Below are 57,671 nucleotides of genomic sequence, written 5' to 3'. Positions count from 1 at the left end.
CTTAAAGGCGTGGCTACCAGGTGGGGCGAGTACCGACTTTTTAACCGCAAGTGATGAGCATTTGGATTTGGTGATGGACTTTGACCCCATCATGAAGGCGGGTAGTCGTTTGGGTACTTGCTTGATGATGGTGGTGGACGAAAGCCAAGACATGGTGAGTTTGTCAAAAAATCTACAACAGTTTTTTCAGCGTGAAAGTTGTGGCTGGTGTACCCCTTGCCGTGATGGCTTACCGTGGGGCGTTAAAATCCTTGATGCCATGGATAACGGACAAGCCCAAGCGGACGACATTGACAAACTCTCCGAGCTGACACGAGATTTGTGGCTTGGCAAAACCTTTTGTGCTCATGCCCCAGGGGCGATGGAGCCACTCATGAGTGCGTTAAAATATTTCCGTCATGAATTTGAGCAAAAAGTGAACAACTCAAAACCACAACAAAACAAGGTGGGGGTGTAACATGGCAGTCATTCATATAGATGGCAAAACTTATGATGTGGACGGCTCGGATAATCTGCTCTCAGCCTGCCTGTCGCTTGGCATTGATGTACCTTATTTTTGTTATCACCCTGCCTTAGGTTCGGTCGGTTCTTGTCGTCAGTGTGCCGTCAAACAGTATAATAACGCCGAGGATTATCAAGCAGGCAAAGGGCGGTTGGTGATGAGCTGTATGGTTGCCCCCAGCGATGACATGTACATCTCTGTTGATGATGATGAAGCCAAGGCATTTCGCAAAAGCATTGTGGAATACTTGATGACCAATCACCCCCATGACTGCCCCACTTGTGAAGAGGGTGGTCATTGTCATTTGCAAGACATGACTTATATGTCAGGTCATCATCGTCGCCGTTACCGCTTTACCAAACGCACTCACCACAATCAAGAGCTTGGGCCTTTTATCGCTCATGAGATGAACCGCTGTATCGCCTGCTATCGCTGTGTGCGATTTTATCAAGATTATGCAGGTGGTGATGATTTGGGCGTGTATGCGTCTAATAACCGTGTTTATTTTGGTCGCCCAGAAGATGGGCAGTTTGACAGTGAGTTTAGCGGTAATTTAACCGAAGTGTGTCCCACAGGGGTGTTTACGGATAAAACCCATTCTGAGCGTTACAATCGTAAATGGGACATGCAATATGCCCCAAGCATTTGCCATGGCTGTTCGGCAGGCTGTAACATTTCAGCAGGTGAGCGTTATGGCGAGCTTCGGCGTATTGAAAACCGCTATAATCACGATGTCAATGGCTACTTTTTATGCGACCGTGGGCGTTTTGGTTATGGCTATGTTAACCGAGCGGATAGACCTACCCATCCCCTTAAAAAGGTGAATGGACAATTTGTCAAAACCAGTGCAGACCTTGCTGTGGATGGTGTGGCGGACTTGCTAAAAGGTAAAAATGTGATTGGCATAGGGTCAGCCAGAGCCAGTTTGGAGAGTAATTTTGCCCTAAAAAGACTGGTTGGAGCAAACAATTTTAGCACAGGCGAGCGAGCGGCCGTCAAAGATGTGGTGGATTTGGGTGTGGCATTATTACGCCATGAAGCGGTGCATCAGGCATCATTGGCACAGATTGAGACGGCAGATGGCGTGTTTATTTTGGGTGAGGACATTACCCAAACGGCAAGCCGTGTTGCCTTGTCAGTACGCCAAGCGGCTAAGAATAAAGCCCGCCAAATGGCAAGTGCCCTAAAAACTGAGCATTGGCTTGCTGAACCTGTCAAGCGTATCGGACAAAGTGCGTACAGTCCGATTTATGTGGCGTGTGTGGCAGATACTAAGCTATCCGACATTGCCAAAGTGTCCGCTGTTGCCACGCCAGATGACATTGCCAAATTGGGCTTTATGGTGGGCGATGTCATCAAGGCTTATGCTGATACGCTAGATGAGATTGGAAAAAGTGAGAACGCCATTTTTGCCAAAGAAAAACAGACGGATTTGGTGATTGATGATGAGATGGCGATGCAATTTTTGGCACATCATATCGCTTATGATTTGATTATGGCAAATCGCCCACTTGTTGTTACAGGCACCAGTTTGACATCAAAAGTAATCGTTCAGGCCGCAGGTTACATTGCCCAAACCTTGACCGCCAAGCGCGCCAAAATCGCCCATGTGGAGCGTGAATTTATAGAAGTGCAAAACGCCAAAATCCGTGATGAGGTCGCCCGTCAGTTCATTGACCCTGACAAGGATGCCAAAACGGACGGCACGCACACCACAGAGCGAGACCCAAACGACTTTGAAAAAGAGCTGTCATCTCGTCTATTAAAGATAAATACTCTGTATGCTGATAAAACAGGCGTGTATGTTGCCATGCCGGAGGCCAATAGCGTGGGTGTGAATTTATTGGGTGGGCAGGCGATGGAGGAGGTTTTGGCACAAGCATTTGAGGCGGCGGTCGTGTTAGAACATGATTTGTCAAATCTGACCCCAAACCAATTTGACAAATTAACACAAAAAACACTCATCGTACTAGACCATCAGTCTTATGAATGGCATGATAAAGCTGATTTTGTGTTATCAAGTGCATCATTTGCTGAAAGTGATGGCACGCTTGTCTCTGCTGAGGGGCGAGCAGGGCGGTTTTTTGCAAGCTATGATAAAAAATATTATGAACCAACCAGCGAGCTAAAAGACAGTTGGCGTTGGCTACATGCACTTGACAATGCCATGACAAACAAGATGGGTGAACCCATCTGGCGCCATCTTGATGATGTCATTGATGAGCTGGTTGTAGAGTATCCACACCTTGCTCAAATCAAAGATGCTGCCCCAGAGTCAGATTATCGCATTACAGGGCTAAAAGTTGCCCGTGAGCCACGCCGTTATTCGGGGCGGACGGTGTTACGCTCACCTATTTCTATTCACGAACCCATGCAACCTAAGGACTTAGACAGTGGTTTGACTTTTTCAATGGAGGGTTATGTGGGCGATAAAACCAATCCAAGCCTTATCCCTTTTGCGTGGTCAGCAGGCTGGAACTCCCCACAAGCATGGAACAAATACCAAAATAAAGTCGGTGGGCGATTAAAAGGTGGCGATGTGGGCATTCGTCTGTTTGAAACACTGCCAAAGACGCAAATGGTGTTTGGGCGTGTTGATATTGATCATGTGAATGTTGCTACAAGCATTTTTTATGGTCGTGCGGTGGTTGTGCCTGTACATAACCTATTTACAAGCTCACGCATGATAAGCCGTAGCCCTGTGGTAGCAAGCCAAATCAAACCTGCCATGTGGATGATAAACCATGATGATGCAGAGCGTTGGATGGTTAAGGTGGGCGATAAATTAACCCTAAGCCAGCATGGGGCAGAGATTACCTTGCCTGTGGAGGTGGTGGATTATTTGGCAGACGGCTGTATTGGTTATCCTGATGGTGCTGTACCGCTTATGGTCGGTATACCAACGACTGTCAAAAAAGCAGATAAGGACACGCCTGTCTATGTGCCTGACCATCAAAAGAGCATGCAGAGATTGGCAAGTATCAAGCGTGAGAATATCTTTACACCAAAGGCAGGGTTTAATAACGCACCGTTTGCGATGAATAAAGTGGGGGCATAAATGAGTATTCGTGTGATTCCTGATGTGCCATCATGGCTTGGTGCTTGGTCGTTTGAGTGGTGGTCGTTTGTTTTTATGACTGTCCAAACGCTGATTATTTTTTTGGGGCTTGTCATGACAGCGGCCTTGATGATTGTGTATGAACGGCGTATGTTGGCGTTATGGCAAGACCGTTATGGCCCAAATCGTGTTGGCTGGCAAGGCTCGCTACAACTGGTGGCGGACATGCTCAAAATCTTTTTTAAAGAAGATTGGACACCCAACTTTGCCGACAAACGCCTATTTACCCTAGCTCCTGCCATTGCCATGTTTGGTGCTTTGGCATCTTTTGCCATCATTCCCTTATCGCCCACATTGGGGGCAGCGGATTGGAACATTGGCATTTTATTTTTCTTTGCCATGGCAGGTTTGGCGGTGTATGCGGTGATGTTTGGCGGATGGGCTTCTGCCAATAAATTTGCTTTGCTTGGCGGTCTGCGTTCAGCGGCTCAGACGATAAGCTATGAGGTCTTTTTGGGCTTATCGCTCATGGGCGTGGTGGCGATGACAGGGTCATTTAACCTGCGTGAGATTGTCTTAGCTCAGGCAGATGTTTGGAATGTCATTCCACAATTTTTGGGGTTTTTAACCTTTTGTGTGGCAGGGGTGGCAGTTACCCACCGCCATCCTTTTGACCAGCCAGAAGCGGAACAAGAGCTGGCAGAGGGCTATCATGTGGAATACTCTGGCATGAAATTTGGCATGTTTTTTATCGGTGAATACGTCAATGTGGTTGTCATCTCAGCACTCATGACCTGTTTATTTTTTGGGGGTTGGCTTGCCCCATTTAATCTGGATTTGCCCTTTGTGCCACCTGTGTTTTGGTTTTTGATTAAGACTTTGTTTTTTATGACTTTATTTGTGCTAATTCGTGGTTCGCTTATGCGTCCCAGATACGATCAGGTGATGAATTTTGGCTGGAAAGTGTGCTTGCCCATAACACTGCTAAACCTTTTGGCGACTGCTTTTGTGATTTTGATGGTGAATTAAATGTTTGCAACTTTAAAAAATACGGCGGTGGGCATGTTTACCATTGTACGCTCCATGTGGATGGTCAACAGCCACGCCCTAAGACCCAGAGACACGATTTTATACCCTGAACAGCCCGTGCCTGTACCGCCCCGTTTTCGTGGTCGCATTGTGCTGACCCGAGACCCTGATGGTGATGAACGCTGTGTGGCGTGTAACTTGTGTGCGGTGGCTTGCCCTGTGGGTTGTATTAGCCTACAAAAGGCAGAGCGAGAAGATGGGCGTTGGTATCCTGAGTTTTTTCGCATCAATTTTAGTCGCTGTGTGTTTTGTGGCATGTGTGAAGAGGCATGCCCAACCACCGCCATTCAGCTCACCCCTGATTTTGAGCTTGGTGAATATGACCGCCAAAATCTGGTGTATGAAAAAGAACATTTGCTCATCAGTGGTGTGGGTAAATACCCAGAATACAACTATTATAGAGTAACAGGCATGGCAACGGACGATAAACCCAAAGGGTCGCACGAGCGTGAAGCAGAGCCTGTTAATGTGCGGAGTTTGTTGCCATGATTGATGTGTTAAAGGCGTTTTTGGCAAATGGCAGTGTGGTGGGTTTTTATGTCTTATCGCTGGTGGCAATTTGGGCAAGCCTAAGGGTGGTAACGCACGCCAATGCTGTGCATGCCATTTTATCCATGATTGTATCATTATTAGCTGTGGCGGGTATTTTCTTTATCTTAGGTGCTCCATTTGCAGGCATTCTTGAAATCATTGTCTATGCTGGGGCGATTTTGGTGTTATTTGTGTTTGTCATCATGATGCTAAATCTAGGCACAGATACCACAGAAGAAAAAACATGGCTTACCGCCAATGCGTGGGCGATGCCTGTGTGTCTGATGATGATTGTTGGGGCGGTGCTGATTGGTTTTATTGGCTATGGTACAGACCAATCCATACAGCTACAAAGCGATACCATCTCTGCCAAAGATGTGGGTATACGCTTATTTACAGGGTATGTGTTGCTTGTGGAGGTGGCGGCATTTTTGCTTTTGGGTGCATTGGTTGCGGCATATCATTTGGGTAAAAAAGCACTTGATGATGAAAACATCAGCCACAGCCAAACATGCCCTGATATCGTCTCTAATACATGGGCAAATCAAGACAAAGAGCAACAGGAGAGAGCCGATGCAAAATTATAATGTAGATACTCTAAATACCCCCTTTGCCCATGAAGTCGCCAAATTGGCATCTGATATGGGCGTGCCTGCTCATCATGGGCTGATTTTGGCGGCCATTTTGTTTGTTATTGGACTGGCTGGCGTCATGGCAAGACGCAATGTGTTGTTCATGCTCATGAGTTTGGAGATTATGATGAACTCAGCTGCCCTTGCCTTTGTAGTGGGGGGTAACATGTGGGGCAAGGCAGATGGGCAGGTTATGTTTGTGTTTATTTTGACGCTGGCAGCAGCAGAGGCGGCGATTGGGCTTGCCATGCTTTTGCAATTTTATCATCGTTTTAGAAGTCTTGATGTCAATCACGCCAGTGAATTAAAGGGGTAGGGTGGTATGAATTTGTTAGCATTGACCTTTATTTTCCCTTTAATTGGATTTTTGATATTGACCATGGGGCAAGGCAGAATTGGCGAAAAACCTGCTACCATCATTGGGGTGGGGGCGATGGGGCTGTCGGCTGTGTGTGCCTTTGTCAGTATTTTTGGGTTTTTGACAAAAGGGCAACAGGCGATGTCTGTGCCACTTTGGACATGGCTGTCGGTGGGCGATTTTACTCCCAAATTTGGGCTGTATCTTGATGGATTGTCTGTTACCATGATGGGCGTGATTACAGGCGTGGGCTTTTTGATTCATCTGTTTGCCAGTTGGTATATGAAAGGTGAGGCAGGATTTGCCCGTTTTTTTAGTTATCTGAATTTATTTGTGGCAAGCATGCTCATGCTTGTGCTTGCTGATAACCTTTTGCTCATGTATTTGGGCTGGGAGGGTGTGGGCATTTGCTCATATTTGTTAATTGGCTTTTATTATCAAAACCGAGCCAATGGGCGGGCGGCGATAAAGGCATTTACCGTAACCCGTGTGGGTGATGTGTTTTTGGCGATTGGGCTGTTTTTACTGTTTGTTGTATTTGGTACGCTTGATATGACCGCCATCAATGCCAAAGCAGATGCCATGTTTGCTGTTAATGACCCCATGCTACTACTCATCGTGGCAATGCTTATCGGCGGCGCGTTTGGTAAATCAGCACAAATTCCACTGCATACCTGGCTTGCAGATGCGATGGCAGGCCCTACGCCTGTTTCCGCTCTTATCCATGCAGCCACCATGGTAACCGCAGGGGTGTATTTGATTGCCCGCATGCACCCTTTATTTGTGCTGACCCCCCAGATGCTCCTGTATTGGGTGGGCGGTGTTGGTGCATTGTCCATGCTGGTGGCAAGTTTTTGTGCGTTGGCACAAACCGACATTAAGCGTGTGCTTGCTTACTCTACCATGAGTCAGCTTGGATATATGTTCATCGCTTTGGGCGTTGGGGCGTGGCAAGTGGCAATTTTTCATTTGATGACGCACGCATTTTTTAAGGCGTTATTATTCTTGGCATCTGGGGCGGTGATTGTCTCAACACACCACGAGCAAAACATTTTTAAAATGGGTGGTCTGCGTCATAAAATTCCCCTTGTGTTTTGGTCATTTGTGGTAGGTGGTGGGGCGTTGGTTGCCTTGCCTTTTGTAACGGTTGGCTTTTATTCCAAAGAAGCGATTTTGTGGGAGACTTATGCCACAGGACACATGGGTTTGTTTTGGGCAGGCGTGTTTGGGGCATTTTTGACGGCTGTTTATACTTTCCGTTTGATTTATCTTGTGTTCTTTGGAGAGCAAAAAACGCATGGCGAGTCTTTAAAGGGCATAAGTTACGCTTTGCCTTTGGTGGTGTTACTGCTATTGTCAACAGGAATTGGAGCATTAATCCATCCCCCCTTGGCAAATGTTTTACCGATGAGTGTGGGTAGTACTCTAACAGACGGCAAGCACACCGCTGAAATTATCGCTGTTAGCTTTACTGTCTGTGGCTTGGTGTTTGCCTACTTTTTATATGTCATAAATAAAGGCAAAATTTTGACAAAATGGACAAATTCTACCTTTGGCACAGCATGTGTTTATTGGTGTTACCATGGATTGGGCTTTGATGCGTTGTATGACATTATTTTTGTTAAACCCTTTTTGGGCATCACAAAGGCATTAAAATCTGACCCAATAGACCGCCTAATAAATATCTTAGCCATAGGTGCTTCATGGGGTAATAAATTAACAACAAAAACCCAAACTGGGCTTTTGCATACTCATGCCATCAGTTTTGGTGTAGGTCTGGCGGTTATTTTAATCTTAGCATTGATGATGGTGGTGTAACATGGCATTAGAACAAAATTGGATACTACCAGCATTGATCGCAATTCCGTTGATTGCAGGCTTTTTATGCTGGTTAATTGAAAAAATCAGCGATCGCCTGCCACGCTGGATTGCACTGATTGGCATGGTCATTACTTTTATTTTGACCTTAGTGCTTTGGCAACAAGGGAATTTTAATACGCTACTGGTAACAGATACAGCGGTCAGCGGTGAGACATTGCCTTGGGCGGCACAGTTTATCCTGCCATGGATTCCAAGTTTTGGCATTAAATTTCATTTAGCGATGGATGGCTTGTCTTTACTGATGATTGCGTTGACGGCATTTTTGGGTATCATGGCGGTGGGCTGCTCATGGGGCGAAATTCAGCGCCGTGTGGGATTTTTTCATCTTAATCTGCTGTGGTCACTAGGCGGCGTGATCGGCGTATTTTTAGCTATTGATTTGTTTTTGTTTTTCTTTTTTTGGGAATTGATGCTGTTGCCGATTTATTTTTTGATTGCACTTTGGGGACATAATGCCACAGGGGGTAAGAGCAAAGAATACGCAGCAACCAAGTTCTTTATTTATACACAAGCCTCAGGCTTGATCATGTTAATTGGCATTTTATTATTAGTCATTATTCAGTTTAGCCAAACAGGTGTTTTAAGTTTTGATTATCATGATCTCTTAGGGGTAAATCTTGGTGATTGGGAATATGCCATCATGCTTTGCTTTTTTATTGGTTTTGCAGTTAAGCTGCCAATATTTCCCTTGCATGGTTGGCTGCCTGATGCCCACGCCCAAGCACCAACGGCAGGTTCGGTAGATTTGGCGGGGATTTTGATTAAGACGGCGGCATTTGGCTTGTTGCGTTTTGTCATTCCATTATTTCCAAATGCCTCGGCACAATTTGCCCCAGTGGCGATAACTTTGGGCATGATTGGCGTATTTTATGGGGCATTTTTGGCATTTGCCCAAACCGATATCAAGCGACTGCTCGCTTATACCAGTGTGTCGCATATGGGTTTTGTCGTGCTTGCCATTTATGCTGGCACACTTGTATCGTTACAAGGTTTGATGGTGCAAATGCTCGCTCATGGTCTATCAAGTGCAGCACTGTTTATTATGGCAGGTCAAATTTATGAGCGTTTGCACACTCGTGATATGACGGTAATGGGTGGCATGTGGGGACAGTTTCGCCGCCTTGCTCCATTTATGATGTTCTTTTGTGCGGCATTGTTGGGCATACCTGGTACGGGTAACTTTATTGGTGAGATTTTGATTTTGATTGGTGCTTTTGCCATACATCCGATCTTTGTCACACTTGCCACAGTAAGCCTTGTGATGGCAGGACTGTATTCTTTGATGGTAATTTATCATGCGTTATTTGGTCAAAATACCACGCTTGAATTGGTGAAGCAAAATCACGGTACGCTAAAAGATTTGGGTAAACGAGAATTGGTATTGCTACTTTCTTTGGCAATCGGTTTGGTATGGCTTGGCTTGTACCCTCAGCCTGTTATGGATAAGTCTGAAGGGTCAATGCAGTGGATTGCCAGTGCTTATGCACATGATGTCATCATGGCAGATGAGCCAATGCATGGCATTCGATTGATTGAAGGGAATATGGGTGACTATATGCATGCCCATCACCATCAGCTGCATGGTCAAGGATATGACGCTGGTATACATCATCACAAAGGCTCTGATGGCCATCATCACGATCACCAAACCAAGCAGGGGGAATAATCATGAATCCGATGATTTTTGAATCTATTTTATCAATACTGCCTGCTGTGATCGTGGCACTCACTGCGCTCATCGTGATGATTACCATTGCTGTCAAGCGTTCTCATTTTTGGGCGGCAACACTCAGCGTCGTGGGTCTAAATATGGCGTTGCTGGCAGTTATTTCCCAAGCCTTAGGCTTAGTGCCTGCAGGCGTATCTTTTGGTGAATTGTTTATCTTTGATGGTTTTGCAATTTTCAATATGGGTGTGATTTTGATCACAGCATTGGCTTGCTGTACATTGGCATACGGCTATTTTGAGACATTACAAGATCATAAAGATGAACTGTATTTGATTATGCTAATCTCTACGCTAGGGGCAATGCTAATGACAGGTGCAGCGCATTTGGCGGCATTTTTTATGTCGCTTGAGCTGTTGTCTGTACCGATGTATGGTATGTTAGCATACACCTTCTTGCGTTCTCGATCGCTTGAGTCGGGTTTAAAATACCTTATCATGTCCGCCACCGCCTCTGCCACCTTGCTGATGGGCATGGCGTTGATTTTTGCTGATGCAGGTACTTTATTATTCAAAGATTTGGCAAGAAATCTTTTGATTGGTAATTTGTCAGGCTTAAGTGTGGCTGGGGTGGTCATGATGTTGGCAGCTGCAGCATTTAAATTATCAGCAGCACCATTTCATTCATGGGTGTCAGATGTCTATGAAGGTGCACCAGCACCAATCGCTGCTTTTTTAGCAAGTGTGAGTAAAGTGGCAATGATGGCACTTGCACTTAGATTCTTTGTGGGTAGTATGTTTACTGCCATGCCAGCTTTTGAGACGATTTTGATTGTTGTCATTGTTTTGTCTATTTTAATGGGTAACTTACTTGCAATCCGCCAAAATAACATTAAGCGTATGCTTGCTTATTCTTCGATTGCACATATTGGCTATGCATTGACAGCACTTTTATCAATCGGTGCAGGTAGCTTGCCTTTGGTGAGTATGTATATGGCAGTTTATGCACTGACATCTATTGGAGCGTTTGGGGTGATCACACTGATGTCAAGCCCATATCGTGAGCGTGGACGCACTTCTATCAGTGGCGAAGCTGATGACCTGCGTTTTTATCAAGGGTTATTTTGGCGTCGTCCCGTTCTAACGGCGGTACTGACTGTGATGCTACTATCATTGGCAGGTATTCCTCTGACGGCAGGATTTGTTACCAAATTTACCATATTCTTTGCGGCTGTACAAGGCATGCACTTCTTGGCGGCTGGTATGATTATTTTGGGTAGTGCCATCGGTTTGTATTATTATTTGCGTATTTTGGTCAATCTGTACCAAAAACCCAAAGTCAATCTTGAGTTTGATGCACATCAACATTGGGGCGTTAAGGCAGGCGGAGTCATGGCGATGATTATCACCGCACTTATCGTTATCTTTGGCGTACTACCAGAAGCAATGATGCAAATGGCTGCCCGAGCAGTGATGTTGTAATAAAGATTACGATTTATCAGTAAATCAGCACCCAAATGAGTGCTGATTTACATTTATGCCAATCTTGGTCATATCAAGTTAAACCTTGACAATAAAAAAGAGCTTAATCATAAGCCCTTTTTATCGCATCGTCAGAAAATTAAACGGCACAAGCATCACTTGCCAAATAAGTTTCAAGTTCTTCTGAACCACCGATGCGTTTGCCACCAACAAAGACTTGTGGCACTGTCTCATGACCAGTGATGGCACGAACACTTGTCATGCTGGCATCTCGGCCAAGTACAACTTCTTCATATGCAACACCATGAGATTTTAAAGCCTCTTTAGCCTTGGCACAAAAATCACAACCAGGCTTGGTAATAATGGTTACAGACGGCTTATCTTCCCAATCTGGATTTAAAAATTTGATCATGGTATCAGCATCAGAAACCTCAAACGGATCGCCATCTTTTTCAGGCTCATCAAAGATTTTGACAATCACGCCATCATCAACAAGCATCGAATAACGCCATGAACGCTTACCAAAGCCCAAATCTTCTTTGCTAACCAAACGATTCATACCTTCGGTAAACTCACCATTACCATCTGGGATTAAAGTGATCTTGTCACTTTCTTGGTCGTCTGCCCAAGCATTCATCACAAAGGTATCATTCACCGATACACACAAAATATCATCAATGCCCAGTTTTTTAAATTCATCTGCCAATTCATTATAACGAGGCAAATGTGTTGATGAACAAGTCGGCGTAAAGGCACCTGGTAATGAAAAAACCACGACTTTTTTACCACTAAAAAGCTCATCAGTGTTCACATCAACCCACTGATCACCTTGGCGTGTATGAAATACAGCATTTGGGACTTTTTGTCCTGTCATGTCTTTAAAAGCCATAATAATTTTCCTTTTGGTTGTGATAAAACTTGTATGAAAAAATTGATAGTATTTAATTTAATTTATATTTATTATATAAGAATATTTATTAATATTTCAAGTGATAATTTTAAAGGCAATCAAGGCAATTTTTTGAATTTGATGCGTGACTGATGATTTGACTAAAGCCAAATTATCAGTCAAAATACACAATAAAAGTCCAATGTCTGTTAAGATGACATTGGTGATTAAGATGATAATGACAAAGAGAACATCATGAGTGATGACAAAGCAGTGACATTGACGGTGCTATCAAAGACAGTTTGGTCGCCCAATTTATTTAGTTTTACGACAACCAGACCTAAGGGTTTTCGGTTTGAGGCGGGGCAATTTGTTCGGCTGGGATTATGTGCAGATGAGCTGATTTATTATCAAGATAAGCATCAAGATACGCCTAAATCTGAGAGTGTAAGTCCAATTTTTCGTGCGTATTCTGTAGTATCGTCTCCGTATGATGAGACACTTGAGTTTTTTTCGGTGGTGGTGGCTGATGGGGAGTTTACATCACAGCTTCAATACTTACAAGCAGGTGATCAGTTGTATCTTAATACAATACCGTTTGGGTTTTTGACGCTATCACGCTACCAAGAACCAACGCCAAAAACATTATGGTTATTAGCAACTGGCACAGGGCTTGCACCATTTTTATCCATTCTACAGGATTTGTATGCTTGGGAGCACTATGATAACATTGTGCTTGTATACAGTGCACGAACTCAAAGTGAATTGGCGTATCAAGACAAAATTCATTCATTGGCAACAAGCTTTGGGGGGTTGGTGGATAATCCTGCTCGTTTTTATTATGTGCCAATCGTAACGCGTGAAAAAGTCGCTGGCTGCTTATCTGAGCGTATTCCAAGCTTAATTAATAATGGTGAGCTTGCCAAGACAGCAGGGGTAGCACTCGACACTCAATCGCATGTCATGCTGTGCGGTAATCCACAAATGGTTGAGGACACCAAAGAAGCACTCAAAGCACAGGGGCTTAGCATGAATCGTCGTGGCGTTGGTCACATTGCCGTAGAAAATTATTGGTAAAAACCACCAGTACGCTCTTAGCTTGGCTTATATTTGTAACTTGTATTTGGTTAAATCGTGGCTTGTATCATAAAAATAGCCACTTGTTGATGCTAATGCCTAATAAAAATCCCATCATGCCAGTCATGAGCAATAAGATGGCTGATGCTAAAACCATCCCCTAAAGATATTAGGGGATGAAAAAGTGATTTACATTTTTTCTACGGTCTTAATACCAAGTAATTGCAGGCCTTGTTTTAGAGTTTTGGCGGTCAGTGCTGCAAGTCGTAGGCGAGAGGTCTTTGTCTTATCATCAGAGCTTAGGATTGGGCAGGCTTCATAAAAACTTGAGAAAATACCCGCCAATTCAAATAGGTATTGACACAATAGATGTGGCATACCGTCTTTGGCAACCAATAATAGCACTTCTTCAAATTGAAGCAATTTGACCGCCAAGGCTCGCTCTTTATCTTCATGAATCACAATCTCACCGCCAATATCTGCCATATCAAGCCCTGCACGCGCAAAAATCGAGCGAATGCGTGTATAGGCATATTGCATATAGGGTGCAGTATTGCCCTCAAATGACAGCATATTATCCCAATCAAACACATAGTCGGTGTTACGATTTTTGGAAAGGTCGGAATATTTAACCGCACCAATGGCAACCGCTTCAACGACAGCACGCTTTTCTTCAGCACTAAGATCGGGATTTTTTTGCTCGATTAGGGTGGTTGCACGCTCGATTGCTTCATCAAGCAAATCGGCAAGCTTAACCGTGCCACCTGTGCGTGTTTTAAAAGGTTTACCATCCTTGCCAAGCATCATACCAAAGGTAAAATGCTCCATGACAAATTCATCAGGTACAAATCCTGCCTTGCGTGTGATGAGCCATGCTTGCTGTGCATGTAGGGTTTGGCGTGCATCGGTAAACAAAATGACACGGTCAGCATGAAGTGTATGATAGCGGTAAGCTGCTGCAGCGATGTCGGTGGTTGTGTAAAGATAGCCGCCATCCTTTTTTTGGATGATGACGCCCATTGGATCGCCTGCTTTATTTGTAAATTCATCCAAAAAAACCACCACAGCACCATCATCTTCGACCGCCAAACCTTTGTCTTTGAGTGTTTGAACAATGCTGGGCAGCATTGGATTATATAGGCTTTCACCCATGGTATCATCACGCGTTAAGGTAACATTTAGGCGGTCATAAGTGTGCTGACATTGTGCCATGGTGATATCTACAAGTTTTCGCCACATTGTTAAGCAATACTCATCACCGCTTTGGAGTTTTACCACATAATTACGAGACTTTTTGGCAAACGCTTCATCGCTGTCATAGGCGTGTTTTGCTGCACGATAAAATGCTTCTAAATCAGATAAATCCAAATCCTTGACATCGTCATTTTGTACCTTTTCAAGATAAGCGATGAGCATGCCAAACTGCGTACCCCAATCACCCACATGGTTAGCACGGATAACGGTATTACCTAAAAATTCAAGCGTGCGTACGACGCTATCACCGATGATGGTTGAACGCAGGTGACCGACATGCATTTCTTTGGCGACATTTGGGGAAGAGTAGTCAACCACCACGGTATCATTTTGGGCGGCATTTACGCCCAAAGTGCGACTGATATTGGCTTGATTGGCATGTCTAGATATCCACTCATCTTTTAAGAAAATATTAATAAATCCAGGACCTGCAATCTCAAGTTTTTCGGCGATATCATCAATGCTTAAATGATCAAGCACCGTTTGGGCAAACTCTCGTGGATTCATACCCAGTTTTTTGGCAGCACCCATGATGCCATTGGCTTGATAATCCCCAAATTGTATTTTATTGGATTGACGCACTAAAGCCTCAACCTCGCTGCCTGCACCAGCTGCGATCATTGCCTTTTTAATTTCATCGTTTAAAATTGCTTGAATATTCATCGATTGCCTATGGATAAATTATAAAAATAAAAAAAATTCTGATTAAATAAGCCGTGATTTTAGCAAATTTTCTATAAAAAATCTTGATTAATTGGCAAATGATGCCAAGCAAGCTTTTGTATGTTTCATTAAGTTAAATAAGCTAAAATACTCAAAATCAAAAAAACCGCCCAATCTCTAAGATAGGCGGTTTTTTAATAATGGCGGAAGCTGAGAGATTCGAACTCTCGGTGGGCTATGAACCCACGCCGGTTTTCAAGACCGGTGCATTCAACCGCTCTGCCAAGCTTCCATAAGCGGTGTATTAATAAAAAATGGCGGAAGCTGAGAGATTCGAACTCTCGGTGGGCTATGAACCCACGCCGGTTTTCAAGACCGGTGCATTCAACCGCTCTGCCAAGCTTCCAATGCGTCGTATTATAGACGAATTTTTTGTAAATGCAAGGATTTTTTATAAAAATTGGCATAATTTTGTTATATTTAAACACCAATTGCCCATGGGGGACGATCATGGAAGCTCAAACCTTTCTATAAAGGCGAAACTAAGAAGTTATTAAAATAATTTCGGCTGACGGCGAGGGGTACCAATCTCCTCGATACTAATTTCATCGGTCGTACGACAATTTGTTTGGGGGGTGATAATATCTCGTGCCAGTGCTACCAGTTCATAGATCGTACGGCGTGTATGGATCAGATTATCTTTAGGGTTTTGCCAGCTGGAGCGAATGGCAAGGGGTGCAGGGGCGGGTATAGTATGGATGCCAGCCTTGGCAAATTGACGGCGCGCCCGAGCCATATGATAGCGATCTGTCACCAAATAAACTGTCGTTGATAGCTCATGATGGCTGAGTAATTTGGCAGTAAAAACGGCATTTTCGCAAGTATTCATACTGGCGTTTTCGTTGATAATCACCACCTTTGTCCTGCCAATATGCTCAGTCAAATAGTCGCGTAGCCATGGGGATTCGGCACCACTGGTAATAATGCTCAAAGGATACAGCTTGTGCAGATGAATGGCGGCATTTGCACGGCTTTGGGTAAAGTGGTTTAGGCTGATTGTACCAGCTGAGTTTTTGGTTAATCCACCGCCAAGCACAACGATACTTGTGGCATCATCTTGAACGGTAGCTAAGGTGAGGGCAGAATACAGATTAAGTAGACCAACACCAAGATTGGCAAATATAGGCGTTAAGGCACTCGCTATGCCAATCAGTATCACAGTACTACCCACTGCAATAAATTTTAAGGATTTTAATACCACACATCTCATGGTGGAAGTGCGTTTTTTTGATCTGTTAGTTGTAGCTGCCATCAGCATTAATCCAGGCAGGTTCACGCACTAAGGTGATGTTAAATTTTTGTTTAACTGCAGCGATGATAACATCAGCTGTGGCTTTGATATCCTCTTGGGTGGCAATAAACGGCATATGATTGGTTAAAACAAGTGCTTGTTTGGCGTGGGTTAATATCGGCGGCACACCTTGACCTTTAAGTCCTGCTTGGTCAATCAGCCATCCTGCAGGTACTTTAACCAAAGTTTTGGTAATAAGATAGCATGGCAAATTAGGATAATCCACGCACAGTTTTTGATAATGTTCTGTTGAGATGATTGGATTTTGAAAAAAAGAGCCACAGTTGGCCAAAACTTTTGGGTCGGGTAGTTTGCTTTGGCGGATGGCAATAACTGCATGATACACATCTGTCGTGGTAACGGCAGTTCTGCCTTGATGATTTGCCAGCTGTTTTGCATATGTGTGCAAATCGCCATAGCTACTTAGAATGCGTGTTGGGTTTTTATGTAATCGCAGTGTCACCGCACAAATGAAGTAGCGATTTGGCTCATCTTTAAAAATGCTATGACGGTAGCCAAATTGGCATGCTTGTTTAGACAACTGTTTAAACTGCTTGCTCGCCCATTCATAAACCTGTACGCTGACCAACACATCGTCAAGTTGTACACCATAAGCACCAATATTTTGCACAGGTGCAGCACCGACAAGCCCTGGAATTAAGGCAAGATTTTCAAGTCCAAACCAGCCTTTATGCACGCAATCGGTTACCAGATCATGAAAATTTTCACCTGCTTGCACCTGTAAGATGATTTCTTGGTCATCTTCAAACAGCACACGCCTACCCATCATGCGAGGTAAAAGCACGGTGGTATGCAGTCTGCTTGGCAATAAAACATTACTGCCACCTGATAGCACAAACCAAGTGTTATTTAGCTTAAGTGTTGGCAAAGCGGCTGCATCATGAATGACGATCGCTGTATCTGCAACAGACGACAGTGCCATAGTATTCATCGAAGACAGGTCATAATTTTGGTAAGTGTCAAGCATGGAATATGTCAATTGATGGGCAATGGGTTGCATTATAGCGGTAGCAGGTTTGATAAGTCAATCTATACCAGTAAAGCTTGATGATCAAGCTGCCATACCGTGATATACCGATTGGCAATTTGCTGAAGATGGGTGTACATTTGTTCAAAATCTTGCTCATCACCATAATAAGGGTCAGCCACCGACCGACCTTCTGGATCAAATAAGCTAAGCTTTGCCATATCTCGACCATTAGCATGCATCATGGCAGTAGTTTTAAGAGTTTGTAAGTCTGATAAATTGGTGTCATCCATCGCAAAAATGAGCTCAAATTCATAAAAATCTTCCAAAGAAACTTGGCGTGCACGAAGCTGACTTAACTCAAAACCAAGTGACTCACCAGTGGCGATGGCGCGTGGATCGGGTGGATTGCCAATGTGATAGCCCGCTGTACCTGCTGAATCCAAATAAACATCAGGCAAAAAATTGGTCAGTTTGGCACGCATGACAGCTTCAGCGGATGGACTTCGGCAGATATTACCCAAACAAACAAAAAGAATCGATCGTGGTATGGTCATAGTAGCTACCAATGGTGTTTAAATTTATTTAATTCTCGACGCTGCTTTTTATCAGGCCGGCTGTCTGGATGCGCCAAATTAAGCAGTTTTCTTTGTTCAGCCATAAAAGCACGCTGAGTTTTGCTTGCATCAGTTTCTTCATACAATGTCGCTGCAAGGGTAGCATTACCCCGATTTTCAGATAGGGCTTTGATGATGATTGTTTTTTCTTCAAGGCGTGTCGCATGCCCTTGGCGAATGGTGAGTGTATCGCCGACTTGTAGCTCTTTGCTGACTTTGATTTTAGCACCGTTCATATGTACCTTGCCTGCTTCGATGGCTTCTTTGGCAAGGCTTCTGGTGCGAAAAAATCGTGCTGCCCATAGCCATTTATCAGCACGCACTCGAGTTAAAGCGTGTTCTGTCATGGGTGTATTACCAATTTATAGCGATATTTTAAGCTTGTCATTGCCATAGACTTTTTTGAAGTTTTATACATCCAGCTTTTGGGCAAAGCTTGTTTGTGCAACCTTTGCCTTGATGGGTGGGATTGATGGACAGTGAGCGTATGAGTTTAGATCGTTAATGCTGCAGCTGTCATACCGCCAACTTGTCATGTTTGCTCTATATAAGCTTCACTGACAGCTTACAATGATGAGCTTGGCGACCCAAGTCATAAAATCTCAATCACAGTAAATTCTTCAAAAATTAGCCACATTGTATCATCAAAGATATCAAATCGCTCAAAAAATTGTTGATGCTCTGCTCGCCAATACGCCAAGGATAAATCGCCTTCACCTTCTTTTTTGGCAAGAGCTTCATCCACTTCGTTAAAGCGAATGATAAACTGCGCAGTATTTTGGATAATGCAAGCAGGTATATTTTGCCCATCGGTGATGACTTGTAGGCTGCCCACAGGCGGTAGTGGCTCTGCTAAGTGCCAATCTAAAGCCGTACAAGTAGCGGTTTTTTTGCCATCTAATACAAGCTTTAATAGCGCATCCGCCATCTGAGGAGTGTTGCCAAATGACCAATGGGGTAGGGTGGTAATGTCCATCACTTCAAAAATAGCTGATAACCCACATCTTCTGTTAAACCTTGACATTCGTAGCCAATATCAGTAAGTGCGTCTAGAATTTGACGGCTATTACTATGACTGGCCTGTAATCCTACCAAAATTCGTCCTTCGGCAGCACCATGATTTCGATAATGAAATAGGGTAATATTGAAATCTTGGCCCAATTTTTCTAAAAAATTGAGTAGTGCACCGGGCCGTTCAGGAAAAATAACTCTAAATAATTGCTCATCTTCTAGATTGGCATGGCCCCCAATTAAGTAACGAATGTGTGTTTTGGCCGCCTCATCATCGGTTAAGTCATAAGCTGTATAGCCATTTTTTACCAAAGTATCGCTAATTAAGATGCGTTCTTTTTGACCTTCTTTTAGTCCGATACCAACAAAAACATGGGCGGTATTGGGGTTGGTGGCATCCATACGATAATTAAATTCAGTGATATTTCGTCCTTGTAGTACACGACAAAAATCCAAAAATGCACCAGTTTTTTCAGGCAATTGTACCGCAAAAATTGCTTCTTTTTGTTCACCGATTTCGGTTCGCTCAGCAATATAACGCAAGCGGTCAAAGTTCATGTTTGCACCCGAGATGATGGCAACGCAGTTTTTGCCACTTAGGTTGTGCGTTTGGATAAATTTTTTCATACCTGCTACTGATAAAGCACCTGCCGTCTCAACAATGGAGCGATTTTCTTCAAAAATATCTTTGATGGCAGCGCAGATTTCATCGTTAGTACAAGTGACGATTTCAGGCTCAATCACAGTACCTGAGCCATCAGATTTTGATAATTTGGCAATTTGATAAGGCAGCTCGCCAATTTGGGCAACTGCTACGCCATCAGCAAATAAAGATACCTGCGGTAGGCGGACACGCTTATTGGATGCTAGGGCGGCTTTTAGGCAAGCTGCACCTTCAGGCTCAACAGCAACCACCTTAATATGTGGTGCAACTTCTCCTAAAAAAGCTGCTACGCCCGCCAACAGACCGCCACCACCACAAGCAATAAATACATAATCAATATTACGCCACTGCTGTGTCAGCTCAAGCCCAATTGTTCCTTGTCCTGCAATTACCAGTTCATCATCATAAGGTGCGATATAAGTCATGCCGTCAGTTTCAGCTTTATGCATCGCAAAGCGGTTGGCTTCATCGAAGCTATCACCATGCAAATACACCGTACCACCAAAGGATTTGACTGCCTGAACTTTGATATCAGGCGTCGTGGTTGGCATGATAATTAAATTATTAATACCCAAACGGTTGGCAGAATATGCCACACCTTGGGCATGGTTACCTGCTGATGCACAAATGATGCCTTTTTGTTTTTGAGCGTCGGATAATTGGCTGATTTTATTATAAGCACCTCGTAACTTAAAACTAAAAACAGGCTGTAAATCTTCTCGTTTTAGACGAATGTGGTTATCAAATTTTTTGGAAAGTTTGGTGGCAGGTTCAAGGGGGGTATGAATGGCAACATCATAAACAGTGGCTTGTAAGATGGCACGGACATAGGGGGTAAGCATGAGTATTCCTTTATTCTACCGTTGTTTTTAATTTTTTATCACTAGAAATTTAATGGCTCATAAAACGATTTAACCTTAAGATCAAGATGTATTAAGTGGATCATTGACTTGGTTACTGCCTATTATTGGTCATATGACCAATTAAAAACACGCAGCAGTAACCAAATCTAACATCATTTAAGCATCAAGGCTTGCCATGACCGCTTCGCTAAAATTGACATTGGTATAAACCTCTTGAACATCGTCCAAATCCTCAAGCATGTCAATCATTTTAAGAACTTTTTGAGCATCATCAATATTATCAATGTCCGCTGTCGTACTGGGCGACATGGTAACCTCCATGCTATTTGGCGTCAATCCAGCAGCAATCAGTGCATCAACAACAGTACCAAAATCTGCAGGCGAGGTGATAACCAAAAGGCTTTCGCCATCGTTTTCGATATCCTCTGCACCAGCTTCTAAGGCAATCTCCATGATGCTATCTTCTAGGCTTAAATCATGAAAGATGATTTCGCCACGCTTACTAAATAAATACGCAACCGAACCTGAAGTACCCAGATTGCCGCCATTTTTACTAAAGGCGTGACGCACCTCGCCGACAGTACGATTGACATTATCAGTCATGGTTTCAACAATGACCGCTACGCCACCAATACCATAACCTTCATAGGTAATCTCTTCCATATTGTCATTATCACCACCCCCAGCACCACGCTCAATCGCACGCTTGATGACATCTTTGGTCATGTTGGCGGCGTTTGCTTTTTCTAGAACGGCACGCAGGCGAGGGTTATTGGCAGGGTCTGGATCACCTGATTTGGCGGCTGAAACGATTTCACGGATAATTTTGGTAAAAATTTTACCCTTTGCAGCATCCTGCTTGGCTTTGCGATGTTTGATATTTGCCCATTTACTATGACCTGCCATAATGCACCTTTACTAAAACAATAAAAATACTAAAAAGTAAAGTGATTGTATCAAAGGCTTGGGTAATTTAGGTAATCCTCCAAGCCTTTGATGGATTCAATCACACAATCAAAGAAAGTTAAAAAGATAAATTTTAGCAAATTTTTAGGGATTTGATAAGCCTAAAAAATCACAATCTTTATAATCAGGTAAAAAGAGGATAAATCTGATCAATGAATTGTTAACCAATTTTGATTGTCAACCAATGCTGATGATTGCAAAACCTGACCTAGCCAAAGCTTGCAAACAAATCATAGTCACTTGCTTCATCAATCACGACTGTCAGCATATCACCTGCTTTGACTGTTGCATCAATATTGTCCACATAGACATGACCATCAATTTCGGGTGCATCAGCATAGCTTCGGCAAATGGCAATATTTTCTTCTGTATCAATTTCATCAACCAAAACAACCAATGTCTTACCAACTTTTTCGGCAAGTTTTTCGGCACTGATTTTTTGTTGTAATGCCATCAAGCGTTCATAACGAGATTGTTTGACTGATTCAGGCACAGGATTGGGTAAATCGTTTGCCACCGCACCTTCAATCTCTGAATAAGTAAAGCAGCCAACACGATCCAAGCGAGCCTTGGTCAGCCAGTCAAGCAGATACTCAAAATCTTCGTCGGTTTCACCAGGAAAGCCTACCACAAAAGTTGAGCGTATGACGATATCAGGGCAAATGGCACGCCATGCTTGAATACGCTCTAAAGTATTTTCGCTCATCGCTGGACGCTTCATGGCTTTTAGTACATTGGGACTGGCATGCTGAAATGGAATGTCCAAATAGGGCAATAAACCTCCCATGCCAGCAGAAGCTGTCATGCTGTCCGCCATAATTTGAACGACTGCATCCACATGTGGGTAAGGATAAACATAGTGCAGTCGTACCCAAATGCCTAATTTTGACATCGCCTCACACATATCATAAAATTTAGACTTAAGCGGCCAACCTTCCCAAAATACAGTTTTATATTTTAAATCCACGCCATAAGCTGAGGTATCTTGAGAGATGACCAAAAGTTCTTTGACGCCTGATTTTTTAAGTGCAACCGCTTCTTTCATGACGCTGTCTATTGGACGACTGACCAAATCGCCACGCAGCGATGGGATAATACAAAAAGTGCAGCGATGATTACACCCTTCAGAAATTTTTACATAGGCATAGTGTTTGGGCGTAAGTTTGATGCCTGCATCATTAATCAAATCAATTTTTGGGTCGTATTCTTTTGATTTGATCGGTTTTGGTACATGATGATTGACCGCAGAAATGACCTCTTCATAAGCATGAGCACCTGTAACCGCCAAAACGGCAGGGTGCATGGTGCGAATTTTTTCGGCGTCTTTACCCAAACAACCTGTAACAATCACTTTGCCATTTTTATTAATCGCTTCACCAATGGCATCCAAAGATTCTTGTACTGCTGACTCAATAAATCCGCAGGTATTCACCACGACCAAATCTGCACCATCATAATCATTGGCAACTTGATAACCCTCATAAGTCAGCTCTGTGATGATGCGTTCACTGTCCACCAATGCCTTGGGGCAGCCAAGTGATACAAAGCCAATTTTTGGAGTGCCATTTGATGTGGATGTCGCCACCGCACCGCTTTGGTCGATACTGCGGTTTTGGTTATGGTTTGCCTTGTGATGATAGGCAGGTTCGCTGGGTAGTGGTGTATTTTGGTGGTTGGTTTTTGGGTGAACTGTTTTTGGATGAAATACGATTGGGCTTGACATAGTTGTTTGGCTCGAATGATACTGGCGAATTAAAATAGCTGGTAAAAATCATCATAGTTTAGCACAACTGCCTTTATTGGGCATCTGAATTTGGCTTGGTGTAGGTGGTATTGGGTGTGCTGACCATACCGACCGATATTTGCCATCAAAGAAAAAATCCCCAAGCCAGGGGAGACTTGGGGAGAAAGTGAAAAGCTCATAAAAGCTACACTAAAAATGGCGCAGCGGACGGGGCTCGAACCCGCGACCCCCGGCGTGACAGGCCGGTATTCTAACCAACTGAACTACCGCTGCATATGGTGGGTGGTAACGGGATCGAACCGCTGACCCTCTGCTTGTAAGGCAGATGCTCTACCAACTGAGCTAACCACCCTAAAATGTTTTTGTTGATAACAGTAATTTTATCAAAGTGACTGTATCAAACAAAGTAGATATGGTGTCAATATATCTTCATTTTAAGTTCTTGAACAAATGTTTGTTTGTTCTTTGTGGTGCGTATTATATAGAAATTTATCACAGTGTCAAATACTTTTTGGATAAATTATTTGATATTTTGGATAAATTTTATAAGCTATTGATATTTAATGGGTTATTTTTTATTATTTACTGATATTTTTGGTACTTTTTGATACGAGTACCATACTTTTAGGTTTGATGATGGGTGCATCTTGATTGATGAGCTGATGGACTTTATTTATATTTTTTAAGTGTACACTTGTAAAAGGGCATGAATTGCGATACAGTGAGATTTTTAATGTTAGACATTGGTTTTATTGATTGTCATTTGGTTAACAAACTAAGCATTTTTAAGGTTGATGGACCATCATCAAAAGGATTTGATTATGTTTCGTACATTTACTGAGCTATCCGTTAAAATGGTGAAAAGCGATCCGCCTTGGCTATTTGGGAGTTTTGATTGTAGGATATTGATTATTTTTGGATAATTAATAATTAAACGGTTAATTTGCTCGATTTTGGTTTTATCAGGAGGGTAAATAATGAACAATAAAGTATATGAAAATGCCAAATCGGCATTGGCGGATATCGTCAAAGATAACCAAACCATCGCAGTGGGTGGGTTTGGTTTATGTGGTATTCCAGAGCAGCTGATTGCTGCACTGTGTGATACTGGTGTTAAAGGCTTAACTTGCATTAGTAATAATGCTGGTGTTGATGATTTTGGCTTAGGATTATTACTAAAAACCCATCAGATTAAAAAAATGATCGCCTCATATGTGGGCGAAAATAAAGAATTTGAACGGCAATTTTTATCAGGTGAGCTGGAGGTTGAATTGACACCTCAAGGCACATTGGCAGAAAAGCTGCGTGCAGGCGGTGCTGGCATTCCTGCTTTTTTACCAAAACAGGTGTCGGTACACAGGTCGCTACTGGCAAAGAAATCAGGCAGTTTGACGGTGAAGATTACATCATGGAACGCTCATTGGTGGCTGATGTGGCATTGGTTAAAGCCTACAAAGCTGACAAGGCAGGCAATTTGATATTTCGCCATACAGCACGCAACTTTAACCCCGATGTCGCCACCGCAGGCAAAATAACTGTGGTTGAGGTTGAAGAGCTTTTAGAGATAGGGGAGATTGATCCAAACAGTGTACATTTGCCTGGTATTTATATACATCATATCATTGTAAATGCTAATCCAGAAAAACGCATCGAGCAGCGTACCATCTCGTAGTGTATCATCATAATATTATTATAAGGAGTATCAGTTATGGCGTGGAATCGTGAACAGATGGCACAAAGAGCCGCCCAAGAGCTGCAAGATGGTTTTTATGTCAATCTTGGTATTGGGCTACCAACCTTAGTTGCCAATTACATTCCAAAGGGTGTTAATGTTATGCTACAGTCTGAAAATGGATTACTTGGCATTGGTACATTTCCTACCGAAGATGACATTGATGCCGATTTAATCAATGCTGGTAAGCAAACAGTGACCGCACAAATGGGTGGCAAGTTTTTAGTAGCTCGCAATCATTTGCGATGATTCGTGGTGGCAAGGTGAATTTGGCAATTTTGGGGGCGATGGAGGTTAGCGAACACGGTGATTTGGCCAACTGGATGATTCTAGGTAAGATGGTTAAAGGCATGGGCGGTGCGATGGATTTGGTTACAGGCGTGCAATGGGTGATTGTATTGATGGAGCATGTTGCCAAAGATGGTTCATTTAAGATAAAATCTAACCGTACCTTACCTTTAACAGGTCAAAAAGTGGTACATCGTATTATTACCGATTTGGCAGTTTTAGACATTACAAATAACGGTTTAACATTAATTGAGTTGGCAGATGGTGTTCATTTTGAAGAATTGCAACATAAAACAGGTGTGCGTATCATTGAAAAATAATTAATAATTTTTTAAATAAATATGATATAAAATAATGAAATGATGACACAAGATTTTATTCAATGAGTGATTGATTATTATGCTTGAAAAATAAACGATAATGATTTATATTGTCTTTTTTTTACATTTTGACAAACTTTTTAACAAATTCTGCCTGATTTTGTGATGATTGGTGATAAAAGTAGGCACAATGTGATGGCATTTGCCATCGTTAAAATGATTAACACAGTCAGCAAAAGCGATGATGATAACAGGTAATACCATGAACCAAATTTTTCATTTGATGACACAAACCAAGCATACAAATCACACCAAAAAGGTGCTAAAACTGAGCATGCTGTCCTTGTGTTTGCTACACATCACCCAAACTGCCATGGCAGAGGATACCCTTAAGGATGTGCCAAAAGCAACGGATTTTTCTGTCATCTTAGATGAGGTTGTTGTAACGGCGACCAACGGCACCAAAAAATCCCAAAAACCCTTTACCAAAGCATCGGCCACCAGCGTGCGAGAAAATGTATTTAATGCCAGTGAGAATATTGACGCCATTGTGCGCAGTGTGCCAGGGGCGTTTACTCAGCAGGATAAATCCTCTGGGCTGGTATCATTAAATGTACGAGGCGATAGTGGATTTGGGCGTGCCAATAGCATGGTTGATGGTGTAACCCAAACCTTTTACAGCACCTCAACCGATGCTGGGCGTGGGGGTGGCACCTCACAGTTTGGTGCGGTGATTGACCAAAATTTCATTGCAGGCGTTGAATTAAACAAAGGCAGTTTTAATGGCAAAGGCGGTATCAACACCTTAACAGGTTCGGCCAATTTTCGTACGCTAAATGCTGATGATGTGATTAAAGATGACAAAAATTTTGGCTTCATTGCCAAGGGTTTGACCGGTAAAAATGCGACGGATAAAAATTTTATGCTGGCAGCTGGCGGACGTGGATGGCTTGATAATGGCAGTATCAGTGCTTTATATGCTTATAGCCACAAAGACATTAGCCAAAATTATAAAGTTGGCGGTGGCGGGACGCACATTGGCAATGTTGGTGATGATTTGCTACTTAGTAAACAAAAACAAGTTTTTGCCAAAGAGCATGCACTCACTTACAATGAAGCCAGCCGTTCCTGGCAAAAAGATTTGACCAAATTAGATAAAGAAACAGGCAAGCCTTTATGGGACAGAAAATATCAATTTGGCGGTAAGTGCTATGGGCTGGGCTGTATTGATACAAAAGAGAAGTTTGATGAATATGTTGCTGACAAACAGCAGCAGTGGCAAAAGCATGGTGCAAAAGAGTACAGCATCACCCCCATTGATATCACCGCCCTAAACCAAACCTCAAAAAGCCATTTGGCAAAAATTCGTTACAACAATGACACCAGCGATGTTGGTCTACAACTGCGTAAAATGGACACCACGATAGGCAGTCGCCGTATCAGCAATGATAATTATCAACTTGATGCTGCTTACAACCCAAATGAGATCATTGATTTAAAAGTGTTGGCAGCCCATAATGTGGGCGTACAAAAATACCCCAAAGGTTCAACTTTTACAGGCTGGAAATTGGATAAAGACTTTGAAACCAAAAACACTGCCAATCTTTTTGACCTGAACAACACTCACACCTTTAATCTGCCAAAGCAAATGGATTTGACCACAACCGTTGGGCTGAACATATTGCATAATGAATATTCAAAAAATCGCTTCCCAGATGAGCTTGGGCTATTTTATACCAATGATTTATTATGTGGCGGCGGTTATGATGCCTGTGGTGGTCGTTTTCAGGGGACAAGCAGCACACTACCAAAAAAATCGGTGATTGTACAGCCCTCAGGCAAACAGCGTTTTCATTCTATTTATTTGGACACATCATTACAAAAAGACAAATATCAGTTAGATTATAGCGTTAATGCCAGTCAGTACCGTTTTAGTGGTGAGCATGCCAGTTATTATAGCAGCCAAAAAGAGTTTCAAGATAAGTTTGGTGAAGATTCGCAAATTTATAAACAGCACTGCTCGCCAAGTTGTGATGTGTATGAGCCTTTGGTAACCACTTCTGGTAAAAAACACGCCATCAACCATTCTGTTACTTTAAGTGCCAAATATGACACAGGTTTTATGCCTTTTGTCAGCTTTGCACGCACGCACAGAATGCCCAACATTCAAGAAATGTTCTTTTCTCAAATTGGTGATGTTGGCGTCAATACTGCATTAAAACCAGAGCAAGCCAATACATATCAGTTGGGTTTTAATGTTTTTAAACGCAATCTATTGACAGACAACGATACTTTGGGGCTAAAAGTAGTGGGTTATCAAAGCCGTATTAACAATTACATTCATAATGTTTATGGTAAATGGTATGACACAAAAAATCCACCCAGTTGGGTGACCAGTGGTGCATTAAAAGGCGATACCATACAGCATCGCAACTGGCAAATGCCTGTGCATAAACAGGGCTTAGAGCTTGAAATCAACTATGATGCTGGGCGATATTTTACCAATTTGTCTTATGCCAGACAAAAGACCGACCAGCCAACCAATTATAGCGATGCCAGCGAGTCCCCACTAAATAGCTCAAAAGAAGACCAATTAACCCAAGGCTATGGGCTAAGCAAAGTGTCAATGTTGCCCAAAGATTATGGTCGTTTTGAACTTGGTGTGCGTGGCTTTGATGACAAACTCACCATAGGCAGTGCGGTGCGTTATTATGGACAAAGCCCACGAGCGACCATTGAACCCAGATACATTGATGGCACGCATGGTGGCAATACATCGCATTCAGATGATAAAGGTGCTCATGTCATCAAGCAAATTGAGATGCTAAAAAGACAGCCTTTGGTGCATGATTTTTATGTTGCTTATGAGCCAATAAAAGATTTGGTGATGCGTCTTGATGTGCAAAATGCGTTTGATAAACTGTATATTGACCCCTTAGATGCCAACAATGATGCCGCCACTCAGCGTTATTATCATTCATATTATAATGATGCAGACGAAGGTGTACCTTGTGCGGCGGGGCAGTTGTGTAAGCCTGATGCAAAATACGGCGGTACTACTCGCTCGGTATTGACCAATTTTGCCAAAGGGCGTTCTTTATTATTTTCAATGACTTATAAGTGGTAGTTGTTTGATTGATGAGTGTAGCTTAAATAACTGGTCTTAATTGATTTTGTGTGATATTTTATGAGTTAAGTTTGCATGCTTGATATGCAAACTTAACTCTTTTTTATGTTGATGTTTTATGGCAAAGTTGAGTATCGTATGAAATTTATCGTCAAATTATTTCCTGAAATTATCATGAAAAGCGACTCAGTTCGCAGGCGTTTTGTCAAAATCTTATCTCATAATATCAAGGCGGTATTATGTCATGTTGATGAACAAGTTTTAGTGATTCGCCATTGGGATTTTATCGAGGTCAGGTCGAGCGATGAAAAAAAATTGCTCATTCGTGATACCCTGCAACGGATTTCAGGCATTCATCATTTTTTGGAGGTGGATGAAAAACCGTATCATAATTTACATGATATTTTTGAGCATACTTATCTAGAATATAAAGATAAACTAATTAATAAATCATTTTGTGTACGAGTAAAACGCCGTGGTAAGACAGAGTTCAACTCAATGGATGCGATGCGATATATTGGCGGTGGTCTAAATCAGTCTATTGACAGTGCAAGTGTGAAGTTAAAAAATCCTGATATTACCATTCATATCGAGATTGATCATGATCATATGATGATTGTTAAGGGTCGTTTTGAGGGCTTGGGTGGATATCCAATGAGTACCCAAGAAGATGTATTATCGCTGATTTCAGGTGGTTTTGATTCTAGTGTGGCAAGCCATATGTTCATGCGTCGTGGTAGCCGTGTGCATTATTGTTTTTTTAATTTGGGCGGTCAGGCACATGAATTGGGTGTCAAGCAGATGGCCTATCATCTATGGTCTCGCTATTCTTTGTCGCATAAGGTATGGTTTATTACGGTAGATTTTGAACCTGTTGTTGCTGAGATATTAAAAACGATTGATGATGGCCATATGGGCGTTGTCCTAAAACGCATGATGGTAAAAGCTGCCAGTCAGATTGCTCAACAAATAAAGATCCAAGCACTGGTGACAGGAGAGGCGATGGGTCAGGTGGCAAGCCAAACATTAACCAATCTTAATGCGATTGATGCAGCATCATCTACATTGATTTTACGCCCTTTAATTACCAGTGATAAAGAAGATATCATAAAAATGGCAGAAAAAATTGGCACGGCAAACATTGCCAAGTCAATGCCTGAGTATTGCGGTGTTATCTCAAAATCACCCACGGTCAAGGCACTTAAGTCTAAGATTTTGGAACAAGAAGCAAATTTTAATTTTGAGATTTTAAATTATGCCATACAGACAGCCAAATTTAGTGATATCCGAGATTTGAATATTCATGAAAAAATTGTGACTGCTGAAGTGGTGCAACACATCACATCACAGCAGGTGGTATTAGATATTCGTATGCCAGATGAAGTAGATGACAAGCCACTTAAGGTAGATGCTGCCGTGATTACGCTGCCATTTTATAAGTTGCTATCAGAATTTGATCAACTTGACCCCACCAAAACCTATTTGTTATACTGCCAACAAGGCGTGATGAGTCGATTGCAAGCAGCCCAACTATTGGCAAAAGGGCATCATAATGTCAAAATATTTAAACCATCATCACCCCAAAGTGGTCTGTAGGCATGGATTAACTCATCAAATTTCACCCTGATATCAGCGTGTTATCAAAGGGGTAGGGTGTGTTCATCGTTCACCGAAAAAAGTTTAAAAAATGCTTGAAAAAATGCTTGACATTGAATAAATTTGGCATATAATATGCCACACAAAGCGGGAATAGCTCAGTTGGTAGAGCACGACCTTGCCAAGGTCGGGGTCGCGAGTTCGAATCTCGTTTCCCGCTCCAAATTTTAAAAAGTCCAAATCGAAAGATTTGGGCTTTTTTGTTGTTGAAGTTACTCATTTTAAGCATTTTAAAATTAATCAAGCAAAAGAATTTGCAAAAAGAAAACAATCATATCAAAGGCGTTGAACATTTTGATTGTAAGCTACTAAATCGAATAGCTAGAAAATGTAACGGTATGTACTCGAAAGCTTTTATCTTTTATCAACGAATACAATCTTAGGTTTAACATTGGTAGCGTACTTATTTTGCATGTTTGATACATGATAAGTATTGTGGCTGTAAGTTGGTTTTATAAATGAATATCTAAATGTTTATTTACATTATCCAAAAAGTCCATCGGTTCTTGGTTTTACTAAGATGCCCACATAACAAAGACAAAATATCACAAAAGACGCTATCCACAATACTTGTGATAATAACATGAGCGGCATATAGCTATCATTAAAAAATAGCGGTAAGACCACACGAAATATGCCACACAAAATCATCAACATGAACATTAATGACACAGTGGCAGGGGGCTGATGGATATTTCTGCCAGTATGTCCAAGCGACACCCGAGCCATCATGGCAATCGTCATCAGTCCAATGCCAAACACCGCCAAACCATGTAGTCCAAGCGTGTGGATATTAACAGAGCTAAACCAATTTAACTGTGTGGCAATCGGATAAAGTACAAACATCGCCAAACTTATCGTCATGCCAAAAAATGCAATGATGAGTGACCACAGCAGGGGCTTTTGCCAGATGGCGTGGTGATACCAGTTTTTTAGGCGTGCCAAATTAGCCATCAAACATACTAACGCACACACGCCAGCAATCATGGGCTGTTTGATGAACAAATCAAAAATGATGAATCCAAAAAAACCAAATAAATTGAGCCTGTCCAGTAGATCGGAGTTTTTTTGTTCAAGCTGCATGCCATTTGGTGTGCCATCATGATTGACGCTGATGCCTTTGGTAATAAAGAATGGCAAAACACGCCGTGCAATGGTAAACACTACACCAATCACCAAATATAAGGCAAAATATAAGGCGATTTGCTGTGTGTTGTGATGATTTATCAGCACGCCCACATAAAAAGCAACCTGAGTCAAACCTAATAGTAAAAGTTTGGTAATGATACCAATTTGACGTTTTTGGCGAACAGCCCACACCGCTTTGATGACAGCAAAAGCAGTCATGCCCCAAAATATCATGTCAAATACAAAAGCCGCCATGAACAGGGCAATGCTAGGTGTGACATGAAGCCCAAACCAGATAAAGCGAGATACCGCCCACGCCCCAAATATCGCCCCCAAATGCCAGCCATAAGGCATGGGCTGATTTGTCCATGTTTTGACTGCCGTTAATAAAAACCCTGCAATCACTGCTAAAGCATAACCAAACACCATCTCATGACCATGCCAATAAAAGGGCGTAACCACGCCTTGAAAAGGAGCAAACCCTTGTAATATCACCAGCCAAAGCAGCATACTTATCACAGCAAACACCGCCGAACCCACAAAAAATATGCGAAAACCCAAATTTAAAATGGGATGGGGAGATGTTGGGCGTTTGGCGGTGTTTTGGATATTCATAAGCATGGCGAATCTTTGAATTGTTATTACGATTGTCGAAAAAGTAATCTGCTGATTAAATCACTATTTTTAAAATATTATCTCATCAAAAATGAAATAGCGTTTGTGTGGTCATTGTTCCACCATCTGTTCTAGGTGTTCGGATTTTAAAATAGTGTATTGTACACCATTTACGCTAATAATTTGCTGATTTATCAAAGATCGCAAAGTTCGGCTGAGTGTTTCAGCACGGATACTTAGTAGGCTTGCAAGATTTTTTTGACTCATGGATATCTCTATTTTGCTGTTATTGTCAGCATGGCATAATAGATAATAAGCTACTTTCGCTTGTGCAGTTTTCAGGCTTAATAAATCATACAATAAAAACTGTGTCGAGATTTGCTCATACATTTGCTCTGCATACCAAGTAAATATCGTAGCTAAAGACAAGTTGTTGAATGTTTTCTTTATTTCATGAATGGGTAAAATGGCAACATAGCTATTTTGTGAAGCTTTGGCGGTTAACTGATGGCAGCTATTTTTTCCAAATGAGTTATATTGATTATACGCAAGCATCTCATCTTGTTTTTCATCACACTTATCTACTTTTAAATTAGGCAGGCTTTCATTGATCATCTGTACCTGATGGATATGAGTTTTATTTGTATCAAATCTGTTTATTAGGCTTTCTTGACCATTGGGCTGCTGACGATAGCAATGGATTGCACCTTCTAATAAAAAATATAAATAACGCACTTTAGCATATTGCAAATAAATCAAACTGCCTTTGGGGTAGTAGTGAATCGTTGCTGCCGAAATTGAAAGTTTCTTATTGGTTGTTGCAAAAATAGGGTGGCAGCTCAAGCTCTGAAGATAAACAACTTTTTTTTCATCATAGAGTTTTTTCATGGCTAAAGAGAGGGTAATTTAGATTGAAGTATTGTAAATATTTACAGATATTAGCCATAGTATGCTTAGGTAGAAAGCAGCCAGCCAAGCTTACTACTTTAGGGTAGTGCCTTAACCATTTAGAGCATAGCTAGGTATTGATAGCTGATTTATGCTAAAACCAAATCAACTCTGGGGGTGTGCATGCATGTAACATTAAGTGATTTGTTAAATAACAACCAATATTGGGCACAGTCACTGACAGCGCGTGATCCTGACTATTTTCCAAGACTCTCAAAGGCGCAGTCACCCAAATATTTATGGATCGGCTGCTCTGACAGTCGTGTGCCCGCCAATGAAGTGGTAGGCGTCATGCCAGGAGAGCTTTTTGTGCACCGCAATGTCGCAAATATGGTAGTTTCAACTGATATGAATTTGTTATCGGTGTTACAGTTTGCGGTAGATGTACTTAGGGTTGAGCATATTATCGTATGTGGTCACTATGGTTGCGGCGGCGTTAAAGCGGCGCTTAGTCAGCAAGAATATGGTCTGATAGATAACTGGCTTAGACCGTTGAAAGGAATGCGTTACCAATATCGTGAGGCTTTTGAGGGTTTAACTGATAAAGAGGAGCTTGATTTATTATGCCAAATCAATGTTAAGCGTCAGGTCACTAATGTTTGCCATACTACCATAGTGCAAAATGCTTGGTATCAAGGCAGACAACTTTCGGTACATGGCTGGATTTATGACATGAATAGTGGGCTGATTGAGGACTTGGGCGTGAGTATTAGTAACGCACAACAGCTGGCATCGGCATTTATCTATTCGCATTAATAAAATTAAAGCAGTCATTCAACTACGCCCAAAGAAGTATCTAATGATAGCCATTTAGGCAATAGTTAGGTAACCAATAAATTTTTATAATCAATGTTAGCTTGGTGTTTCGATTGTCGCTAGCCAGCTAAGCTCTTTTTATAATAACGAGGAAAGCAAAATGAGCCATTTACTCGACCAACTGCGATTTTTTAAAAGAAAACAAGGTGAATTTGCCAACAGCCACGGTGAGACTCGCCATGAAAACCGTGAATGGGAAAACAGCTATCGGGCACGCTGGTCATATGACAAAGTGGTGCGTTCTACACATGGGGTGAACTGCACAGGTTCATGCTCTTGGAAAATCTATGTCAAAAATGGTCTGGTAACCTGGGAGACACAACAGACGGACTATCCTCGCACTCGCCCAGATTTGCCCAACCATGAGCCTCGTGGCTGTCCTCGTGGGGCAAGCTATAGCTGGTATATGTATTCTGCCAACCGCTTAAAATACCCAAAAGTGCGTAAACCATTATTAAAATTATGGCGTGAAGCCAAAGCCAAACATACCGATCCTGTTTTGGCATGGGCAAGCATTGTTGAAAACCCTACCAAATCTGCTGAATACAAGTCAAAACGAGGCTTGGGTGGTTTTGTACGCTCATCTTGGCAAGAGTGTGCAGAAATCATTGCAGCAGCCAATGTTTACACCGCTAAGACCTTTGGTCCTGACCGCATCATTGGTTTTTCACCCATTCCTGCGATGTCCATGCTCAGTTATGCGTCAGGGTCAAGATATTTATCGCTCATAGGTGGTGCATGCTTGTCGTTTTATGATTGGTATTGCGACCTGCCGCCAGCTTCTCCCATGGTTTGGGGTGAGCAGACCGATGTTGCTGAATCTGCTGATTGGTACAATTCCGATTATATCATTGCGTGGGGTTCAAATGTGCCACAAACCCGTACGCCTGACGCTCACTTTTTTACCGAGGTGCGTTATAAAGGCACAAAAACGGTTGCCATTACCCCAGATTATGCCGAAATTGCCAAACTTTGTGACCTATGGCTGAACCCAAAACAAGGCACAGATGCCGCCTTGGCTCAAGCATTTTGCCATGTCATCATCAAAGAGTTTTATCTGAAATCTCAAAGTGATTACTTCCAAGACTATGCCAAACGCTACACGGATTTACCCATGTTGGTGGTGCTTGAAGAAAAAGACGATAAGTTTAAAGCAGGGCGTTTTTTACGGGCATCTGACTTAATTGACAATTTAGGTCAAGAAAATAATCCTGAATGGAAAACCATCGCCATGAACCAAAATGGTGAGCTTGTTTCACCTTATGGCTCAATCGGTTATCGCTGGGGTGAAACAGGGCGTTGGAATTTGGAAAATAAAGAAGGTCAACATAATGGCGACGTGGATTTGACTTTGTCATTAAAAGGTTCTGGCGAGACGGCAAGCGTTGGTTTGGACTATTTTGGTGGTGATGAACACCCCTATTTTACCGCTGCCGCTGGTGATGCCATTCAGTATAAAAACATTCCTTGCCATACCATCAGTCTTGCCAATGGACAAACCGCCAAAGTCGCCACCGTTTTTGATTTGATGGTTGCCAATTTGGGGGTTGATAATGGGCATGGTGGTCAAAATGTCACCGATGATTACAATGATGCCAACATCGCAGGTACGCCTGCTTGGCAAGAAAAAATCACTGGTGTCAGTCGTGAAAAGGTGATTCAAATCGCCCGTGAATTTGCCGAAAATGCCCACAAAACTCAAGGCAAATCCATGGTCATCATCGGAGCAGGCATGAACCACTGGTATCATCTTGACATGAATTATCGTGGTGTGATTAATATGCTGATGCTCTGTGGCTGTATTGGCAAATCAGGGGGTGGCTGGGCTCACTATGTGGGTCAAGAAAAGCTCAGACCACAATCTGGTTGGGCGCCTGTTGCGTTTGGATTGGATTGGCACAGACCACCACGCCACATGAATAGTACAAGCTTTTTTTACAATCACTCAAGCCAATGGCGACATGAAACTGTCTCTGCCCATGAATTGCTTTCATCTCATGCCAATAAATCGCAATTTCCAGAGCATATGCTCGATTACAACATTAAAGCTGAGCGGGCAGGTTGGTTGCCATCTGCCCCCCAATTAAACCAAAATCCACTGACCATTGCCTCCCAAGCAAAAGCCAAAGGCATGAGTGTTCAAGATTATGTGGTTGAAAGTCTGCACAATGGGTCATTGCGTTTTGCTGCCGAACAACCCGACAATCCGCAAAATTTCCCACGCAATATGTTTATCTGGCGGTCAAACTTACTGGGTTCATCAGGTAAAGGGCATGAGTACATGCTCAAATACTTGTTAGGGACAAAAAATGGCTTATTGGGTGATGAAACGGTACAAACTGGCTTTAAACCCAACGAAATTGACTTTGTTGAAAATGCCCCAACGGGTAAAATTGATTTGGTAACCACCTTAGACTTTAGAATGTCCAGCACATGTTTGTATTCTGACATTGTACTGCCCACCGCCACATGGTACGAAAAAGAAGACATCAACACATCAGACATGCACCCATTTATCCACCCATTCACCGCTGCCACTGACCCTGCGTGGGAAGCAAAAACTGACTGGGAGATTTATAAATACATCGCTAAGGCATTCTCTCGCCTTTGTGTTGGGCATTTGGGAACACAAACCGATGTGGTTACCTTACCCATGCAACATGACAGTGCCGATGAATTGGCTCAACCCTTTGGTGGCACAGATTGGAAAAGTGCAGGTGAAAAACCCATACCCGGCATTAATTGCCCACTCATCAAAGTTGTGGAACGAGATTATCCCAGCACCTATGCCAAGTTCACTTCTCTTGGTCCTTTAATGGACAAGCTTGGTAATAACTCTAAAGGCATTGACTGGGACACCAAAGAAGAAGTGCAACAATTGGGGCAGTTAAATTATCGCATTCATGATGACAGCGTCGCCAACACACGCCCCAATATGAGCAGTGTCGTCAATGCCATTGAAACCGTACTGATGCTTGCCCCAGAAACCAACGGTCATGTTGCGGTTAAAGCATGGGCAGAATTATCCAAAAAAACAGGACGTGACCACACTCATTTGGCAAAAGCCAGTGAGCATGAAAAAATCCGCTTTAATGACATTGTTGCCCAACCCAGAAAAATCATTTCAAGTCCCACATGGTCAGGGCTTGAATCTGACAAAGTCAGCTACAACGCAGGCTACACCAATGTGCATGAACTGATTCCATGGCGGACAATCACAGGCCGTCAGCAATTTTATGTTGAGCACCCTTGGATACAAGCCTTTGGCGAACAAATGCAACAATACCGTCCGCCAATTGACACCAAAACCACCCAAGCATTTAAAAAATATCAATCCAATGGCAACAAAGAAATTGTGCTTAATTTTTTAACACCACACCAAAAATGGGGCATTCACAGTACCTATTCAGAAAACCTATTGATGCTCACCTTAAGTCGTGGTGGTCCAATTGTTTGGATAAGTGAGATTGATGCCCAAAAAGCAGGCATTGAAGATAATGATTGGATTGAAGTCTTTAATGCCAACGGGGCAATCACCGCCCGTGCGGTGGTCAGCCAGCGAGTCAAAGAAGGCATGACCATGATGTACCATGCTCAAGAAAAACTGGTGAATATCCCAGGTTCTGAAAACTCAGGTACTCGTGGTGGTATTCACAACTCGGTTACTCGCACCATCTTAAAGCCCACTCACATGATTGGTGGTTATGCCCAATTCTCTTATGGCTTTAACTACTATGGTACGGTTGGTTGTAACCGTGATGAATTTGTTGTGGTGCGTAAAATGGCAAATATTGACTGGCTAGAGGGCAAGGCTGATGATGAATTGCCACGCCCATTACCCACCACTTTGGACTGATGATTTTACAACATATCATGACACATTTTACTAAGCTGTCGCTAGGTCAAGGAAAATTAAAATGAAAATTCGCTCACAAGTTGGCATGGTGTTAAACCTTGATAAATGTATCGGTTGCCATACCTGCTCAGTCACTTGTAAAAATGTTTGGACCAGCCGAGAGGGCATGGAATACGCATGGTTTAACAATGTGGAATCCAAACCCGGTATCGGTTATCCAAAAGAATGGGAAAACCAAGGTAAATGGAAAGGTGGTTGGATACGCAATGCAGATGGCTCAATTAATCCCAAAATTGGGGGTAAATTTAGAGTGCTTGCCAATATTTTTGCCAACCCAGATTTGCCCATGATAGATGACTATTATGAACCATTTGACTTTGACTACCAACATCTGCATACCGCCCCAATTGGTGAACATCAGCCCATTGCACGCCCTCGCTCCTTAATTACAGGCAAACGCATACAAAAAATTGAATGGGGGCCAAATTGGGAAGAGATTCTTGGGTCAGAGTTTGCTAAGCGTCGCCGTGATAAGAATTTTGATGACATACAAGCTGACATCTATGGGCAATATGAAAACACCTTTATGATGTATTTGCCACGCCTATGTGAGCATTGTCTAAACCCAACTTGTGTGGCATCTTGTCCAAGTGGGGCAATTTATAAGCGTGAAGAAGATGGCATCGTGCTGATTGACCAAGACAAATGCCGTGGCTGGCGTATGTGCATCTCAGGCTGCCCTTACAAAAAAATCTATTACAACTGGAAATCGGGCAAATCAGAAAAATGTATCTTCTGTTACCCCCGTATTGAAGCAGGCATGCCCACCATCTGCTCTGAAACTTGTGTCGGTCGCATTCGCTACCTTGGCGTATTATTGTATGATGCAGACAAAATCCACGAAGTTGCCAGCCTATCAAACGAACAAGATTTATACCAAGCACAACTTGATATTTTCTTAGACCCACATGACCCTAAAGTCATCAAACAAGCCTTACAAGACGGCGTGCCAATGAGCGTCATCGAATCTGCTCAAAAATCCCCTGTCTATAAACTGGCAGTCGATTGGAAGCTTGCTCTGCCCTTGCACCCAGAATACCGTACCTTGCCTATGGTGTGGTATGTGCCACCATTATCACCCATTCAAAACGCCGCCGAAGCAGGTCAAGTGGGCATGGACGGACTGATTCCAGATGTGGACAGTTTACGCATTCCGTTAAAATACCTTGCCAACATGCTCACCGCAGGCGATGAAGAGCCTGTACGCTTGGCATTAAAACGCCTGCTTGCCATGCGAAGCTATAAACGCCTACAATTGGTTGAAAAACAAGATGCTCAAGAAGTGTTAGACGCTGTTGGCTTAAGCGTTGCCCAAGTGGAAGACATGTACCGCTATCTTGCCATTGCCAACTATGAAGACCGTTTTGTTATCCCAACCGCTCACCGTGAAGAAGCCCTAAGCGATGCGTTTGCTGAACGCAATGGTTGTGGCTTTACCTTTGGTAATGGTTGTACAGGAGGTAATGACACCCACATGTTTGGACAAAAGAAAAATAATAAGCGTGATTTTATCAAAACCGTACAAACATGGGAGCTATAAATGACATCTACCACAGACATGAAACTGCTTAAAGTCATCAGCTTGCTCATGGATTACCCTGAACACGAACTGTTTATCGATGATAACTTAGACCAATGCAAACAGCTTGTCATGCAAAGCCGTCTTATCAGCCCTGAGGTGCGACAAGACATCGCCACCTTAATTGACCAGATGGCTGCACTCGGTGAGCTAGAAGCACAAGCCAAATATGACAGCCTATTTGAGCGAGGTCGTTCCTTATCTTTATGGCTATTTGAACATGTTCATGGTGAAAGTCGAGACCGTGGGCAAGCCATGGTGGATTTAATGGCTCAATATGACATGGCTGGATTTGAGATTAACGCAAAAGAATTGCCTGACTATCTACCGATGTATTTGGAATTTTTATCCCACCAAGCCACCATCAACCATGATGAGATGCAGATTCGTGAAGAAATTGCCAATATTAGCCACATTGTTACCTTATTGGCGGCTCGCTTAATGGATAAAAACAGCCACTATGTTGGTCTATTTAAAGCATTGTTGCAAATCGCAGGTGAACCACTGAGTGTCATTGACCAACAGCTTGCCAAAATGCACAAAGACAACCAACCTGCTGATGACACCACCGAAGCGATTGACAAAGCATGGGAAGAAGAAATGGTGGATTTTTTGGGAGCAGAACAACAAAACTGCCCATCAAACCAAACCAAACAGCGTATCGCAAACCTACAAGGTGAACACGCTCAACGCCAAGCCGAAGTTCCTGTGCATTGGGTTGACTTCAACCAATCCGCCAAAGCCACCACACAAGGAGTCTGATTATGAACACAACAAACCCAGAAGATTGGTTACATGTCTTTTTATTTGGCATTTATCCCTACATCGCCTTGACAGTGTGCATCTTTGGTTGTTGGGCAAGATTTGATTTGTCTCAATACACATGGCGTGCAGGCTCAAGTCAAATGCTGTCAGATAAAGGCATGCGATTGGCAAGCAATTTATTTCATATTGGCATCATTGTCGTATTGCTTGGGCATTTTTTTGGCATGTTTACCCCCCATTTTATTTATGAACGCATCATCACCGCACCACAAAAACAACTGATGGCAGTGATTGTTGGTGGCATTGCAGGGATAATGTGCTTAATTGGGCTTATCATGTTAATTTGGCGACGCTTTACCAACCCACGCATCAGCCACACCTCAACTTTTAGCGATAAGATGTTACTGTTAATTATTTTGCTTCAATTGGTCATGGGACTTGCAACCATTTGGTCATATCCGACGCATCGTGATGGTGCATTGATGTTAAGCTTGGCAGGGTGGGCACAAAACTTGGCGATATTACGCCCAGTCTACGCCGCTTCATTGGTAGAAGATGCTGGACTGGTTTATAAAATGCACATGTTCTTAGGCACAACCTTAATCTTACTTGTGCCATTTACTCGCTTAATCCATATCATTTCTGCCCCAATTTGGTATCTTGGCAGGCGTTATCAAATTGTCCGCCAAAAGAGATCTTAGTAAGTAATACGGAATAATAACAACAATAATAAAATACTGTGCCATTGCCACAAAGACTGCATTCTTGTCTTTGTGGTTTTTTATCACCAGAAAGTGTCTTTAAAATGATGAATTTGCATTCTCCTAAAGAAGTATGGTGAATAGACTCTTTATTTTGGATAATGATTTTATTATCCATATTTTCATTGTAACCATTATTAGAGGTCTTATGAGCGTTGGAACCTATATACCGACTCAACAAACAATTCAAAATATATGCGCAGATGAACATAATGATTCTACTAAGCTCATCAAAGTATTGAATATAGAGAATTTGGCTCAAAAGAGCGATAATATTCGTATTATGCCAACTTCTAAAGACTTGGGCAGACCTTCATCTGATGCTCAATTTATCAAGCAAGCATTAGATAAAGAGATTTTTGACAGCACCAATCTAATCGCCTCAAGCCACCAAACTTTACCAAATATCACTGTAAATGGCGTAGCAATAGACCCCAAAGCAGTAGCTGCCGAAGTGCAGTATCATCCTGCTAATAGCCAAGAAGAAGCATTATTTTTAGCAGCTCAAGCCTTAGTTATGCGTGAATTACTGCGTCAAGAAGTGATTGAGTGCTTGGGCGAGAGGGCGTGGCTAGAGAATGAAGAAGCTACCATCGCTAAGCTGTTAGAGCAGCAAGTCATCGCTAAATCTCCAGACAAGGCAAGCTGTCAGAATTACTATCATGCTAATCAAGTTGAATTTGTTAGTACGCCAATAATGACGCTTCGCCATATTTTGCTTGCGTGTCCACCACAAGAGGGTGAAGAGCGTATTGAATTAAAAAAGCAAGCTCGCCAATTGATCGATCGGCTTAATCAAAGCCACAATCGAGATAGTGATTTTATTGAGTTTGCACGTCGATACTCTGCCTGCCCTTCAAAAGATGATGGCGGTGAACTGGGTGTATTACAAAAAGGCAGTACCGTGCCTGAATTTGAGAGTGCCGTATTTGCTTTGCCAGTTGGTATCAGTATTAATCCGATTGAAACACGATATGGGATCCATGTGATTGAAGTTCTACAAAAGCAGGAGGGTAGGCAGCTGAGCTTTGAAGAGGCATATCCTATCATTGAAAATCATCTTAAGCAGCAGTCATTTCATCATAGTTTGTGTGACTATTTATTTGAATTGAGCCAAAAGGCTGATATTATTGGCATTGAGCTTAAGATGAATGAGCAAAATATATATCGTGGCTGATTTATAATAAATTTATAAAAGGAAAACACATGATTAGTGTAGATGAGCTTCAAAAATCAATTATCAGTCGCATGGACGAGTATTTGAATATTGATAATCCTTTGGTATCCAGACAGAGGGTAGTACTGGCTTTAAACGATGCACTTAATCACATATTGGCAGTTGATATTAATGCAAATCTCGATATACCACGCCAGAATGTTTCGGCAATGGATGGATTTGCCTTGGTTGCACAAAGCCAACTACAGCAGGGTGATGGTTTTACCGTCATAGGCGAGTCTTGTGCAGGCACGCCGTTTAGTGGCGAGATTTTGCCTAATCAAGCGGTGCGTATCTTTACAGGAGCGGTTGTACCAGAGGGTTGTGATACGGTAGTGATGCAAGAACATACTACTTTTGATCAAATTAACATAACTGATAAATCTCAGCCTTATTACATTGTACTAACCAAGCCTGCTAAAGCCAGTGCCAATATCCGCTACCAAGGCGAAGAGATTGCTCAAGGTGATACCTTGCTTAGTGCAGGTAAGCGTCTGAATCCCAGTGATATTAGTCTACTGTCTAGCATGGGATATGATGAAATTGAAGTGTTTTCACCACTTAGAATTGGTCTAATAGCCACAGGCGATGAGCTGGTTTCCATTGGTCAGCCATTGAGTGATTTGGCTCAGATTTATAATTCAAACACACCAACTTTAAAGGCACTATTAAGAAAATTGCCTATCATAATCAAGGATTATGGCATTGTCAAAGATGTGTTTGATGAGACTTATGAAGTGGTAAAGCGTGCCATTGAAGAATGTGACATAATTATCTCTAGCGCTGGTGTTTCTGTCGGTGACTATGATTTTTTAACCGAAGTGGTGAGAAGCTTGGGTAAAATTAATCACTATAAAGTTGCTATGAAGCCAGGCAAGCCGTTTGTTTTTGGTGAATTTGCTGCTGATGCGCGTAAAGTGTTATATTTTGGGTTACCGGGCAATCCACTTTCTACAGTAGTTGGCTGTATTAACTTTGTGCGTCCAGCACTATGGCAGGCACTAGGGGCAATAGATGCACCTCTTACCTTACATCTGCCTGCGATTACGACGGCAAACATCAAGAAAAGTGTAGGTAGGCGAGAGTATCAGCGCGGCTATTTTGAAATGAGTGAAAAAAAATTACAAGTCACACCATCAAGTGCGCAAGACTCGCACCGCATCAAACAATTGTCTCAAGCCAACTGTCTAATTGTGCTTGATGAAAATAGTGTGGGTGCGAATAAAGGCGAGCAGGTGATAATTCAGCTATTTGATTGGGTGGTGTGAGTTGCACTGACCATTTGATTTTATAAGTAATAAATCTCATCAGTCAGTTGCTGGATTTCTGATTTGTCATGGCTGACATACAGCATGGGAATGTGAGTGGTGCGGATAATCTGCTCAAAAAATGGCAAAATCTCTTGTTTGTGAATGCTGTCTAGGGCGGATAATGGTTCATCTAAAAGTAACAAATTTGGTGAATAAAGCAACGCCCGCCCAAGTGCCACTCGCTGTTTTTCACCGCCTGATAGTTTGGTGGGCATACGCTGGGTCAGATGCCCCAATTTTAACAGCTCAATGATTTCATCAGGGTGAAAGCGTCTTTGGTCATCATCAATGTTGTGATAGCCAAATAGCAAATTATTCATCACCGATTTATGGGGGAAAATTTGGGCATCTTGAAACACCAAGCCCACTCGTCGCTGCTGAATGGGTATGTTGATTTTTTTTTCGCCATCAAACCAGGTTTGCCCATTGATACGGATACTGCCATTTTTTGGGGCATTTAGCCCTGCGATGGTGTGTAAAATGCTGGTTTTGCCAGAGCCTGAAATCCCAAATAGCCCCATGACAGGCTGTGATGATTGTAAATCAACGGATAAATCCAGCCTGCCAAGCACTAGCTGAAATTGACAATCAAATATCAAAGGGTTATCTTTTGATGTTTGGGCGGTTTGTGTTTGTGCGGTTTGTGTCATTGTGCAAGCCTTCTTTTTTGATAACGGGCATACCACTGCGACAACCATAATGCCGAAAACGCCACCCCAACCGACAACATCAACAATCGCATGATTTGGGCGTCGCTGTCAGGTTGTTGTAGTAGGCTATAAATCGCCAATGGCAAGGTGCGAGTCTCCCCCGATATGTTGCCCACAAAGGTGATGGTTGCCCCAAATTCGCCCAAACTGCGACAAAACGATAAAATCGCCCCAATCACAATCCCAGCACCCGCCAGTGGCAAGGTTATCTGAAAAAATGCCTGTAAACGACTTGCCCCCAATGACATGGCGGTCAGTTCAAGGCGTTTATCCACCAATTCAATGGCAAGGCGTACCGATTGCACCATCAAGGGAAAGCCCATGACCGCTGATGCCAATACCGCCCCTTTCCAATTAAATGCCAAATCAAAGCCCAACTGTGATAAATATTGTCCGATGATCCCTTGATTGCCAAATAAGACCAGCAAAATATAGCCTGGCACAACAGGGGGCAGAACTAAGGGCAAAAACACAAGGGTTTCAAACAAAGACTTGCCAAAAAAATCTTTGCGAGCCAACAGCCAACCCATGGCAATCGCTGGCAATAGGTTGACCAGAAGGCTCACGCTTGCGATTTGATAGGACAGTTTGATGACTGCCATCTCATCAGGCGACAGTGTTAGGTTCATGATTATACCAAACCTTGATAAAAATGATTACAATACACTAAAACCATATTTGTAATAAACCGCTTTGGCTTCATTGGTCTGTAAAAAGTTATAATACTGCTGGGCTTCACGACTTTGCTTAACCATGCTGATGGGGTAGACAATCGGCGTGTGTGTGGTGATTGGAAAGGTGTTAATCACTTGCACATTTTTGACCACTTTGGCATCTGTGGCATAGACAATGCCCAACTGGCATTCACCACGGTTCACAAAGTTTAGTGCAGCACGCACATCTTCGGTCTCTACCAAACGTGGCCCGATGGTGTCCCACCAACCTAGGTTGGTTAGGGCTTCTTTGGCGTATTTGCCCACAGGCACGCTGGCGGTGTTGCCAGTGCATAGCTTGCCTGTAAAGGCATTACCGATGTCAAAGGATTTGTCTATTTTGATGTTGGTCTTGATGGGGTTGTTTTTGGGGGTAATCATCACCAAGCGGTTGCCCAATAGGTTTTTGTAGCTGCTGCTAACAATCTTATCTTTTTTGGCAAGATAATCCATCCAAGAGGTGTTTGCCGAGATATAAATGTCAGCAGGCGCACCTTGCTCAATTTGTTTGGCAAGGGTAGATGAGGCGGCAAAGGAAGTTTTTACTTTGCTGTTGTATTTTTTTTCATACAACTTATTGATGTCTTCAACAGCATTGGTCATGCTGGCAGCGGCATACACGGTAAGGTCTGCATGGGCTGATGTTGCCCCCATGACCATCATGGCGATGAATAAAGGTTTGATGGCTGATTTGATGGTTGCTGTCATAACATGCTCCTGTTTGTTCTGTGGTTGTGGGGTTTGGGCGTTACTTTTTGACACCAAGGACGATGTGTGATGCCTTAATTAAAGCAGTAACAGGTGAACCCACGGCTAGGTTTAGATTTTGACAGCTTTGGCTGGTGATGATGGCACTAATCACTGTACCGCTGGCGGTTTTGATGGTAATTTCGGCATTCACCGCACCGTCGGTGATGCTCTCCACCGTGCCTTGCAATTGGTTGCGAGACGATAAAATCAGCTCATCATCTGTTGCGACGATGACCGATGGGGCTTTAAAAATCGCCACCACGCTGCCACCGACAGCAAGGTTAAGACGCTTGGTACTCTCTGAGGTAATCACAGCCGTTAATTCATCGCCATCGGTTAAGCTAAGTTTGATGACATCATTGACCGCTCCTGATTGAATGTGTTTGACGGTGGCGTTAAGTTGATTTCTTGCACTGATTGCCATGGGTGTTCTTCTTGATTGGCGGTTGATAAAAATTGATTATGATAATGGCTTAACCATTATTACTTAACCATAAACTTTGGTTGCTGTCGGTATAAAATTCTTGCTTCCATACAGGAATGTCTGCTTTGATGGCGTCGAGCAACCACTGACAAGCTTCAAAGGCGGGATAGCGATGATGAGCGCTAACGCCTATCCACACCGCCATATCGCCTATGTTCAGATCACCGATGCGATGCATGGCGATGGCATTTTCAATTTTAAAACGTTGACAGGCTTCACTGATCAATAGCTTTCCTTGATTAAGTGCCAATGCCTCATAACCATAATAGGTGAGCTTCTCTACTGGGCGGCTGTTGTTATGGTTTCGCACCCAACCTTCAAAGGTCACTAAAGCCCCACAGCGGTCATCAAGCAAACCTTTTTTTAGCTTCTTCTCATCGATAAAGGTGTCTAATAAGGCAAATCCATCAGTGATTGCCACATGGTAGGCAGCTTCATGGCTTAATGAGATCTTTGATGAGCCTTGATGTAGTTTTTGAGCCATATTAACCTCCAGCGACAGGTGGAATGAAGGCAATGATATCACCATTGCTAACCTTAGTCTGCCAATTGGCAATCTGATGATTGACAGCAACCGCCAATTCATCTTGTGTTAAATTAAAATCGTATTTATCTAATAAATAAGAATAAATATCATTAAGATAATAATGCGAGGTTGTTAAAATTTCTTCATCTATACCTGCCTGTTCGGCAAGACTGGCGAAATATAATACAGTAACAGTTAAGTTATTTGACATAATCAGATTTCCCCCCAGTTTTATTTAATAGACAAACATCGGTAATGATAATGTCGTGGCTCATTGCTTTGGTCATGTCATAGATGGTCAGACAAGCTACTGATACTGCTGTTAAGGCTTCCATTTCTACACCAGTTTTGTGAGCTACCTTGACAGCCGCTGTCACAACGATGGCACATTTTGCATCATTATATTCAAAGCTTAGCTTGACACTATCAAGGGGTAACTGATGGCATAAAGGGATTAAATCGCTCGTTTTCTTAGCACCCATAATACCTGCAAGATGAGCTGTTTGGGTAATTGACCCTTTTTTTGTCATGCCATCAGTGTTTTTGATGGCTAAATAGATATTTGAAGGAAAAATTACCTGAGCGCTTGCGGTGGCACTGCGCTGGGTTACTATTTTGGTTGAAACATCAACCATGCTAATATCACCATTGGCGTCTAGATGAGTTAGGGTGTGGTGATCTAAATCAGTCATAAAAATTTTCCAAAGCTAAGGCAAATTCACTGGGTGTGTTAAAGTTAGTCAAAGAGTGTAAATCATCATTAAGATCAAAAGTTTGGCGGTCAACAAGGTCTAAAAATTGCATGACTGAGCGACCACCCTGAGCCAGAAAATCAAGTAATATTGGTAGAATACTGGTGTGGTAAACCCCTAATAAGGGGCAGTCTTTTTTTGCGTATAGATAGCCAACTTGAGCACTGGTAAACTTTAATATATCAGCAATTTTATCAATCGCTAGCAAATGATCGCAGCTAACAGTCAAAATATAGCCTTCGCTTTCTACCGCCTGTAAGCCAGCAGTGATGCCGGATAAAGGACCTGCACCTTTACCTGAATCATTGCAAGGCAAATAATCTTTAAGTGGCGTAATGAGTGGATCATGTGCGGAATTTTTACCGTTATCTGCCAAAAAAATAGGTAAGTTTAATTTTTTGGCACAAGCGATATGAAAATCAAGTACCGTACTTTTGTTAGGTAGGGCAAGCTGTGCTTTGGGTTGTCCCATTCGAGTTGACTCTCCCCCTGCTAAAATTAAGACAGCGCATAAACTCATGGCTTAATTCCGATGTTAAGCATCATATTATAGTTACCATTAAACTGAGAATCCAAATCTGCCACTATTAGCCATGCGATGGATTTTGACGCATTAAATGTGGTACAAAGTTACAAGGACGAGTTCGGTTATCCAGCTGCTGTTTGATAATACCCTCCCAGCCTGTTCGACATGCTCCTGTTGATCCTGGTAAGCAAAAAATTACTGTGTTGTTTGCCATGCCTGCCACTGCTCTAGATTGTAGGGTTGACATTCCGATTTCGCCATGAGATAAGTATCTAAACATTTCACCAAAGCCTTGCACTTCTTTATCAAATAGCACGCCGACTGCTTCTGGCATGTTATCACGATGATAAAAACCTGTACCCCCTGTGGTAATAATGGCATGAATGCGTTCATCAGCGATCCATGCACTAATCACTGCACGGATTTGATAAATATCATCTTTGGTCAGCTTGCGGTCAACCAATACATGACCTGCCTCCACTAGGCTATCTACCAAGAATTTTCCTGAAGTATCTTCGTCCAGTATGCGAGTATCAGATACCGTTAGTACAGCGATGTTTAAGGGAGTAAATGGTTTATCGGATTTTTTGGCTTGTGGTTGATGATTAGGGTCATTACATAAGTTACACATAAGATGTCCTGTGGGTTAATTAAAGTATCAAATCAAAGTTAAGGTCTTAGGGTTTTATTAAAAATTTTTTGTTTCCAGCTGCTCTCAAGGCAATCAATGTTCAGCCACTGATTGGCAGTAGCGGCATCGATTTTGCTTTTTTGATTCACTATTTGCCAAAGAGTGTGCAAAGTGGCGTATTCAAAAGGGCGTTCGATAAGGTAGACGGATAAGTCGGGCTTAATGATGCCTGTTTTGACCACTTGATAATACCACCCAGCAATGCCTTGATGACTAACAAAAGAAGATATGTTTGGAGTGTTTAATCGATCATTGATCTTATAACAAGGACGGCGAGGCTGCACTAGCCGAAGCTGTACGCAATCATCTGCATCACCGAATTGATAGATATCGCCAATGCATACCGAGCGTTCGTCCATCGGTATCTTATCGGTAATGACGGTTAAATTTTCTCCGAGTGAGCCAACAGGGATGTTCAAACCAAACGCCTGATTGATGACATCATAGGTGGTGATTGGCATTTGATGCACTGCTTTGAGTGGTCCACCGTGAAATTTATGCTCAGCTTGTTCGTCTGCATCTAGACCCAGTAAATCAACTTTCATGCTGCCATCAATGGGAATTTTATTAATAGCACTCACGCCACGCACAAACGGCTCAATTTTACCTGTGCGTACGGTGGTCAGAGTGCCAATAAATTTAGGTAGAGTATTCATTTCCTGCCTCATTATGTACTGATGATTTCAGCAATCAGTGAAATAACCGATCAATCACACTTTAGCCGCCTACCAAGGATAAATTATACATCATGCCGCTGTCGGCAGAGTGCAGGTGATGATGTTCAGGTTTGATAGGCATTAAGGCTTGTAAAGCTTGAATAAGCCCCTGGGTGTCACCTTGTGTCAGATAAGGACGAATGTCGTAATTTTGGCTATCAAACAAGCAAAGATGCACTTGACCTTGACTACTAACACGTAGGCGATTGCAATGATCACAAAATTTGGGTGAATAAGGTTCAATCAGACCAATTTTACCGACATAATCAGGGTGGCTGTATTCAGTTGCAGGTCCACCATCCGTTGCACGCATTTGAGCCCTCCAACCGTGCTTGATTAAATAGGTTTTGATATGCTGACTGCTAGTATGTTCGGCAAAAAACAGTTGGCTATTATCTGATGTTTGCATAAATTCAATGAAACGGTAAGTAATGGGGCGATCTTTGACAAAGTCCAGTGCTGCCATAAGATTGTCATAGGCGGTATGTGCCATCAAAATGCCGTTGAGCTTTAAGGTGATGCTAGTTGAGTATAAGAGTTTATCAATATCACGAAGTAGAGTAGGCAAGCCATCATATCCTGTAATTTTATGAAATGTTGTGGGATTAAAACTGTCAATACTTAGATTTAATTTATCCAAGCCTGCATCATGCCAAGCGGATAGATGTTTGCCTAATTTATAGCCATTGGAGCTGATACACGCGGTCTTGATACCCTCTGTATTTTTGATGAGTCTGATCAAGTCAGGCAAATCATGGCGTATAGATGGCTCACCCCCTGTCAGACGAACTTTGGTGGTGCTAAGAGCAGCAAATCCTGCCAATAAAGTAGCAATTTCTTGTTGTGTCAGCTCGTTATTAGGACGTTTGCCTTGATAGCCATTAGGTAGACAATAATTACAACGAAAATTACAAAAATCAGTGATGGAAAGTCTAAGATAGGTTAGTTTACGCTGAAAGTTATCAGTCAATTTTTCTGTTGAGTTGGATGTTGCTAGGGTAAACTCATTGCCATAAAATACCGTGTCAAAACAATCCGTCGCTTGGTGGGCTGGCTGCGCCGGTTGGAATAATAAAGAGTTTTTCATGACAATAACTTATGGGCGTTGCCTCGGTGATGAATGTATTACAACTATAACAAAAAATACCCAAGCTCCCTATAGCCACATGGTTAAAATTTTTTGACATTCTCTACTACTTTGGATGTATGTGTCACTACAATGCTTGATTATTTCGCTTATCACTGATAATGACCAACCGCCCAAACGGCAATCTCAACGCGCGTACGCAGGCCAATCTTACCAAGAATGTGTTTGACATGAACTTTAACTGTGGATTCAGCAATACCAAGCTTGTTACCAATCATCTTATTACTCATCCCTTGAGCAATCATTTTAGCAACTTGGATCTCGCGCTCTGTCAGCTCGTGACTGCTGTCAGTTTTAACAGGTTTACGCATCGCTTGTGCTAAAATCGGTGCAAGACTTGGACTGATGACTAATTCACCGCACAAAATCTTACGTATATCAGTAATGATTTGCTCTGGCTCCATATCCTTGAGTAGATAGCCATCAACGCCTAAATGAAGCGCATCTTGAACATCTTTGCTATTGTCCGATACGGTAAATAATAGAACTTTGGTTTGAATACCCAACTCCCGTATTTTTTTGAGCGTTTCAATACCATTTAAGATAGGCATGGTGTGATCTAAAATCACAAGATCTACAATTTCTTGATTTAGAATATCCAGGGCTTCCATCCCATGGTTGGCTTCAGCAATGACTTGAACATCCTTTTCTAGACTTAATAAATCTGCCAAACCACGACGTAGCATCGGATGATCATCGACAAGAAGAAGGCGTGCAGGATTGGCTGCGGTAAAAATCTTTAAAACCATGTTATTCCTAGTTCTCATAAAATTTAGGTAAAAACCAAATACGCACCAAAGTGCCCTTTGGGGTGTTTTGACTGATATCAAACTCGCCACCCAAACTGTGCGTGCGCTCTTGCATAATTTTTAATCCATGATGCTGTTGTTCATCAATATGCTTTGGTAAACCCACGCCGTCATCACCAATTTCCAGATAAATACGCTGTTCAGTGTCTAAATGTGTTTTTTGATAAAGGCTGACAGTTACCTCTTTGGCGTATGCATGGCGCTGAATATTGGATAATGCTTCACGAATAATTTGTAATAAGTCAATTTGCTCATTAGCACTTAGATTTTGGCTTAAAATCCGATTATCTAATGTAATATTAAAACCACCTTTCGCAGAAAATTCGTCACAGGCCTGTTCAATGGCATTATCAAAACTGCCCGATTCTATTTTTAAGCGAAAGGTCACAAGTAACTCGCGCAGCTGAATGTAGGCAGCATCAAGCCCTGAACGTGCTTGCCCTAAAACTTGAAGCATGGCTTCATTATGATCCATGAGCGTATCATTTTGGTTTTGTTGAGCTGCGTCAGAAAGTTGGCGCGCGTGCGTACCTAGCATAGAAAGCTGAATTTTTAGATATGACAATGACTGTGCCAATGAGTCATGTAGTTCGCGGGCAATGGTGTTCCGCTCTTCTAAAAGTATTAATTGATGCTCTTGCTGACGTTGTTTTTGGATGGTGAATACTAGGCTTACTAAACTTACCAACACTTGTACAAGTTCTTTGGTAATGGTGGTATCATCTTCTTCAGACTGCTGATGAACCATCAGCTCGCCCCAGTAGTTGTTTTGGGCGCTGATTGGATAAATTCTTGTCGTAGATCTAGCTTTAAGAGCGCATTGATCGCAGTTGCCTGTAGAACAAATTTCACTCGACAAAAGATCGGTTTTGCCTGTTTGTAATTCTTCAACAGAGTGACTGTGAATACTAATGCTATCTTTAGATGACGCAAGCACAGTGTCATTTTTCAAGAGAGGTCCTGAAGTGCTAGATTCATTTAATTTTAGGTGATCATGCAAGCATAATGTAAACCCAAAACTTGGATTTATCTTTGAAAAATTCTCAAGTAAATGATGTAGCTTAGATAATGTAACAGGCTCTTGATTGAGCTGATTGGAAAAATCATACAATAGTTTAAGCAATTGGTTAGCTTGGGTAAGATGCCGAGTTTTGTTTAACACTTCTTGATTGAGCTTGGCTTGATGTTCGCTAATGGTATCTGCCATATCATTGAATGAGTTGCTAAGCGTTTGAAACTCTTGATAGCCAGTTACCAGCGCAGGCACATGATGACCGCGTCTGAAATGCTGCGTACTGTCTATGAGAAAGTGAATGGGTCTTAGTACATTACGCCGAAGCTCATACATACCTAATAATAGGGTTAATAAGATGATACCAAGCGCAGACATTTGTAATACTTGTTGCCAGTGCTGGCGGGCTTCACTGCGAACCTGAATTTTTTTAGTTAGCTCGTGAACTTCTTTAATGTATTTACCAGACGCCACTAATACTGCGGTACTATCATTATTTACTAAAGCAGGCTTTAGCATCTTTAACCAATGGTGTTGAATTGTTTTAGTTTGGCTATCTATCTCAGTGTCCTTATTGCCAGGCATATTCTGATATGCATACAGCACATTCAAACGCGCTTGCATATCATCAATCAGTTGTTGATTGATCGATAAGGTAGGATCAAGTTTTACATGATCATCAATTGGTAAAGTGGTATTGGTTGTTAATAAATAATTAATGCGATAAGTTGCCATCCGAATTGATCCGACAGAGTTGAGTGCTTGAGCATCAGATTTTGATACCCAGGCTAAGACTGCTGAAGTGCTGGCTGTGACTGTCGCAAAAAATACAATAACGCCAACTGCCAGCCAAGCACGCACTGAAAGCGATTTTGGCAAAAAGCCACTAAGTCGGTTATTTAACATACATACCCCCAAAAAGCCAAGATCTGCTGTTTGAGTAAAAAATGATTGATTGTAATCAGGTTCTTAAAAACAAGTTCTTGAAAAATCAGGCAATTATACACTAATCCTTATGAAGAACGACTACTTCTTAAGTAGTAGAAATCTATATTTTAGACATAAGAGCATTAATTTATGATTGATTTAAATCAACTAATTCAAAAAAATTTCAATTTATTATAGCTTGTGTACTTTTGTAAAGCTGATTTATTTGGAGGGATTTTGATATCCAAATAAAATCTGTTTTTAGCATCTTTTAAAAAGAGCCTATCATGACAACAAAATCTACCATTGTACTCATCTCGTCGACCGTTGCATTTACGATATGTTTTATGACTTGGATGATGTTTGCTGTTTTGGGTATCCCTATTCAGCAAGCACTTGACTTAAATGAAACCCAATTTGGATTACTTGCCGCCACGCCTGTTTTGACAGGTTCGCTAGTTCGTTTACCGCTGGGTATCATGACGGATAAATATGGCGGGCGCATTGTATTTTTCGTCTTAATGTTAGCGACAGTATTGCCGATCTTTTTAATGGGGTGTGCTGATCAATATTGGCAATTTTTGTTATTAGGCTTGTTTGTTGGTTTGTCGGGCGGATCCTTTTCGGTGGGTATCGCCTATGTAGCCAAGTGGTTTGAGGCAGACAAGCAGGGCTTTGCCATGGGTGTATTTGGCGCAGGTAATGCAGGTTCAGCGATTACTAAGATGATCGGTCCTGCCATTATCGCTGTAGGGGCGTCCACAGCAGCCAGTGCTGCAGAAGGCTGGCGTTTTTTACCTAAAGTTTATGCAGGTATTATGCTGATTACAGCCATAGGTTTTTGGTTTTTTAGTTATGATAATAAAACGCATCGTACTGCCAGTAATGCTACTCTTGCCAGTCAACTGGCTGTTCTAAAGGATAAGAATGTTTGGCGTTATAGCCAATATTATTCGATCGTTTTTGGTGGCTATGTAGCACTGGCGCTTTGGATGACCAAGTATTATGTCGGCGAATATGGTTTTAGCCTACAAACAGCAGCATTTTTGGCAGCGTGTTTTAGTTTGCCTGGTGGGGTATTGCGTGCACTGGGTGGGTGGCTGTCAGATAAGTATTCGGCACACACAGTCACTTGGTGGGTACTTTGGTCATCGTTTTTGCTACTATTTGCCTTATCCTATCCTCAAACATTCTTGACCATTCAGACAGTTGAGGGGGAAAAAAGCTTTTATATTGGCTTAAATGCCATCGTCTTTACTGTATTGATTTTCTTGCTAGGTATTGCCTTTGCCATTGGTAAGGCATCGGTATTTAAATATTTGTCTGATGAATACAAGGATAATATGGGTGCAGTATCAGGTGTTGTGGGCTTGGCAGGGGGTCTTGGCGGCTTTATTCTACCGATTATGTTTGGTGCCGCTGTGGATATCACAGGTATTCGTTCATCGGCGTTTATGATCATGTTTGGTGTGGTGTGGGTGAGTTTGATTTGGATTTATTTATCAGAGGTCAAGCCAAAAATAGAACAAGACCATCAATCAAAAACCCTAAAATTATAGCTAATATTTTGGAGACCTAAATGAATAATCAACTCAAAGGTGGTCGTCGCATCGATGACTGGCGTCCTGAAGATGAAAAATTTTGGCAAAATGGCGGCAGCCGTGTCGCTACTCGAAATCTTTTTATCTCAATTCCTGCACTATTGCTTGCATTTTCGGTCTGGGTTATCTGGAGCGTGATTGTAGTTCGTATGCCTGAAGTTGGCTTTCAATTTGATAAAGCGCAGCTGTCTTGGCTTTTGGCACTACCTGCCTTATCTGGGGCAACCATGCGTTTATTTTATGCGTTTTTAGTACCTGTTTTTGGTGGTCGCCGCTGGACGACACTGTCAACAGCATCTTTGCTTATACCTACAATTTGGTTGGGTTTGGCTATACAAAACCCTGAAACTTCTTTCACCACATTTGCAATCATCGCACTATTATGCGGTTTCGGCGGTGCCAATTTTTCATCCAGTATGTCTAATATCTCATTTTTTTACCCTAAGTCTAAACAAGGTATGGCGTTAGGCTTAAACGCAGGTTTGGGTAATTTAGGGGTATCTGTACTGCAGTTTGTTGTGCCTGTGATCATCGGATTTTCTTTATTTGGTGCATTGGCGGGGGATGGCCAGGTTACTGAATCTGGTAAAGTTTTATATTTACAAAATGCTGCTTTTGTTTGGGTTATTCCAATTGCTATTATGACTGTACTTGCATGGTTTGGAATGAATGATTTAAGCAACGCCAAAGCGTCATTTAAAGAACAGTCAATTATTTTTAGAAGACAACATAATTGGATCATGTGCATTCTTTACTTGGCAACTTTTGGATCTTTTATCGGCTTTAGTGCGGCGTTCCCTATGGTTATTAAGCAGTCGTTTCCTGAGATCGATCCTCTAAAAGTTGCCTTTCTAGGTCCTTTGGTTGGCGCTCTATTTCGTCCTGTAGGTGGTTGGTTGTCTGATAAGGTTGGCGGTGCGTGCGTCACATTCTGGAATTACATTATTATGACAATTGCTGTCATCGCAGTTATGTTTTTCCTTAAAAATGGTAATTTTACAGGCTATTTTGCTGGGTTTATGTTGCTATTTATCACCACTGGGATTGGTAACGGCTCAACGTTTCGTATGATTCCTGTGATCTTTCGAACCATGCATGAACGCTTACACTCCCCTGATGCTATTACACAAGCACGCAAAGAATCCGCTGCAGTTGTAGGTTTTTCGGCGGGATTTGCGGCATATGGTGGTTTTTTTATCCCAAAAATGTTCGGTTCAGGTCTGGGGGTAAATGGCACCTTCCTTGTACTAATTGCATTTTATATTATATGTATCGCTTTGACATGGTGGTATTATTCACGCAGAAATGCCCCATATCCTTGTTAGTATTAAATAAAAAACGGCTTATTGATAAAAGCCGTTTTTTATTATTTCTTCATTTTAAATTAGGGGCTGTACTAGAATAACTCTCATGTTATACTAGTTTTATGAAGATAACCCATTGTAAACTCAGTAAAAAAGTACAAAAAAGACTGCTTGAATTTTTTGTACTTGAAGCTACTGCTCGTTCGGCAGCTGATTTGCTACAAATGCACCCAAATTCAGCAGCTTGATTCTACCATAAAATCAGACTTGTGATAGAATACCATCTTAATCTTGAGGCTAAAGAATTGTTTGATGACGAAATAGGGCTTGATGAAAGCTATTTTGGCAGCATTCGCAAAGTACACCATCTAATCAGCTTAAAGTATTGAGAAGATGGTGTGGGATTTGGGCTAATCTAGTACAGCCCCTAAATTATTATAGCGCGATAGATTTTTGACAAATAGGGCAGGAGGGGTTTTTGGTAAACTTCATTTTTTGAAAATTGGCACGAGAACCTTGCCATACCATCAGCGTATCTTTTAAGGTATTTTGATCTTTACCGAGAAAATGTAAGGCGATGTCAGCACCAAGTGCACCGATCACCGCCACCGTGCTTGCTAAGACACCGGAAGTTGCACAGTTTTGGGCTGCCCTCATTGAAGTACCAAATAAACATGCATAGCAGCCTGTTTTTTTTGGCTCAAAAAGTGCAACTTGCCCAGTTTCGCCAATGGCGGACAATGAAAGTAGGGCTGTACTGGTTATGATCGAATGGCGGTTAAGTGTTTGACGAATATCGAAATTATCACTGCAATCAATCCATAAGTCTGATTTAATAGATATTAAGTTTTCTTTTATAGTATCATCATTGAGTGCAATATTATGACTATGGACTGCAGCCCAAGAGTTTTGTTCTATCAGTGCTTGTTTAGCTATTTGTGCTTTTGGTAAACCAATATCTGCTTGAGTGTACAACAGCTGTCTTTGTAAATTACTGTCATCTATGGTATCAAAATCAAATAAATGCACTTCACCCACACCCGCTCTCACTAAAATCGGAGCAACCATACAACCTAAACCGCCCATTCCAATTAGTGAAACGGATGATTGCTTAATTTTAAGTTGTGATTCAATATCCCATCCGTCTAATAAAATTTGACGACTATAACGCATCAGTTCTGCATCACATAATTCGGTTTTGGGGTGGGGTTTGGTATTGGTATTCATCATAGGATATGTATCGAATTATCAAGAAATACAGTTTGCTCAGATTATCGTGTTATGTCAATACAACTTTTGGGTAAATAATATTGTCGTGAGTTTTAGACAAATGATTTCATAATATATTTTAGAGGGATTATTTTGTGTAGCGAACTACAGACATAATGTTAGATTGCAAAAAAACAATTTGAATAATTTGCGTTAAAAACCCGTTAATGAATTGGATAGTACACTAAAGTTGATGACATACATTTAGATAATTTTATTTAATATTATATTTAATAAATATAACTTATTAGACTATATATCACCCAGGTACC

The 57,671-nt window shown here is 42.1% G+C and carries 47 protein-coding genes, 5 tRNA genes and 3 pseudogenes (1 of these 55 running past the window's edge); 25 read left to right on the top strand and 30 right to left on the bottom strand.

Annotated features, from left to right (window positions below; genetic code table 11):
* The 9 genes in view from nuoF to A4U55_RS03395 are tightly spaced (at most 55 nt apart) and all read left to right on the top strand, a layout consistent with a single transcriptional unit that may run on beyond the window.
* Nucleotides 1-457, top strand: partial view of an NADH-quinone oxidoreductase subunit NuoF gene (gene nuoF, locus A4U55_RS03435; protein WP_013107842.1) — the 3' portion only. 962 nt of this gene lie to the left of the window's left edge; 457 of the gene's 1,419 nt are visible here — the last part of the coding sequence; its start codon lies off the left edge, out of view; its stop codon occupies nt 455-457.
* 1 nt (nt 458) lies between these two features.
* Entirely contained in the window at nt 459-3,560 is a 3,102-nt protein-coding gene (nuoG, locus tag A4U55_RS03430; RefSeq protein WP_063454011.1) for an NADH-quinone oxidoreductase subunit NuoG, read from the top strand.
* On the top strand, nt 3,561-4,589 hold the full coding sequence (nuoH, locus tag A4U55_RS03425; protein ID WP_003656531.1) for an NADH-quinone oxidoreductase subunit NuoH: 1,029 nt from the start codon (nt 3,561-3,563) through the stop codon (nt 4,587-4,589).
* Nucleotides 4,590-5,138 (top strand): NADH-quinone oxidoreductase subunit NuoI, encoded by a 549-nt coding sequence (gene nuoI, locus A4U55_RS03420; protein ID WP_003659463.1) that lies wholly within the window; start codon nt 4,590-4,592, stop codon nt 5,136-5,138.
* Entirely contained in the window at nt 5,135-5,767 is a 633-nt protein-coding gene (gene nuoJ / locus A4U55_RS03415; protein ID WP_003671581.1) for an NADH-quinone oxidoreductase subunit J, read from the top strand. The genes nuoI and nuoJ overlap by 4 nt, the downstream gene beginning before the upstream one ends.
* Before the next feature lie 55 nt (nt 5,768-5,822).
* Nucleotides 5,823-6,128 carry an NADH-quinone oxidoreductase subunit NuoK gene (gene nuoK, locus A4U55_RS03410; protein WP_036331908.1) on the top strand — a complete coding sequence of 102 codons (306 nt, stop codon included), beginning with the start codon at nt 5,823-5,825 and terminating at the stop codon, nt 6,126-6,128.
* Nucleotides 6,129-6,134: 6 nt separating this feature from the next.
* On the top strand, nt 6,135-7,988 hold the full coding sequence (gene nuoL, locus A4U55_RS03405; protein ID WP_063454010.1) for an NADH-quinone oxidoreductase subunit L: 1,854 nt from the start codon (nt 6,135-6,137) through the stop codon (nt 7,986-7,988).
* A gap of 1 nt (nt 7,989) precedes the next feature.
* The gene (gene nuoM, locus A4U55_RS03400) at nt 7,990-9,717 is read left to right on the top strand and encodes an NADH-quinone oxidoreductase subunit M (protein WP_003673038.1); all 1,728 of its coding nucleotides are present in this window, start codon (nt 7,990-7,992) and stop codon (nt 9,715-9,717) included.
* Between the two features lie 2 nt (nt 9,718-9,719).
* Nucleotides 9,720-11,198: an NADH-quinone oxidoreductase subunit N gene (locus A4U55_RS03395; protein WP_003668638.1), complete on the top strand. Its 1,479-nt coding sequence runs from the start codon at nt 9,720-9,722 to the stop codon at nt 11,196-11,198.
* 139 nt (nt 11,199-11,337) lie between these two features.
* Here A4U55_RS03395 and A4U55_RS03390 read toward each other — a convergent pair whose 3' ends face one another.
* Complete coding sequence (locus A4U55_RS03390; RefSeq protein WP_063454009.1) at nt 11,338-12,087, bottom strand: glutathione peroxidase; 750 nt, start codon at nt 12,085-12,087, stop codon at nt 11,338-11,340.
* A 255-nt stretch (nt 12,088-12,342) separates the two neighbouring features.
* On the opposite strand from A4U55_RS03390, the gene A4U55_RS03385 reads away from it, so the two are divergent.
* Nucleotides 12,343-13,164: a ferredoxin--NADP reductase gene (locus A4U55_RS03385; RefSeq protein ID WP_003664830.1), complete on the top strand. Its 822-nt coding sequence runs from the start codon at nt 12,343-12,345 to the stop codon at nt 13,162-13,164.
* 189 nt (nt 13,165-13,353) lie between these two features.
* On the opposite strand, the gene argS is transcribed toward A4U55_RS03385, so the two are convergent.
* The 13 genes from argS to A4U55_RS03320 all read right to left on the bottom strand — a co-directional run bounded on the left by argS (nt 13,354) and on the right by A4U55_RS03320 (nt 23,637).
* Nucleotides 13,354-15,081, bottom strand: coding sequence for an arginine--tRNA ligase (gene argS / locus A4U55_RS03380; protein ID WP_049149664.1), 1,728 nt, complete (start codon nt 15,079-15,081; stop codon nt 13,354-13,356).
* Between the two features lie 201 nt (nt 15,082-15,282).
* Nucleotides 15,283-15,373: transfer RNA gene (locus tag A4U55_RS03375), tRNA-Ser, on the bottom strand.
* Nucleotides 15,374-15,396: 23 nt separating this feature from the next.
* A tRNA-Ser gene (locus A4U55_RS03370) sits at nt 15,397-15,487 on the bottom strand.
* Nucleotides 15,488-15,634: 147 nt separating this feature from the next.
* Complete coding sequence (locus A4U55_RS03365) at nt 15,635-16,393, bottom strand: YdcF family protein (RefSeq protein WP_063454008.1); 759 nt, start codon at nt 16,391-16,393, stop codon at nt 15,635-15,637.
* Complete coding sequence (gene murB / locus A4U55_RS03360; protein WP_063454007.1) at nt 16,377-17,453, bottom strand: UDP-N-acetylmuramate dehydrogenase; 1,077 nt, start codon at nt 17,451-17,453, stop codon at nt 16,377-16,379. Before murB ends, A4U55_RS03365 begins: the two co-directional genes overlap by 17 nt.
* Nucleotides 17,454-17,482: 29 nt before the next feature.
* On the bottom strand, nt 17,483-17,977 hold the full coding sequence (locus A4U55_RS03355; protein ID WP_063454006.1) for a low molecular weight protein-tyrosine-phosphatase: 495 nt from the start codon (nt 17,975-17,977) through the stop codon (nt 17,483-17,485).
* Between the two features lie 5 nt (nt 17,978-17,982).
* A complete protein-coding gene (locus A4U55_RS03350) occupies nt 17,983-18,384 on the bottom strand; it encodes an RNA-binding S4 domain-containing protein (protein ID WP_063454005.1) in 402 nt (133 codons plus the stop codon).
* Nucleotides 18,385-18,629: 245 nt separating this feature from the next.
* Nucleotides 18,630-19,013 carry an ASCH domain-containing protein gene (locus A4U55_RS03345; RefSeq protein WP_042510277.1) on the bottom strand — a complete coding sequence of 128 codons (384 nt, stop codon included), beginning with the start codon at nt 19,011-19,013 and terminating at the stop codon, nt 18,630-18,632.
* The gene (gene ilvA / locus A4U55_RS03340) at nt 19,013-20,554 is read right to left on the bottom strand and encodes a threonine ammonia-lyase, biosynthetic (protein ID WP_003673041.1); all 1,542 of its coding nucleotides are present in this window, start codon (nt 20,552-20,554) and stop codon (nt 19,013-19,015) included. The genes A4U55_RS03345 and ilvA overlap by 1 nt, the downstream gene beginning before the upstream one ends.
* A 177-nt stretch (nt 20,555-20,731) precedes the next feature.
* A complete protein-coding gene (locus A4U55_RS03335; protein ID WP_003656512.1) occupies nt 20,732-21,481 on the bottom strand; it encodes a YebC/PmpR family DNA-binding transcriptional regulator in 750 nt (249 codons plus the stop codon).
* A gap of 268 nt (nt 21,482-21,749) precedes the next feature.
* Entirely contained in the window at nt 21,750-23,264 is a 1,515-nt protein-coding gene (rimO, locus tag A4U55_RS03330) for a 30S ribosomal protein S12 methylthiotransferase RimO (RefSeq protein ID WP_152693476.1), read from the bottom strand.
* Between the two features lie 217 nt (nt 23,265-23,481).
* Nucleotides 23,482-23,558 (bottom strand) — tRNA-Asp (locus A4U55_RS03325).
* Between the two features lie 3 nt (nt 23,559-23,561).
* Nucleotides 23,562-23,637 (bottom strand) — tRNA-Val (locus A4U55_RS03320).
* Between the two features lie 625 nt (nt 23,638-24,262).
* Between A4U55_RS03320 and A4U55_RS03315 the strand changes: the two are divergent.
* The 5 genes and pseudogenes from A4U55_RS03315 to A4U55_RS03285 all read left to right on the top strand — a co-directional run bounded on the left by A4U55_RS03315 (nt 24,263) and on the right by A4U55_RS03285 (nt 30,571).
* Nucleotides 24,263-24,957 (top strand): annotated as a pseudogene (locus tag A4U55_RS03315) (CoA transferase subunit A).
* A 36-nt stretch (nt 24,958-24,993) separates the two neighbouring features.
* A pseudogene (locus A4U55_RS09180) lies at nt 24,994-25,625 on the top strand (3-oxoacid CoA-transferase subunit B).
* A 262-nt stretch (nt 25,626-25,887) separates the two neighbouring features.
* A complete protein-coding gene (locus A4U55_RS03295; RefSeq protein ID WP_003671603.1) occupies nt 25,888-28,752 on the top strand; it encodes a TonB-dependent receptor plug domain-containing protein in 2,865 nt (954 codons plus the stop codon).
* Nucleotides 28,753-28,890: 138 nt separating this feature from the next.
* A complete protein-coding gene (gene thiI, locus A4U55_RS03290; RefSeq protein ID WP_036335223.1) occupies nt 28,891-30,348 on the top strand; it encodes a tRNA uracil 4-sulfurtransferase ThiI in 1,458 nt (485 codons plus the stop codon).
* A gap of 147 nt (nt 30,349-30,495) precedes the next feature.
* Nucleotides 30,496-30,571, top strand: a tRNA-Gly gene (locus A4U55_RS03285).
* A 320-nt stretch (nt 30,572-30,891) separates the two neighbouring features.
* On the opposite strand, the gene A4U55_RS03280 is transcribed toward A4U55_RS03285, so the two are convergent.
* Nucleotides 30,892-32,157, bottom strand: coding sequence for an NnrS family protein (locus A4U55_RS03280; RefSeq protein ID WP_003659498.1), 1,266 nt, complete (start codon nt 32,155-32,157; stop codon nt 30,892-30,894).
* 105 nt (nt 32,158-32,262) lie between these two features.
* Nucleotides 32,263-33,039: a Crp/Fnr family transcriptional regulator gene (locus A4U55_RS03275; RefSeq protein ID WP_003663432.1), complete on the bottom strand. Its 777-nt coding sequence runs from the start codon at nt 33,037-33,039 to the stop codon at nt 32,263-32,265.
* Between the two features lie 183 nt (nt 33,040-33,222).
* On the opposite strand from A4U55_RS03275, the gene can reads away from it, so the two are divergent.
* The 7 genes from can to A4U55_RS03240 all read left to right on the top strand — a co-directional run bounded on the left by can (nt 33,223) and on the right by A4U55_RS03240 (nt 43,420).
* A complete protein-coding gene (gene can, locus A4U55_RS03270; protein WP_003657674.1) occupies nt 33,223-33,855 on the top strand; it encodes a carbonate dehydratase in 633 nt (210 codons plus the stop codon).
* A gap of 160 nt (nt 33,856-34,015) precedes the next feature.
* On the top strand, nt 34,016-37,771 hold the full coding sequence (locus A4U55_RS03265; protein WP_063454003.1) for a nitrate reductase subunit alpha: 3,756 nt from the start codon (nt 34,016-34,018) through the stop codon (nt 37,769-37,771).
* Between the two features lie 61 nt (nt 37,772-37,832).
* Entirely contained in the window at nt 37,833-39,371 is a 1,539-nt protein-coding gene (narH, locus tag A4U55_RS03260) for a nitrate reductase subunit beta (RefSeq protein WP_003659504.1), read from the top strand.
* The gene (gene narJ / locus A4U55_RS03255) at nt 39,372-40,172 is read left to right on the top strand and encodes a nitrate reductase molybdenum cofactor assembly chaperone (protein ID WP_063454002.1); all 801 of its coding nucleotides are present in this window, start codon (nt 39,372-39,374) and stop codon (nt 40,170-40,172) included.
* 2 nt (nt 40,173-40,174) lie between these two features.
* On the top strand, nt 40,175-40,876 hold the full coding sequence (gene narI, locus A4U55_RS03250; RefSeq protein WP_003671612.1) for a respiratory nitrate reductase subunit gamma: 702 nt from the start codon (nt 40,175-40,177) through the stop codon (nt 40,874-40,876).
* A 133-nt stretch (nt 40,877-41,009) separates the two neighbouring features.
* Nucleotides 41,010-42,113, top strand: coding sequence for a peptidylprolyl isomerase (locus tag A4U55_RS03245; RefSeq protein WP_003671613.1), 1,104 nt, complete (start codon nt 41,010-41,012; stop codon nt 42,111-42,113).
* A 29-nt stretch (nt 42,114-42,142) separates the two neighbouring features.
* A complete protein-coding gene (locus A4U55_RS03240) occupies nt 42,143-43,420 on the top strand; it encodes a molybdopterin molybdotransferase MoeA (protein WP_063454001.1) in 1,278 nt (425 codons plus the stop codon).
* 20 nt (nt 43,421-43,440) lie between these two features.
* On the opposite strand, the gene A4U55_RS03235 is transcribed toward A4U55_RS03240, so the two are convergent.
* The 13 genes from A4U55_RS03235 to A4U55_RS03175 form a co-directional block, all read right to left on the bottom strand.
* Complete coding sequence (locus tag A4U55_RS03235; protein ID WP_036335226.1) at nt 43,441-44,058, bottom strand: ATP-binding cassette domain-containing protein; 618 nt, start codon at nt 44,056-44,058, stop codon at nt 43,441-43,443.
* 50 nt (nt 44,059-44,108) lie between these two features.
* Nucleotides 44,109-44,801, bottom strand: coding sequence for a molybdate ABC transporter permease subunit (modB, locus tag A4U55_RS03230; RefSeq protein WP_063454000.1), 693 nt, complete (start codon nt 44,799-44,801; stop codon nt 44,109-44,111).
* A 27-nt stretch (nt 44,802-44,828) separates the two neighbouring features.
* A complete protein-coding gene (gene modA / locus A4U55_RS03225; protein WP_063453999.1) occupies nt 44,829-45,593 on the bottom strand; it encodes a molybdate ABC transporter substrate-binding protein in 765 nt (254 codons plus the stop codon).
* A gap of 40 nt (nt 45,594-45,633) precedes the next feature.
* On the bottom strand, nt 45,634-46,059 hold the full coding sequence (locus tag A4U55_RS03220; protein ID WP_013107862.1) for a TOBE domain-containing protein: 426 nt from the start codon (nt 46,057-46,059) through the stop codon (nt 45,634-45,636).
* 49 nt (nt 46,060-46,108) lie between these two features.
* Nucleotides 46,109-46,603: a molybdenum cofactor biosynthesis protein MoaE gene (locus tag A4U55_RS03215; protein ID WP_003657686.1), complete on the bottom strand. Its 495-nt coding sequence runs from the start codon at nt 46,601-46,603 to the stop codon at nt 46,109-46,111.
* A gap of 1 nt (nt 46,604) precedes the next feature.
* The gene (locus A4U55_RS03210) at nt 46,605-46,856 is read right to left on the bottom strand and encodes a MoaD/ThiS family protein (protein WP_003657687.1); all 252 of its coding nucleotides are present in this window, start codon (nt 46,854-46,856) and stop codon (nt 46,605-46,607) included.
* On the bottom strand, nt 46,846-47,337 hold the full coding sequence (gene moaC / locus A4U55_RS03205) for a cyclic pyranopterin monophosphate synthase MoaC (RefSeq protein WP_003657688.1): 492 nt from the start codon (nt 47,335-47,337) through the stop codon (nt 46,846-46,848). Before moaC ends, A4U55_RS03210 begins: the two co-directional genes overlap by 11 nt.
* Nucleotides 47,330-47,917: a molybdenum cofactor guanylyltransferase gene (gene mobA / locus A4U55_RS03200; protein WP_077656027.1), complete on the bottom strand. Its 588-nt coding sequence runs from the start codon at nt 47,915-47,917 to the stop codon at nt 47,330-47,332. Before mobA ends, moaC begins: the two co-directional genes overlap by 8 nt.
* Before the next feature lie 67 nt (nt 47,918-47,984).
* Nucleotides 47,985-48,554, bottom strand: coding sequence for a molybdenum cofactor biosynthesis protein B (gene moaB, locus A4U55_RS03195; protein ID WP_003657690.1), 570 nt, complete (start codon nt 48,552-48,554; stop codon nt 47,985-47,987).
* A 38-nt stretch (nt 48,555-48,592) separates the two neighbouring features.
* Entirely contained in the window at nt 48,593-49,270 is a 678-nt protein-coding gene (locus tag A4U55_RS03190; RefSeq protein ID WP_003665316.1) for an MOSC domain-containing protein, read from the bottom strand.
* Between the two features lie 61 nt (nt 49,271-49,331).
* Nucleotides 49,332-50,417, bottom strand: a complete 1,086-nt coding sequence (gene moaA, locus A4U55_RS03185; protein WP_003668599.1) for a GTP 3',8-cyclase MoaA — start codon at nt 50,415-50,417, stop codon at nt 49,332-49,334.
* Nucleotides 50,418-50,569: 152 nt separating this feature from the next.
* A complete protein-coding gene (gene narL / locus A4U55_RS03180) occupies nt 50,570-51,226 on the bottom strand; it encodes a two-component system response regulator NarL (protein WP_003657693.1) in 657 nt (218 codons plus the stop codon).
* Between the two features lie 7 nt (nt 51,227-51,233).
* Nucleotides 51,234-53,204: a type IV pili methyl-accepting chemotaxis transducer N-terminal domain-containing protein gene (locus A4U55_RS03175; protein WP_063453998.1), complete on the bottom strand. Its 1,971-nt coding sequence runs from the start codon at nt 53,202-53,204 to the stop codon at nt 51,234-51,236.
* Between the two features lie 308 nt (nt 53,205-53,512).
* Here A4U55_RS03175 and A4U55_RS03170 point away from each other — a divergent pair, with 308 nt between their 5' ends.
* The 3 genes and pseudogenes from A4U55_RS03170 to A4U55_RS03160 all read left to right on the top strand — a co-directional run.
* Complete coding sequence (locus A4U55_RS03170; protein WP_041786659.1) at nt 53,513-54,784, top strand: MFS transporter; 1,272 nt, start codon at nt 53,513-53,515, stop codon at nt 54,782-54,784.
* Between the two features lie 20 nt (nt 54,785-54,804).
* Nucleotides 54,805-56,151 carry a NarK family nitrate/nitrite MFS transporter gene (locus tag A4U55_RS03165; protein ID WP_003657697.1) on the top strand — a complete coding sequence of 449 codons (1,347 nt, stop codon included), beginning with the start codon at nt 54,805-54,807 and terminating at the stop codon, nt 56,149-56,151.
* A gap of 101 nt (nt 56,152-56,252) precedes the next feature.
* Nucleotides 56,253-56,489 (top strand): annotated as a pseudogene (locus tag A4U55_RS03160) (IS1595 family transposase); the annotation flags it as partial.
* Between the two features lie 76 nt (nt 56,490-56,565).
* Here A4U55_RS03160 and A4U55_RS03155 read toward each other — a convergent pair.
* Nucleotides 56,566-57,357, bottom strand: coding sequence for a HesA/MoeB/ThiF family protein (locus A4U55_RS03155; protein ID WP_003664518.1), 792 nt, complete (start codon nt 57,355-57,357; stop codon nt 56,566-56,568).
* Nucleotides 57,358-57,671: the final 314 nt, after the last annotated feature.

The sequence above is a fragment of the Moraxella catarrhalis genome, from assembly GCF_001632285.1.
In the GTDB taxonomy this organism is placed as follows: domain Bacteria; phylum Pseudomonadota; class Gammaproteobacteria; order Pseudomonadales; family Moraxellaceae; genus Moraxella; species Moraxella catarrhalis.
This window is presented reverse-complemented; position numbering and strand designations above follow the sequence as displayed.

Coding starts and splice junctions, on each gene's coding strand:
- nuoG (WP_063454011.1), top strand. CDS start 459: ATGGCAGTCATTCATATAGATGGCAAAACTTATGATGTGGACGGCTCG.
- nuoH (WP_003656531.1), top strand. CDS start 3,561: ATGAGTATTCGTGTGATTCCTGATGTGCCATCATGGCTTGGTGCTTGG.
- nuoI (WP_003659463.1), top strand. CDS start 4,590: ATGTTTGCAACTTTAAAAAATACGGCGGTGGGCATGTTTACCATTGTA.
- nuoJ (WP_003671581.1), top strand. CDS start 5,135: ATGATTGATGTGTTAAAGGCGTTTTTGGCAAATGGCAGTGTGGTGGGT.
- nuoK (WP_036331908.1), top strand. CDS start 5,823: ATGGGCGTGCCTGCTCATCATGGGCTGATTTTGGCGGCCATTTTGTTT.
- nuoL (WP_063454010.1), top strand. CDS start 6,135: ATGAATTTGTTAGCATTGACCTTTATTTTCCCTTTAATTGGATTTTTG.
- nuoM (WP_003673038.1), top strand. CDS start 7,990: ATGGCATTAGAACAAAATTGGATACTACCAGCATTGATCGCAATTCCG.
- A4U55_RS03395 (WP_003668638.1), top strand. CDS start 9,720: ATGAATCCGATGATTTTTGAATCTATTTTATCAATACTGCCTGCTGTG.
- A4U55_RS03390 (WP_063454009.1), bottom strand. CDS start 12,087: ATGGCTTTTAAAGACATGACAGGACAAAAAGTCCCAAATGCTGTATTT.
- A4U55_RS03385 (WP_003664830.1), top strand. CDS start 12,343: ATGAGTGATGACAAAGCAGTGACATTGACGGTGCTATCAAAGACAGTT.
- argS (WP_049149664.1), bottom strand. CDS start 15,081: ATGAATATTCAAGCAATTTTAAACGATGAAATTAAAAAGGCAATGATC.
- A4U55_RS03365 (WP_063454008.1), bottom strand. CDS start 16,393: ATGGCAGCTACAACTAACAGATCAAAAAAACGCACTTCCACCATGAGA.
- murB (WP_063454007.1), bottom strand. CDS start 17,453: ATGCAACCCATTGCCCATCAATTGACATATTCCATGCTTGACACTTAC.
- A4U55_RS03355 (WP_063454006.1), bottom strand. CDS start 17,977: ATGACCATACCACGATCGATTCTTTTTGTTTGTTTGGGTAATATCTGC.
- A4U55_RS03350 (WP_063454005.1), bottom strand. CDS start 18,384: ATGACAGAACACGCTTTAACTCGAGTGCGTGCTGATAAATGGCTATGG.
- A4U55_RS03345 (WP_042510277.1), bottom strand. CDS start 19,013: ATGGACATTACCACCCTACCCCATTGGTCATTTGGCAACACTCCTCAG.
- ilvA (WP_003673041.1), bottom strand. CDS start 20,554: ATGCTTACCCCCTATGTCCGTGCCATCTTACAAGCCACTGTTTATGAT.
- A4U55_RS03335 (WP_003656512.1), bottom strand. CDS start 21,481: ATGGCAGGTCATAGTAAATGGGCAAATATCAAACATCGCAAAGCCAAG.
- rimO (WP_152693476.1), bottom strand. CDS start 23,264: ATGTCAAGCCCAATCGTATTTCATCCAAAAACAGTTCACCCAAAAACC.
- A4U55_RS03295 (WP_003671603.1), top strand. CDS start 25,888: ATGAACCAAATTTTTCATTTGATGACACAAACCAAGCATACAAATCAC.
- thiI (WP_036335223.1), top strand. CDS start 28,891: ATGAAATTTATCGTCAAATTATTTCCTGAAATTATCATGAAAAGCGAC.
- A4U55_RS03280 (WP_003659498.1), bottom strand. CDS start 32,157: ATGCTTATGAATATCCAAAACACCGCCAAACGCCCAACATCTCCCCAT.
- A4U55_RS03275 (WP_003663432.1), bottom strand. CDS start 33,039: ATGAAAAAACTCTATGATGAAAAAAAAGTTGTTTATCTTCAGAGCTTG.
- can (WP_003657674.1), top strand. CDS start 33,223: ATGCATGTAACATTAAGTGATTTGTTAAATAACAACCAATATTGGGCA.
- A4U55_RS03265 (WP_063454003.1), top strand. CDS start 34,016: ATGAGCCATTTACTCGACCAACTGCGATTTTTTAAAAGAAAACAAGGT.
- narH (WP_003659504.1), top strand. CDS start 37,833: ATGAAAATTCGCTCACAAGTTGGCATGGTGTTAAACCTTGATAAATGT.
- narJ (WP_063454002.1), top strand. CDS start 39,372: ATGACATCTACCACAGACATGAAACTGCTTAAAGTCATCAGCTTGCTC.
- narI (WP_003671612.1), top strand. CDS start 40,175: ATGAACACAACAAACCCAGAAGATTGGTTACATGTCTTTTTATTTGGC.
- A4U55_RS03245 (WP_003671613.1), top strand. CDS start 41,010: ATGGTGAATAGACTCTTTATTTTGGATAATGATTTTATTATCCATATT.
- A4U55_RS03240 (WP_063454001.1), top strand. CDS start 42,143: ATGATTAGTGTAGATGAGCTTCAAAAATCAATTATCAGTCGCATGGAC.
- modB (WP_063454000.1), bottom strand. CDS start 44,801: ATGAACCTAACACTGTCGCCTGATGAGATGGCAGTCATCAAACTGTCC.
- modA (WP_063453999.1), bottom strand. CDS start 45,593: ATGACAGCAACCATCAAATCAGCCATCAAACCTTTATTCATCGCCATG.
- A4U55_RS03220 (WP_013107862.1), bottom strand. CDS start 46,059: ATGGCAATCAGTGCAAGAAATCAACTTAACGCCACCGTCAAACACATT.
- A4U55_RS03215 (WP_003657686.1), bottom strand. CDS start 46,603: ATGGCTCAAAAACTACATCAAGGCTCATCAAAGATCTCATTAAGCCAT.
- A4U55_RS03210 (WP_003657687.1), bottom strand. CDS start 46,856: ATGTCAAATAACTTAACTGTTACTGTATTATATTTCGCCAGTCTTGCC.
- moaC (WP_003657688.1), bottom strand. CDS start 47,337: ATGACTGATTTAGATCACCACACCCTAACTCATCTAGACGCCAATGGT.
- mobA (WP_077656027.1), bottom strand. CDS start 47,917: ATGAGTTTATGCGCTGTCTTAATTTTAGCAGGGGGAGAGTCAACTCGA.
- moaB (WP_003657690.1), bottom strand. CDS start 48,554: ATGTGTAACTTATGTAATGACCCTAATCATCAACCACAAGCCAAAAAA.
- A4U55_RS03190 (WP_003665316.1), bottom strand. CDS start 49,270: ATGAATACTCTACCTAAATTTATTGGCACTCTGACCACCGTACGCACA.
- moaA (WP_003668599.1), bottom strand. CDS start 50,417: ATGAAAAACTCTTTATTATTCCAACCGGCGCAGCCAGCCCACCAAGCG.
- narL (WP_003657693.1), bottom strand. CDS start 51,226: ATGGTTTTAAAGATTTTTACCGCAGCCAATCCTGCACGCCTTCTTCTT.
- A4U55_RS03175 (WP_063453998.1), bottom strand. CDS start 53,204: ATGTTAAATAACCGACTTAGTGGCTTTTTGCCAAAATCGCTTTCAGTG.
- A4U55_RS03170 (WP_041786659.1), top strand. CDS start 53,513: ATGACAACAAAATCTACCATTGTACTCATCTCGTCGACCGTTGCATTT.
- A4U55_RS03165 (WP_003657697.1), top strand. CDS start 54,805: ATGAATAATCAACTCAAAGGTGGTCGTCGCATCGATGACTGGCGTCCT.
- A4U55_RS03155 (WP_003664518.1), bottom strand. CDS start 57,357: ATGAATACCAATACCAAACCCCACCCCAAAACCGAATTATGTGATGCA.